The following is a 56,388-nucleotide window of genomic DNA, read 5'->3' as shown; positions in this document are numbered from 1 at the left end:
ACGCCGGGGCAGCGGCCCGGCGGGTGCTGCGGGTTGAGCGGCTCGTTGACGTAGACCAGGCCGCCCCCGGCGGTGAGCATCTTGCCGGCCCAGCTCGTGCCGCTTCTGGGCAGGCCGGTGACCAGGACGGGCGTGTTCACGCGGCCGCCGCCCAGGTGCGCGGGCGCAGGGCGGGCAGGGTGTGGCGGCCGAACGGGCGCAGGCCGTAGCGGTGGTGGAGCTGCCACAACGGCAACAGGTTCTTCACGATCACCCCGGCCGACCAGCCGACGACCGCGCCGAACGCCCCCTGGGAGGGGATCAGGGCCACGTCGAGCGCGACCGTGCAGGCGACCGCGGCCAGCAGGTTGAGCAGGCTGGCCAGGGTGTGGCCGGCCGCGGTCAGGACGACGTCGACCATGCCGCAGGCCGTGGCCACCAGCATGGTCCCGGCCAGGACGAGGGCGATGGGGGCGGCGGCGCCGTACGCGGGACCGAAGACGCGCAGCAGCCACGGCGCGAGGACGGCGTAGCCCAGCCACACCGGCCAGGTCAGCAGCACCAGCCAGATCGTGGTGGCCTGGTACAGCTCGCGCGCCCGGCCGAGCTCCCCGTCGGCGAGCGCCCGGACCAGCCGCTCCTGGACGGCCTGCGCCAGCCCCTGGTTGGCGAGCTGCCCGACGACCCGGAACCGGGTGGCGGCCGTGTAGACGGCGGCCTGGGCCGGCCCGCCGAGCAGGGCGACGACCACGATGTCCAGCCGCTGGAACACCGCCTGGATGGCGCCGGCGGCGGACCGCGGCGCGGTGTACCGCCACAGGTCACGCCCGGTCCCCGGCAGGTACGGCGTGCGCGGCGCCCGTCCCCGCAGGTCGGCGAGGGCCAGGACGAGCAGCGGCAGGAAGGGCAGCGCCCAGGCCGCCGGCAGCCACTGCGGCGCGTGCGCGAGCGCCGCCCAGGTGACGAGCACGAGCTGCGCGGCGGGCAGCAGCACGCCGTCCAGCAGCACGGTGGGCCGCATCGAGCCGAAACCGCGGGTGGCGGCCAGCGCGATGTCGCCGAGCACGATGACCGGCAGGGCCCAGGCCAGCAGCCCGATGCGCGGCTCCAGCAGCACCCCGGCCGCGCAGGCGGCCAGCGCGCACGGCACCATGGCCGCCCGGAAATATCCGGAGATACCGCGATAGCCGTACGTCTTGGCCCGCGCGATGAAGTACACCAGCCCGTTCCCGGCGTCAAGTTTGGCGATGCCGGCCGCCATCAGGGCCAGGGCCGTCACGCTGAAGAACGCCCCCGCCTGCGCCGGGCTGAACGACCTGGTCACCACCACGGCCACCAGGAACTGCGCCAGCGCGCTCACCCCGGCCCCGGTCAGCCCGGCGATCCCGCGCCGGACCATCACCGGCGCCACGACGGCTCACCGCCCAGCCAGCGCGTCAGCCGCGCGTCGTAGGGCTCGAAATGGTCCCTGAGCGCCCGTTCCAGCACCCGGGGCACGGGCCGGGGCAGCGGCCGGCCGTTGTGCCGCTCGAACGCCGGATAGCCCAGGTGCGGCACCGTCAGGAACTCCAGCACGCGGTCGTAGGCGGTCTCGGGCTCGGCGAAGAACCGGTGGCTGTCGAGCACCAGGACGCGGTCGCGGCCGAAGAGCGGTTCGAGGCGGTCGAGCTGGTCGGCGTACCGGCCGCGGGCCAGGTAGGCGTGGTGGCGGTGGGAGTGGTGCTCGGAGAACGGCGACACGCGCAGGCTCTCCTCGGCCCCGGCCAGCCGCCCGGCCTCCAGCTCAAGGGCGGATTCGAGGTGCGACTCGGACTCGAACCCCCTGGCCAGCTCGTGGGCGTGGGCCGAGCAGGCCCGCTCGACCGGGTCGCGGACCAGGACGATCAGTTTGACCCCGGGCAGGTCGGCGGCGATCCGCTCACCGGCCAGCGGATGGAACAGGTAGTAGGGGGACGACTCGAACGCCTGGGTGCGGCCGCCGTACCGGTGGGCCAGCAACGCCGCGCCCGCACGCAGCGGGAAGTGCGCCTGGTACCAGGCCATCGGCCGGTGGTAGCCGACGTCGAAGTAGTGGACCCCCTTGTGCAGGACGGGCTTGAGCAGCAGCGGGTGTTGGGCCAGCGCCCGGTAGAGCGAGGTGGTGCCGCACCGCTGCGCCCCCACGATCAGGAACGACGGCAGCACCCGCGCGCTCGACGTGAACCGGCCCGCCAGGCGCGAGAAGGACAACACCGGCCGCTTCAGCGTCCTCATGGCAGCAGCTCCTCGTGGTCGACGGCCGGGTTGAGCCAGGTCTCGGGCGGCCCGAGCGGGCAGTGGCCGTCGGCGGCGTGCCGGTCGGCCAGCACGATGAGGTAGCGCAGCGCCGTCCGCCTGGCCTCGGCCGACGACAGGCCGAGCGGGGCCAGCTCGCGGGGCGCCCTGGCCACGCAGGCGCGGGCCGCCGTGGGCGGGTCCATCCTGCGCAGCGCCCGCTGGAAGAGGTGGTGCGCGGCGTCGAGGCCGTAGGGGACGCCGGTCTCGTACCGTTCCCAGTCCCAGACGAGCAGCCGGCCGTCGGCGGACGGGCTGATGTTCCACGGGGACAGGTCGCCGTGCCAGGCCGGCACCGGGCCGCCGGTGGCGGCGATCTCCATGATCGCGGCGTGCAGCAGGGCCGGGCGGACCCGGCCGCGCCGTACCGGCAGCGGCGAGAGCGCCAGCACGGGCAGGCCGCGCCACTCGCCGTGGTGCAGCACGTCGGGCACGACGACGGTCTTCAGCGGCGCCGCGGCCAGCCCGCGCAGCGCGGCCGCCTCGCGGCCGACCAGCTCGCGGGCGAGCGGGCTGTCGCCGACCTTCACGTACGCCAGCAGCCGCCCCCCGGTACGAACCTCCAGGACGGGCTTGCGGTTGGGCCGCAACGCCGGACGCACGTGCAGCACGGTCTCCACGGGCGCGTCGAAGACCTCGCCCAGGTAGGCCGCGACGGACCCCTCCAGCGGCACGGTGACCGCGCCCCCCACGTGCCACCAGCGCCGCGGGGCCAGCCGGCGGGGCAGCACCCGGTGCGGCAGCACCGAGTACGGCCGCGGCGACCCCGTACCCGGGAACAGCAGGCGCACGGTCTCGTGGAGGTATCCGAGCCGCGCGGAGGCGTCCTTCATGCGTTTCTCCACAGCAGGGCGAACGAGATGAGATAGAGGCTCAGCGGCGTCACCAGGCCGTCGTAGACGAACATGTAGAGCAGCACGAGACCCATCACCAGCACCCCGGCCAGCCCGATCGGGGAGCGGTCGGCCCAGTGGCGGCGGATGGCGCCGAGGAAGAAGGCCACGTAGAGGGCGGCCCCGGTGAAGCCCTGGGTGATCAGCAGCAGCCAGAGCTGCCCGTCGCTGCCGAGCGGCGGGTGCCCGCAGGCCGCGCACCACTGGGTCTTGCCCGTGGTGATCGAGCGGTGGTTGCCGAGCGAGTTGCGGGTGTTGCCGTAGCCGATGACCGGCGAGTGGCGGGCCGCGGCGACCGTGGCGGTCATCGTGAAGGCCCTGACGTCGTTGGAGTGCGGTTTGTCCAGCCGCTGGGCGAACACCGAGGCCAGCGGGCTGAGGGCGAACACCATCAGCCCGGCGGCCACCGCCCCGCACAACACGATCCTGGTCCGGCCGGCCACCCGCACGATCAGGTACGCCACGGCCAGCCCGAGCCCGATCCACAGGCCGCGGTTGAGCGAGTACACGACCGGGATCGCGGCCAGGGCGATCACCAGCACCGCCAGCACCCGGCGGCCCCGCCCGCCGTACGTCCACCAGCCGACGACGAACCAGATCAGCAGCACCGACGCGTTGCTGCCCCACGCGTTGGCCCACTCGAAGGGCGCCTCCGGCCTGGGCGAGGAGTAGCCGAGCACCTTCTGGGTCTGGGCGGCCGTGGGATGGATGAGGTTCTGGACGAAGGAGTTCTCGCTGATCCAGCCGGGCAGCAGCAGCTCGACCGGCGAGGTGAAGGCGAAGTGCGGGACCAGGACGCCGAGCAGGCCGCCGGCGACCGTCGTCAGGAACAGCACGCCGAGCCAGCGCACCAGGCGCAGCTGCGGCAGCTCGCGCTCGGTCAGGTTGCCCAGGTAGAGCACCATGATCAGGACGGACACGTACAGAGCCAGGCGCATGGCCCAGCCGATCAGGCGGCCGGTGCTGAACCCGCCGTACGTGCCGGGCGGCAGCTCGTCCAGCATCATCGCGCTCAGCAGGTAGCCGGCCAGCAGCAGCAGCCACAGGCCGAACCCGTGGGGGACCCGGACCGGCCGGCGCCGCCACAGGATCACCGCCATCGGCACGGCCAGGACGATCACCGACAGGCCGCCGAACCCCAGCGCCCACCAGATCGGGTAGCCGAGCAGGAGCGCCGCGATCGGCCAGGCTGGTCCTGTCACGTCTGCTTGCGCTGCCGGTGGTGGAACGACTGCATGGGCGTGGTCTCGGCCGCCAGGCTCACCTCCAGCTCGCCGGTGGCGACGAGCTTGCCGAGCGAGGTGTGGGTACGCGGCTCCAGCAGCGGGACGAACTCCGGCACCGCGTCGGTCGCCGTCACCACGCCCACGACCGGCACGTCGTGCCGCTCCAGATGGCGGGCGGCCGCCGTCACCTCCGGCGAGGTGACCCGGCCCAGCCCGACCAGCAGCAGGGCCGCGTCGGCCCGCGCCAGGTCGCGGACGTCGGAGCCGTCGAGCACCGACAGCGGCGCGCTGATGGCCAGCGGCTCGGCCAGCGAGGAGGCGTAGAGGTCGGCGGGCAGCGAGCGCACCAGCAGCCGCTTGCCGGGGCAGGCCGCGACCACGGCGCAGGCCAGCTCGTGCAGCACGCCGTGCTCGCGGGAGGCGGACAGGTCGGTCAGCACGGGCAGCCCGGTCAGCCGCTCGACGTCGGCGGCCGTGCGCAGCCGGGTGTCGAGCCGGTCGCGGGCGTAGGCCGCCGCCGCGCCGAGCAGCAGGCCGGCCATCAGGCCGGTGCCGAGGTGGAGCGGCAGGCTGGGGGAGCTGGGCCGGGTCGGCGGCAGCGCCTCGCTGATGACCGAGCCGGGGGTCACCGCGACCGTGCGCAGCGCGTCGTACTTGAGCGTCAGGCTGGCGGCCTGCCGGTTGAGCACGCTCTGGCGCTGGGTGGCGATGGCGTGCTCGGCGCTGCCCTTGGGCAGGCGGCCGACCTCTTTGATGGCCGCGTCGAGGCCGGCGTCGACCTGCTTGAGCTTGGCCAGCACCGCCTGCTGCCGCTCGGCCATCGCGGCCTGCGCGCTCTCGCGCCGGTTGGCCAGGTAGGCGTCGGCGTAGGCCCGGGACTGCGCGGCGGCGGCCACGGGATCGGCGTCGGTCACCGAGACCCACAACACGGCCGAGTTGGGCGGGACGGAGACCTCGACCGGCTGCGGCGCGGTGATCCGCAGGGCCTGGGCGACCCGCGCCGAGACCACCGCCGACTGGGCGATCTGGGCCTCGGTGTCGAGGTTGAGCGGCTCGCGCTGCCGGTTGCTCACCTGGTTGCCCTGATCCTGACCGTCGACGGGTGTGACCAGGACCTGGGTGATCGCGGTGTAGGCCGGCGGGGTGGCCCGCAGCAGGGCGAGCCCGGCGGTGCCGCCGACCACGACGCAGCCGACGAGGAGCAGCCACCGCCTGCGCAGCAGGGAGAGATGCTCGTCCAGGTCGGCGCCCGGGCGGCGCGCCTGGAGGTCCGGCGACGGGCTCATGGGGACGGTCTCCTGGAGGGGGATGCGCGCTGTCGCGGGTGGGCAACGCTGCGTCACTCGGCGCAGTGTGCGCCCACTATAGGCCGGACGGATATTACCCAAGTCGAATACTGAAGATTTTTTCCGGTACGGCCGCGAAGATGCCCCTTTTTAAATGGATATTTCCAGAAAATGCGGGTGGCGGGTCTGGTGCTGTGACCTGGGCAGACGAGCACACTGGCTGAAGTTCGAGGAATGGCATGGCAAGGTTCAGGTTTGATAGGCGGGGGTCCGTCGACAAGGGGGTTGGAAGGCGTTGCAGCTTCGGGGCTTTTCTCATTTCGCGACGAAAACCGCAATCACCTGCGCGGTGCTCACCCTCCTGGCCGCCTGCTCGACGGCCGAGGGCGCGCCCGCCCGGGTCGACACCAGCACGGCCGAGCTGGCCGGCGCGCCCTCCTGCGCGGTCACCGCCAGGCTCATCCCCTCCTGCGGCGCCTGGTGGGGAGTGGCGCCCGAGGTCTTCACCGGCGCTCCCGTGGCCGAGGCGCTGCGCGGAGCCGAGTCGCGCATGGGCGTCGGCGCCGACGTACTGCACGTCTACCATCGCGGCAGCGAGCTGTTCCCCACCCCGCAGGAGATCGGCCTGGCCCGCGACCCGGGCCGCCCCAGGCTCCTCATGATCAACTGGAAGCCGTCGCTCGACCGCACCTGGGCCGACATCGCCGACGGCGCGCTCGACCGGCGGATCGACCGCCTGGCCGACTACCTCAGGCGCACCTTCCCCGAACGATTCTTCCTCACCCTCCACCACGAGCCGGAGAACGACGTGGACGCCCGCTCGGGGTCGGGCATGCAGGCCGGCGACTACGCGGCGATGTACCGGCACGTCGTGCTCAGGCTGCGCGAGCGCGGGGTCAAGAACGCCGTGACGGTCATGACGTACATGGGAGCGCCCAACTGGGCGGCCAAGCCCTGGTTCGAGGATCTCTACCCCGGTGACGACGTGGTCGACTGGGTGGCCATGGACCCGTACGCCGACGACCGGGTGCACGACTTCGACGGGCTGGTGAACAAGACCCGCAAGGAGTACGGGCGCTGGCCGGGGTTCTACCGGTGGATGCAGGCCCGCTTCCCCGGCAAGCCCGTCATGGTGGCCGAGTGGGGGGTGTTCGAGCGGCCGGCCGACCGGGCCTTCAAACGGCGCTTCTTCGAGTCGGTGCTGAGACAGATCAAGCGGTATCCGCAGATCAAGGCGTTGCTGTACTTCGACTCGCCGCAGGCGCCGCGCGGCAACACGAGCTTCGACTCCGATCCGGGCGCGGCCCGTGCCTTCACCCAGCTCGCCCGCGACCGCTACTTCCGCTCGACCCGCGTGCCGCGGCCCTAGCAGGGCTCATGGCCGCACTTCGTGCGGCGGGCTCGGTCGCCTCATGCCGCCGCCTTCCCCCGCTGTGGTCGCTGCGCTCCCGCCGCTCCTCCAGGCGACGGCGCTCCCTCGCACCCTCCAGCCGACGACGGTGACGGCCGAGGCGAGGGCGAGGAGGGCGACGGTGAGGGTGTTGTTCACGTCAAGGAGCTTGAGCGCCGAGGCGAGCAGCACGATCGCCAGCAGGGCTCTGATCAGCCCGCCCGGGGCGCGTGAGGAGATCCGCGCGCCGAGGTAGACGCCGGGGATCGAGCCGATCAGCAGCGAGAGCGTGAGCTCCAGCTTGAAGTCGCCGAACATCAGGTGGCCGAGCGCGGCCGACGTGACCAGTGGCACGGCCTGCACCAGGTCGGTGCCGACGAGCTGGTTGGCCTTGAGCGCCGGATAGAGCACGAGCAGGGCCACGATGATCAGCGACCCCGATCCCACGGAGGAGACGCCGACCACCAGTCCGCCTACCGTACCGACCAGTAGGGTCGGAATTGGGCGCACGACGATCTCGTGGGTGCTCGACGAGCCGCCCCGCGCGCCGAGCCAGCCCTTGACCGCCATGCCGACGACGGCCAGCAGCAGCGCCACGCCCAGCGCGTACTTGACCGCGTCGGTCACCGCGAACGCGCGCGCCAGGAACACCCCGCAGAACGCGGCCGGCACCGACCCGGCGCACAACCAGCCGACCAGCCGCAGGTTGACCGTGCCCCGCCGCAGGTGGACGACGCTGCCGACCGGCTTCATGACGGCCGAGGCGACCAGGTCGCTGGAGACCGCGGCCAGCGGCGGGACGTTGAAGAACAACATCATCATCGGGGTCATCAGGGCCCCGCCGCCCATGCCGGTCAGGCCGACCACGATGGCGACGACGAAGGACCCGGCGACCAGTGCGAAGTCGATCAACGTACCCACCCTCCGGACTGCAGCGCCCCCAGGACCTGGGAGACGGCCGCCTCGATCGAGATGTGCGTGGTGTCGATCACCAGGTCGGCGTCGTCCGGCTCCTCGTAGGGGTCGGAGACGCCGGTGAACTCGGGGATCAGGCCGGCGCGGGCCTTGGCGTACAGGCCCTTGCGGTCGCGCCGCTCGCACTCCGCCAGCGGCGTGGCGACGTGCACGAGCAGGAAGTCGGCCCCGACGGACTCGACCGTCTCGCGCACCTCCTCGCGGGTGGCGGCGTAGGGGGCGATGGGGGCGCAGATCGCCAGGCCGCCGTGGCGGGCGGCCTCGGCCGCGACGAAGCCGATGCGCCGGATGTTCAGGTCGCGGTCGGCCTTGGAGAAGGTCAGGCCCTTGGACAGCAGGTGGCGCACGACGTCGCCGTCGAGGTAGGTGACGGTGCGGGTGCCGAGCTCCAGCAGGGCGTCGCGCAGGCCGCGGGCGATGGTGGACTTGCCCGAGCCGGACAGGCCGGTGAAGAAGACGACCAGGCCGCGGCGGTGGGGCGGGCCGGGGAGTGTGACGGGCTCGGGGCCCGCGTAGTGCTCGGTGGCGCCGTAGGCGGTGGCGACGTGCTCGCGCAGTTCGAGGTCGATCTCCGGCTCCGCGCGCGGCGCCAGGGGGACCGGGACCACGACGGTGCCCTCCGGCAGGTGCGCCTTGGCACGCAGCGCGGCGCGGACGACGCCGGGGCCCGCCTCGCCGTACGAGAGGGGGAGCAGCACGATCACCGCGTCGAGCTCCTTCGCGGTGGCGGTGATCTCGGTGAGGTCGTCGAGCGGCCCGCGCATCGTGACGGCCAGCGCGGGCCGTCCGCCGAGCTCGGCCCTGACCTCGGCGGGCGTGCGGCGCAGGCGGGCGAACGGGCCGTGCTCGGGCGCGCCGAGCGCCTTGAGCGGGCCCGAGGTCAGGCCGTCGGCCTCGCGCGCGGTCACGGTGAGCACGGCCAGCGGCAGGCCCTCGGGGTCGAGCAGCCGCACCTCGTCGCCGGGCGAGACCTCGGCGGGCAGGTGGAGGGTGACCGGCGCGGGCCAGGGAGTGCCGTCGGCGAGCGTGCCGCGCTCGTGCACGGCGTGCACGTCGTCGTGGCCCAGGAAGCCGGTCAGCGGCTCGAACGCCCCGGACAGCAGCAGCTCAAGGTCGGCCAGCTCGTGCGCGTCCGGGGTCCACTCCACGGTTCCGACATCCCAACTATTCCGATTGAATTGGTAGGAAAGGAGTCTAGTCGCTCGGACCGTCCTGTCGCTAGAGCAGCCGGGCGAAGTGATGCTGCGGCTTCCTGATCACCATCGTGATCTCGTCGTGGGAGGCGGGGTAGCGCCCGCCGCTCAGCCGGTCGACCAGCGCGACGGCGGCGGCGCCGAGCCGGCCGGCGCGGGCCGGGCCGCTGATCCGGCGCTCGTCGTCGGTGATCATCAGGCCGCGGCTGAGACAGAAGGCGTGCATGCCGTCGCTGGAGGCCAGCGGCTCGTAGACGACGGGCAGCGGGCCCGGCGTGCCGGGGGCGACCAGCGTGCGCCACAACGCCCGGCGCAGCCATGACGGCGTCAGGCGGTCGAGCAGGCCGTAGGCCGACTTTCTGTCGCGCATGCGCAGCAGCACCAGGCCGCCGGGGCGCAGCGACTGGAGCAGACGGTCGAACACCAGCTCGGCGTGCTGGACGCGTTCGAGCAGGAACGACAGGTGGATCACGTCGTAGGCGCGGTGCTGGAGCGGCACGCAGCGCAGGTCGCCGAGCGACCAGGCCACCAGGTCGGCGCGCTCCTCCACGACGTCTCTGATGACCGGGTGGTCCTCGTCGGCGCCCGTGGCCCTGGCCTCCAGCGGCTCGACGTCGAGCGGCTCGTCGTGGGCGCACCCCGCGACGAGTAGGTCGAGCCGCCGGCTGAACCGCCCGGCCCAGTGCTCGCGGATCCGTTGACCGAAGAGGTCGCCTCGCTGGGCGACTGATCGCACCTCAGACATGTCACCTACAGTAATCAATCGAGTCGTCTCGGTTACGCACTTCCCTGCTAGCGTCCTGCCCCGTGGACGGGCAGGTTTACGTGGGGAACGCCAATATCGACGCGGCCGGCGACCGTGGCTGGCTGCTCGGTCACTTCAAACCCTTCGGCGACCCAAGGCACAGTGAAGAAGTCGAGATCAAGTGGGGCGTGCACCCGGCGGGCGACGAGCGTGCCCAGTGGGTCAGGGGTGAGCAGCGCACCGCCCTGCTCGTCCTGATCAGCGGCCGGTTCCGGGTGGAGCTGCCGGGGCGCGGCGTGCTGCTGGCCGAGCCCGGCGACTACGTGGTCTGGGGCAAGGGCGTGGACCACTCGTGGGTCGCCGAGGAGGAGTCGGTGGTGCTCACCGTACGCTGGCCGTCGGTCCCCGGTTACCGGGTGCCGCACCCCGAGTAGGCTGGGTGGAGACCCCCGCGACCTGACCCGGCCGGGGGTAGTTGTGTTGCCGTCGTGGGGCTGTGGGCGTATCTGATGAGTCTTTCCGGACTGCTTGACCTTGTGGCCCTGGGGGCCGGGGCCGACCCGAAGCTGACCGCCGCGCTCGAAGAGGGCGGCGACGTCTCACTGATCGCGCCCTCGGCGTTGCGGCCGTTCGGCGTGGCCGCGCTGGCCGCGCACGATCAGCGCACCGTGCTGGCCGTCACCGCCACCGGCCGGGAGGCCGAGGACCTGGCGGCGGCGCTGACGAGCCTCGTCGAGCCGAGCTCGGTCGCGGTCTTCCCGGCCTGGGAGACGCTGCCGCACGAGCGGCTCTCGCCGCGCAGCGACACCGTGGGCCAGCGCCTGGCCGTGCTGCGGAGGCTGGCGCACCCGGTCAAGGGCGACACCGCCGCCGGGCCGCTCGGTGTGGTGGTCGCCCCGGTCAGGGCACTGCTCCAGCCGATCGTCAAGGGCCTCGGCGACCTGGAGCCGATCAGGCTGAAGGCGGGCGACGACGCCGACCTCGACGAGGTGGTCGAGCGGCTGGTCACCAACGGCTACCACCGGGTCGACATGGTGGAGAAGCGCGGCGAGGTGGCCGTGCGCGGCGGGCTGCTCGACGTCTTCCCGCCCACCGAGGAACATCCGCTGCGGCTGGAGTTCTGGGGCGACACGGTCGAGGAGATCCGCTGGTTCAAGGTGGCCGACCAGCGCTCGCTGGAGGCGGCCGAGGACGGCCTGTTCGCGCCGCCGTGCCGCGAGCTGCTGCTGACCGGCGAGGTCAGGGCGCGGGCGCGGGAGCTGGCGCAGGAGCATCCGGCCCTCGCCGAGGTGCTCGACCAGCTCTCCGACGGTATTCCGGTCGAGGGCATGGAGGCGTTCGCGCCGGTGCTGGCGGGGGAGATGGACCTGCTGCTCGACCACCTGCCGGTCAGGTCGGCGGTGTTCGTGTGCGACCCCGAGCGCATCAGGGGCCGGGCCGAAGAGCTCGTACGCACCTCGCAGGAGTTCCTGGAGGCGTCCTGGATCAACGCGGCGGCCGGCGGCGAGGCGCCGATCGACCTGGGCGCGGCGGCCTTCCGCACGCTGGAGGACATCCGCGGCCACGCCGACGCGCTGGGCCAGCCGTGGTGGACGATGGCGCCGTTCGGCAACGGCGTCGAGCTCGACGCCCATGACTCCGAGGCCTACCGGGGCGACACCGCCAAGGCGCTGGCCGACATCAAGGGCTGGCTCGCCGAGGACAAGGCGGTCGTGCTGCTCAGCGAGGGCCACGGGCCGGCCGAGCGCATGGTCGAGCTGCTCAAGGGCGTCGACGTGCCCGCGAGGTTGCAGCGTTTCCTGGACAAGGCGCCCGAGCCCAAGGTCGTGCACGTCTCGACCGGCCTGATCGAGCACGGCTTCATCACGCCGCGCCTGGCCGTGCTCACCCACCTCGACCTGGTGGGCCAGAAGGCGTCCACCAAGGACATGCGCCGGCTGCCCTCGCGCCGCCGCAACATGGTCGACCCGCTCCAGCTCAAGGTCGGCGACCACGTCGTGCACGAGCAGCACGGCGTCGGCCGCTACGTCGAGATGGTCCAGCGCACGGTCCAGGGCGCGACCCGCGAGTACCTGGTCATCGAGTACGCCAAGGGCGACCGCCTCTACGTGCCCACCGACCAGCTCGACGAGGTCACCCGCTACGTCGGCGGCGAGGCGCCCACGCTCAACCGCATGGGCGGCGCCGACTGGGCCAAGGCCAAGTCCAAGGCCAAGAAGGCGGTCAAGGAGATCGCCGGCGAGCTGATCAGGCTCTACTCGGCACGCATGGCCTCGCCCGGCCACGCCTTCGGCGCCGACACGCCGTGGCAGCGCGAGATGGAGGACGCCTTCCCCTACGCCGAGACCGGCGACCAGCTCGAGGCCATCGACGAGGTCAAGCGCGACATGGAGCGCGGCGTCCCGATGGACCGGCTGATCTGCGGCGACGTCGGCTACGGCAAGACCGAGATCGCGGTGCGGGCGGCGTTCAAGGCCGTCCAGGACGGCAAGCAGGTGGCCGTGCTGGTGCCGACCACGCTGCTGGTGCAGCAGCACATGTCCACCTTCGCCGAGCGCTTCTCCAGCTTCCCCATCGCGATCAGGCCGATCTCGCGCTTCCAGACCGACGGCGAGGTCAAGGGCACGCTGGAGGGGCTGCGGTCGGGCGCGGTCGACGTCGTCATCGGCACCCACCGGCTGTTCAGCCCCGAGGTGCGGTTCAAGGACCTCGGGCTGATCATCATCGACGAGGAGCAGCGGTTCGGCGTCGAGCACAAGGAGGCCATGAAGCACCTGCGCACGCAGGTCGACGTGCTGGCCATGTCCGCCACGCCGATCCCGCGCACGCTGGAGATGGGCCTGACCGGCATCCGCGAGATGTCCACGATCCTCACGCCGCCGGAGGAGCGGCACCCGATCCTCACGTTCGTGGGGCCGTACGAGGAGAAGCAGATCGGGGCGGCGATCCGGCGCGAGCTGATGCGCGACGGCCAGATCTTCTTCGTGCACAACCGGGTGGCCTCGATCAACCGGGTGGCGGCGCGGCTGCGCGAGCTGGTCCCCGAGGCGCGCATCGCGGTCGCCCACGGCCAGATGAACGAGCACCAGCTCGAAAAGATCATGGTCGGGTTCTGGGAACGCGAGTACGACCTGCTCGTCTCCACCACGATCGTCGAGTCCGGCCTCGACGTGCCCAACGCCAACACGCTCATCGTCGACCGGGCCGACAACTACGGCCTGTCCCAGCTCCACCAGCTCAGGGGCCGGGTCGGGCGAGGCAGGGAACGCGGTTACGCGTACTTCCTCTACCCGCCGGAGAAGCCGCTGACGGAGACCGCGCACGAGCGCCTGGCCACCATCTCCCAGCACACCGAGATGGGCGCGGGCATGTACGTCGCGATGAAGGACCTGGAGATCCGCGGCGCGGGCAACGTGCTCGGCGCCGAGCAGTCGGGCTTCATCGCGGGCGTCGGCTTCGACCTCTACGTGCGCCTGATGGCCGAGGCCGTGCAGGAGCAGAAGGCCAAGCTGTCCGGGGCCGAGGTCCAGGAGGAGCAGCAGGACGTCAAGGTCGAGCTGCCCATCAACGCCCACATCCCGCACGACTACGTCACCTCCGAGCGGCTGCGGCTGGAGGCGTACAAGCGGATCGCGGCCATCACCGCGCCGATCCACATCGACGAGGTCCGCGAGGAGCTCACCGACCGGTACGGCAAGCCGCCGGTGGAGGTGGAGAACCTGCTGGAGGTGGCCCGCTTCCGGATCAAGGCGCGCTCGGCCGGGCTCACCGACGTCACGCTGCAGGGGCAGAACATCAAGTTCGGCCCGGCGCGGCTGCGGGAGTCGCAGCAGGTCAGGCTCGACCGGCTGTACAAGAAGGCGGTCTACAAGCAGGCGGCCGAGACGTTGCTCGTGCCGGTTCCCAAGACCAAGCCGCTGGGCGGACAGCCGTTGCGCGACCTGGATCTGCTCAAATGGTGCGGCGACCTGGTCGAGGCGATGTTTCTTGAGCCCGCGCGGGTAAGCTAAGCGCGGTTTTTGTTCGGAAAGGGACGCATGTGAAGTCGATTCGAGTGGCTGTGGCCGCCGGTGCGGTAGGACTCGCCGCGCTGACCGCCTGCTCTTCGCCCATGGAGGCCGGAGCCGCGGCCGTGGTCGGGAGCGAGCGCATCTCGGCCCGCGACCTGACCAAGAACGTTCAGGCGTACGAGGCCGCCCTCAAGCGCGCCAACGTCTCGGCCGAGCAGCTCGGGGTGCCCGTCACCCAGTTCGTGCTCTACCGGATGGCGAACGAGAGCGCGTTCAGGCAGCTTGCGGCCAAGCACAACGTGCAGGTCAGCGAGAGCGAGGTCGACAACGCGCTCAAGGACCCGGGCCAGTACCAGTCGCCCGAGATCAACCTGATCGCCAGGGGCGTCAGCCCGGCCGACGCGCGCGGCTACCTGCGCGCGGAGCTGGGCGCGGTCAAGGTGCGCAACCAGCTCGGCGGCGCCCAGGACCAGGCCGCCCAGGAGAAGTTCGTCAAGGAGCTGACGAGCATCAAGCCGATCTACAGCCCGCGTTACGGCCAGTTCACCCAGCAGGGCTTCGTCGATCCGGGCCGGTTCGGCAAGTCCTCCCAGCAGGCGCAGCCGCAGCAGGGCTAGCCCGATGCCGCTGATCGTCGTCACCACCTCGCCCAGGGTCGCGCCGGGCCTGCTGAGCGACCAGGCCTGGCAGGCGCTGCGCTCGGGGCCCGTGCTGACCGGCTCCGCCGCCCACCCGCAGCTTCCCTATCTGGCCGCCGCCGGGATCGAGGCGGAGGTCGTCGTGCCCGACGCGGTCGCGCTGTCCAGGCGGGCGGTGCGCGAGCGGGTGGTCTGGCTCGCCGGTGACGACGAGGACTTCATGCGCGCGATCGGGCGCGCGGCCATCGCGCTCGACGAGCCGCCGCTCATCGAGGTCGTGCCCGGTTCGTACGACCTGCCCGGCTCGCGGGTGCTCGACCTGGTCGCGGTGATGGACCGGCTGCGCACCGAATGCCCGTGGGACCGCAAGCAGACGCACGAGTCGCTGGTGCCGTACCTGCTGGAGGAGTCGTACGAGGTCCTGGAGACGATCGAGCAGGGCGACTACCCGGCGCTCCGCGAGGAGCTCGGCGACCTGCTGCTCCAGGTGGTCTTCCATGCCCGCGTGGCCGAGACGTTCGACATGGACGACGTCGCCGCGGGGATCGTCGAGAAGCTCGTCCGGCGGCACCCGCACGTGTTCGGGTCGGTGCGGGCCGAGAGCGCGGACGAGGTCAACGACAACTGGGAGGCGATCAAGGCGGCCGAGCGGGCGGCCAAGGGCGGCGAGCCGTCGGTGCTCGACGGCGTCCCCATGGGCCAGCCCGCGCTCGCGCTGGCCGCCCAGCTGCTGCGCAGGGCCGAGCGGGCCGGTGCGCCCGAGGCGCTGGCGGCCGCGATCGGCCAGGGTGTGGCCCGCGAGCTGTTCGACCTCGTACGCCGGGCGCAGGAGGCCGGGCTGGACCCCGAGGCCGAGCTGCGTGCCGCGGCCCGTGCCTACCGCGACCGCGTACGCGCGTGGGAGTCCAACGCCTGACCGCCCTGGTTGTCGGAAGAAGTCACCAAATGCCAGGATCCTCGGGGGCTTGAACCGGCGAGCCGAGGGGGACTGGTGGTAGAGCTGAGACCGCTGCGCTCGGGGGAGCCGCGGGAGGTGGCGGGCTACCGCCTGCTCGGCAGGCTGGGCGACGGCGGGCAGGGCTCGGTGTTCCTCGGCCGCGACGCGGGCGGCGGCCACGCGGCCGTCAAGGTGCTGCATCCGCGCCTGCTGGGCGACGAGCGGGCCACCCGCCGGTTCCTGCGGGAGAGCGCGACCGCCGCCAAGGTGGCGGGCTCACGCACGGCGCGGATCTACGGCAGCGGGCTGGCCGAGGGGCGGCCGTACATCGTCAGCGAGTTCATCGACGGGCCGTCCCTGCACGACCTGGTCCTCGACGGCGGCCCGCTGACCGGCGGCGAGCTGGAACGGCTGGCGGCCGGCACGATCACGGCCCTGATCGCCATCCACGGCGCGGGCATCGTGCACCGCGACTTCAAGCCGAGCAACGTGCTGATGGGCCAGGACGGCCCCCGCGTGATCGACTTCGGCATCGCCAAGGACCTGGACTTCTCCACCACGGCGAGCAGCGTCGTCGGCACGCCGGGGTACATGTCGCCGGAGCAGATCGCGGGGGAGGGTGCGACGGCCGCCTCCGACGTCTTCAGCTGGGCGGCCACCATCGGGTTCGCCGCCACGGGGGAGCCGCTGTTCGGCCGGGACTCGATCCCGGCCGTGCTGAACCGGATCCTGCACGCCGAGCCGGACCTGCGTGAGGTGCCCGAGCCGCTGCGCGCGGTGTTGGCGGCGTGCCTGGCCAAGGAGCCGCAGGCGCGGCCGTCGGCCGACGACGTGCTGGCGCGGCTGCTGGGCCGTACGGCATCGCGCGGGCACGTCCGCGGCCGCGCCCGCGGGCGGGCGCGGCACGGCGGGGGTGAGGTGCGGGCTTCGCGGTCCGGTGCGCGTCCGGGGGCGCGGCGGGGGTGGGCCGCCGCCGGGATCGGCGTGCTCGTCGCCGTGGGGGTGGTGGCCGGGGCGCTGTGGCGGAACGCCGGCCTGCCCTCCGGCCTGTCCTCCGGCGGGCAGTCGGAGGCGTTCGGCGTCGAGCTCGGCCCCGCGTTCGGGCCCGAGCCGGGGGCCCAGGTGGCGGCGATGGCCATCGGCCATCACAAGGGCGCGCCCGTCGTCGTCTACGCCGAGAGGAAGGGCAACTCGATCGAGGTGTGGGACCCGCGTACCGGCGAGCCGCTCGACCGGCTCGCGAACGCGGGCCCAACGCCGGTGCGCTCGCTGCTGCTGGTCCCGGTGGGCGGCCGGCAGACGGCGGTCTGGACGGGCACGGACGGGACCGTGCGGCGCTGGCGCATCGGCGACGCCCGCCCCGGCACGTGGCGCAAGGTGTGCCCGTCGGAGGCCCGCCTGGCGTCCGGCCAGTGGCGCAAGCAGCCCGCGGTCGTGATCGGCTGCCGCGACGGCCGGGTCGTGACGCTCGACCTGGCCGCCAACCGCGTCGTCGCCAGCGCCAGGCCGGCCGCCGGCCCGGTCACCGCCCTGGCCTGGGACGAGGCCAGCGGCAAGGCCCTCGTCGGCACCGGCCGGGGCCTGGTGGGCACGGCCGGTGGGCTGCTCGGCGAGGGCAAGGGCCAGGTGCGCTCGGTCGCCGCGTTCGGCGACGGCCGCGCGGCCGTCACCACGGGCCGCTCGACCGCCGTGTACGACCTGGCCAGCGGCGCCTTCGTGCGTGGCTTCACCACGGGCGCGGCGGGCGCCGGCGTCACGGCCGCGGGCGGGCGCCGGATGATCGCCGGCGGCGGCGAAGGGGTCACCGTGTGGAACGCCGACCGCGGCGAGCGGCTGGGCGGCCTCGCGCCGGGCAAGAAGGTCAGCGGCCTGGCGGCGGGCGACGGGCTGCTGGTCGTCGCGGCGGGCGGCCGCCTCCAGGCCTGGAGCCTGTCCTCGACCGGCTGACCCGGCACGGGCCCGGCGTCCGGCACCTGGACCGTGCCGTACCGGTGGCCCGGGGTACCGATAGGCTCTGATGGCATATTGCCTTTCGATTTAGGAGCGCAACCCGTGGCTACCATCGAGGTCGTTTACGCTCGCGAGATCCTCGACTCCCGGGGCAACCCCACGGTCGAGGTCGAGGTCGTGCTCGACGACGGCAGCAGCGGCCGCGCCGCCGTGCCGAGCGGGGCGTCCACCGGCCAGTTCGAGGCGGTCGAGCTGCGTGACGGCGGCAAGCGCTATGGCGGCAAGGGCGTGGAGAAGGCCGTGCTCGCCGTGACCAACGAGATCTTCGAGGAGATCAACGGGGTCGAGGCCGAGGACCAGCGCATCATCGACCAGATCATGATCGACCTCGACCGCACGCCCAACAAGGCCAAGCTGGGCGCCAACGCCATCCTGGGCGTCTCGCTCGCCGTCGCCAAGGCCGCGGCCGACAGCGCCGACCTGCCCCTGTTCCGCTACGTCGGCGGCCCCAACGCCCACGTGCTGCCCGTGCCGATGATGAACATCCTCAACGGCGGCGCACACGCCGACACCAACGTCGACATCCAGGAGTTCATGATCGCGCCGATCGGGGCGGAGACGTTCCGCGAGGCCGTGCGCATGGGCACCGAGGTCTACCACGCGCTCAAGGGCGTGCTGAAGGAGAAGGGCTACGCGACGGGCCTGGGCGACGAGGGCGGCTTCGCCCCCAACCTGCCCTCCAACCGCGACGCCCTCGACCTGATCCTGGTCGCGATCGAGCGGGCCGGCTACGTGCCGGGCGAAGACGTGGCGCTGGCCCTCGACGTGGCCGCCTCCGAGTTCCACAAGGACGGCGTCTACACGATCGACGGCAAGGGCGTCTCGGCGCGGGAGCTCATCGCCTTCTACGAAGACCTGGTCGACAACTACCCGCTGGTCTCCATCGAGGACCCCCTCGACGAGGAGGACTGGGAGGGCTGGAAGGCCATCACCGAGGCCCTCGGCGACAAGGTGCAGCTCGTCGGCGACGACCTGTTCGTCACCAACCCCGAGCGGCTGGAGCGCGGCATCAACGAGGGCACCGCCAACGCCCTGCTGGTCAAGGTCAACCAGATCGGCACGCTGTCGGAGACCCTCGACGCCGTCGACCTGGCCCACCGCAGCGGCTACCGGTGCATGATGAGCCACCGTTCCGGCGAGACCGAGGACACGACGATCGCCGACCTGGCGGTGGCGGTCAACTGCGGTCAGATCAAGACCGGCGCCCCGGCGCGGTCCGACCGCGTGGCCAAGTACAACCAGTTGCTGCGCATCGAGGAGCTTCTCGACGACGCCGCCCGCTACGCGGGTCGCGCGGCTTTTCCGCGGTTCCGGCGCTAGTTTCGACTGACGGTCCGCGGCCTGGGAAGGTCTGACGGCCGCGGGCCGTACGTCGAAGGGGGTGTGCAGCATTGGCGAAGAGGCCGCAGCTGACCGGGCGGGCCGCCATCCTCGCGGTCGTGGTGTGCGCGATCGCGATGAGCCTGGCCTACCCTGTGCGCGAGTACATCAGCCTGCGCCGCAGCATCGCCGAGCTGCAGGCGGAGAAGGCCAGGGTCGAGGCCGAGCGGCAGACGCTGCTGGCGCGCGACCGGCAGAGCGACGATCCCAACTGGATCAGGCGCACAGCCAAGGAGCGGCTGCACTTCTGCGGCCCCGGCGAGAAGTGTTATGTGGTGATGGAGCCCGAGCAGGGCAAGGAGCAGACGGCCGTGAAGCAGCCCGTCGAGGTGCCGCCGTGGTACCAGACGCTGTGGGAGTCGGTGGAGGCCGCCGACAAGGGCACGGGCCGCAGAGCGGTGGAGAGCAGCAGTGGAAAGTGACGACGTCGAGGCGGTCCAGCGGCAGCTCGGCCGGCCGCCCAGAGGTCTGCGCGGGGTGGCCCACCGCTGCCCGTGCGGCAATCCCGACGTGGTGGAGACCGCGCCGCGGCTGCCCGACGGGTCGCCGTTCCCGACCCTGTACTACCTGACCTGCCCCAAGGCCGCCTCGGCCATCGGCACCCTCGAAGGCTCCGGCCTGATGCGCGAGATGCAGGCCAGGCTGGCAAGCGACCCCGACCTGGCGGCCGCCTACCAGGCCGCGCACGACGACTACGTCGCCAGGCGCGACAAGGCGGCCCACGACGAGGGCATGGAGCCGCTGCCCCGCGACATGCAGAGCACCGGCGGCATGCCGCTGCGCGTGAAGTGCCTGCACGCCCTGGTGGCGCACGAGCTGGCGGTGCCGGGGAGCAACCCGTTCGGCAGGGAGGCGCTCGACGCGCTCCCCGACTGGTGGAGTGACGGACCATGCGTGTAGCCGCCATCGACTGCGGCACCAACTCGGTGCGCCTGCTCATCGCCGACGTCCGCGAAGACACGCTGCACGACGTCGAGCGGCGGATGGAGATCGTCCGCCTGGGGCAGGGGGTCGACCGCACCGGCATGCTGGCGCCCGACGCGCTGGAGCGCACGTTCAAGGCGATGCGTTCCTACCGGGAGCTCATCGACCGGCACGGCGCGGTCGCGACCAGGGTGGTGGCCACGAGCGCCACCCGCGACGCGGGCAACCGGCAGGAGTTCGCCGACGGCGTCCGTGAGATCTTCGGCGTGACGCCCGAGGTCGTGACGGGGGCGGAGGAGGCCGAGCTGTCGTTCAGGGGGGCGACCAGGGGCCTGCTGCGCATCTCGCCGGAGACCGAGGTGCCGCAGGGCCCGCTGCCGCCCTACCTGGTGGTGGACATCGGCGGCGGTTCCACGGAGTTCGTGGTCGGCTCCGAGCACGCCGAGGCCGCGCTGTCGGTGGACATCGGCTGCGTACGGCTGACCGAACGCCACCTGAAGGACGCCGGCGACCCGCCGCCGGCCCCGGCGCTGGAGGCCGTCGTCGCCGACATCGAGGCGGCCCTCGACCGGGTCGAGGAGGCGGTGCCCGTCGAGCGGGCGCACACGCTGGTCGGCCTGGCGGGCTCGGTGACCACGATCGCGGGCATCGCGCTCGACCTGCCGGCCTACGACTCCGAGCGCATCCACCACTCCAGGATCACCGCCGAAGAGGTGCACGAGGTGACGCGGCGGCTGCTTGCGATGACCCATGGTGATCGCGCGCAGGTTCCGGTGATGCATCCTGGGCGTGTTGACGTGATTGGTGCCGGTGCGCTAATTCTTGACCGGATCGTGCGTCGTTTTGCGTTTTCGCAGGTCGTCGTCAGCGAACACGACATCTTGGACGGAATCGCCTGGTCCCTCGCCGACCGAGATAGCCAAATCCGGACATTTCCGATCTATGACCCGTGTTGAGCGTGCAATCACTATTGTGATTAGGTAAAGGCGCAAAACGGGGGCTTTGCCATATTGCTGTGCACGGAAGGTGCCGGCGTGGCGACCGTTCCCGAGCGCGTCTTTTCCCTCACGGAATGGAGCACTCTCACATGATGTCTGTTGGGTTGGCACGTAAGGCGGCGGCGTTCGGCGCCTCCGCCGCCGTGCTGGCCGCCATGGCAGCGGGCCTGGTCGCCAGCCCCGCTCAGGCGGCGACCTCGGCCGCGGCGGGCAAGGCCAGCACGGCCACCGCGGCCAAGTCCTCCAAGGTCTCGGTCACCGCACCGAAGGCCGCCGACCAGGACTACCAGGGTTCCTGCCCGGTCAAGGTCAACTTCTCGGCCAAGATCAAGGTCCCGGTCAAGGGCAAGACCGAGCTCGCCTACCGTTGGCTCCACGGTGACGGGTCCAAGGGCAAGGTCCAGGTTGTCAAGCTCAAGGGCCACGGCACCAAGTCGGTCACCGTCAAGGAGTCGGTGACCTTCAAGGGTGACGTCAAGGGCTGGGAGGCCGTCCAGGTCCTCGGTCCGAAGAAGGTCACGTCCAAGAAGGGCTACTTCTCGGTCTCGTGTGTCGACCTCGGTGGCGTCCGTACGGACAAGGACGTGTCGGTCTCGGCTCGCGCCTGGGCCAACCCGTCGTCCTACGAGGGCGTCTGCACCCCGGGCGACAAGATCGACTTCACCGGTCTGATCAGCGTCAACCACCCGACCTGGGTCCGCTACCGCTGGATCCTGAACGGCGACGTCGTCGACCACGGCAAGGTCAAGGTCTGGAACAAGCGTAAGGTCGGCTTCGGCCTCTCCCCGCGTCACAGCCAGCGTGGCTGGGCGCAGCTGGAGATCGTCGGCCCCGACGACGCCCTGTCCAACCGCGCCTACTACAAGGTGTGGTGCAAGGACTCGACCCCCGCTCCCGCTGTCAAGGTGTCGGCCACCAACCTGGTGACGGCCACCAACAACAACGGGTGCAAGGTCGGCGCGCACGCCACGGTCAGCGCGACCGGCGCCGCGCGCGTCCAGTACACCTGGGCGGTCAACGGCGAGTCCGTGTCCAAGGGCGAGAGCTTCTTCGCGGGCAGCGGCTCCAAGACCGTCGAGCTCCCCGAGCGGGCGCTGATCGGCGAGGCCGCCAAGGGTGGCAAGATCACCCTGACGGTCACCGGCCGGAACAACAGTGACTCGATCACGCAGTCGTACGCGGCGTGCGAGGCTCCCAAGCCCACCGCGTCCGTGTCGGCCGTGTCGGTCTCCGGCACCCGCAACGACATGTGCAAGGACAACCGTGGTCCCGGCGTGGACTTCTCGGCCACCCTGCACAGCACCGGCCCGACCACCGTCAAGTACTACTGGGTGGTCAACGGCGTCAAGGACGTCAACGTCCTTGAGCGTCAGGTCAACGGCGACCTCTCCGTGACCTGGGGCGTCGGTGGCACGCACGGCAGCAAGGAGACGAAGGGCACCATCGAGCTCGTCGTCGTCAGCCCGAACGCCGCCTCGTCGGGCGTCGCCAACTACTCGGCGACCTGCCCGGCCAAGGCCGACGCCTAAGCTGATCATGTGACCGGGCGGCACCCTCACGGGAGCCGCCCGGTTCTCTTGTTGCCACTACTGCGCATAGCGCAGTACTCTGCTTCGCGTGGATAGCAGCCAGTTGCTCAAGGGCGTGCTCGACCTGGCCGTCCTGGCCGTGCTCGCCGAGCGCGACGGCTACGGCTACGACGTCGTGCGCAGGCTCAGGGAGGCGGGCCTGGAAGAGGTCGGCGACGCCTCCGTCTACGGCACGCTGCGCCGCCTGTTCAAGGCCGGCGCGCTCAACTCCTACGTCGTGGCCTCCGACGAGGGCCCCCACCGCAAGTACTACGGGCTCAACGAGGTCGGCCGCACCCTGTACGCCACCTCCGCCAAGCGGTGGGCGTCCTTCGCGGCGACCATGGATTCCCTGCTCAAGGAGGGCCACGCATGACCACGCCGGAACAGTACGCGCAGGCCGTCCGCGACGCCCTGGCCGGTCACCCGGACCGCGAGGAGCTGATCGAGGACCTCGACGACCATCTGGCCGAGATCGCGGCCGAGTCCGACCTGCCGCTGGAGGATCGGCTCGGGCCGCCCGCCGCGTACGCGGAGGAGCTGGTGGCCGCCTACGGAGGGCGTCCCCAGAGCGGCCGGAGTCGCCGTCCGCGGCCTCGCGCGTGGGCGGCGGGGGCGCATGCCGGGCTGCTGCGGCACAAGCCGTACCGGAGCTTCGTGGCCTTCCTGCCCGAGCTACGGCCCGGCTGGTGGGTGCTGCGCGGCTACCTGCTGGCCATGCTGCTGCCGGCGATCACGGCGGGCGGCGGCGTCGTCCCCGGGAACCTGGCGGAGTGGGCGCTCGTGGCGGTGGCCGTGTGGGTCTCGGTGTGGTTCGGCCGGGCCCGCGGGGGGCGCTTCGCCGCGCTGCTGGCCACGGGCGTCAACGTGCTGGCGGCGCTGGCGCTGCTCGCCGGCATGGCGACGCTCTCCGACCGGGACGACCAGCAGGTCGCGATGGCGGCGCCGGCCGACGTGATGCTGGTCGGCGGCGGCCTCGACGTCTACAACATCAAGCCGTACGCCAAGGACGGCAGCCCGCTGACCGACGTCTACCTCTACGACCAGGACGGCAACCCGATCACCGTCAGCCCCGAGAACCACGGCTACATGGTCGACCGGTCCTGCGGCGAGCCGGTGCTCAACCGCTACCCGCTGCCGCTGGTCCAGCAGCAGGAGATGATGGCCGACAACGGCATGCCCACGGCCACGCCCGCCGCCTGCCCGACGGCCTCCACGGCGCCCCTCGCCCCGTCGGCGACGCCCGTGCCGACCGCCACCACCGCCACGCCCGTGCCCGAGAGGACGAAGTGATCGGGCACCATCGGTGTCATGAGCTTCGTACCACCCGGCACCGGCTGGCCCGGCGACCCCGCCACCCCTGACACCCCGGTGGCCCACGACCCCGCGGACGTGCGCCGCCTCGCCTCCACCACCGGCACCCTCGCGGAGCTCACGGCCGCGCAGTCCGTCTGCCGAGCCTGCCCGCGTCTGGTGGAGTGGCGCGAGGAGGTGGCGCGCGTGAGGCGGCGCGCGTTCGCGGACGAGACGTACTGGGGCCGTCCGGTCCCCGGGTGGGGGGCCGAGCGGCCGAAGGTGCTGCTGGTCGGCCTGGCGCCGGCGGCCCACGGGGGCAACAGGACGGGCCGCATCTTCACCGGCGACCGCAGCGGCGACTGGCTGTTCGCCTCGCTCCACCGCTGCGGCCTGGCGGCCAAGGAGACCAGCACGTACGCCGGCGACGGCCAGGAGCTCATCGACACCAGGGTGGTGGCGTCGGTGCGCTGCGCGCCCCCGGCCAACAAGCCCACGCCGGAGGAGAAGGCCGCCTGCTTCCCGTGGATGGCGCGCGAGGTGGCGATGGTGGCGGAGAGCGTACGGGTGGTGGTGGCGCTCGGCGGGTTCGCCTGGCAGGCCATGTGGCCCGCGCTCAAGGACGCCGGCTACGACCTGCCGCGCACCCGCCCCCGGTTCGGCCACGGCGTCGAGGTCGAGGTCCGGCACGACGCCGCCCCCGTCACCCTGGTCGGCTGCTACCACCCCAGCCAGCAGAACACCTTCACCGGCCGCGTCACCGCCCAGATGCTGGACGACGTCTTCCTCCGGGCCAGGTCACTGGCGGTGTGACGCGTCCCACCATCCCCGGGTTGGACTCTCCGGAAGTGCCCGACGTAAGCTTGTGAATGCTTTCACAAGCATTCCACGAGGGATGGGGCCTCAGGATGAACAAGCACATTTTGATCGTCGGCGGCGGTTACGTCGGCCTGTACACCGCGCTCAGGCTGCAGCGCAAGCTCCACCGCGAGCTGCGCGGCGGCGAGGCGCGCATCACGATCATCGACCCCCAGTCCTACATGACCTACCAGCCGTTCCTGCCGGAGGCGGCGGCGGGCAACCTCTCGCCCAGGCACATGGTGGCCCCGCTGCGCCGGATCCTCCCCAAGGTGCGCATTCTGAACGGCACGGTGACCAAGGTCGACCACGCCGAGCGCGCCGTCACCTTCCAGCCCGCCGAGGGCGAGCCGCGCCAGGTGGCCTACGACGTGATCGTGATGGCCGCCGGGTCGATCTCGCGTACGCTGCCGATCCCCGGGCTGACCGACATCGGCATCGGGTTCAAGACCGTCGGCGAGGCCATCGCGCTGCGCAACCGCGTGCTGCACCTGCTCGACGTGGCCGAGTCGACCGTCGATCCCGACGTGCGGCGCAGGGCGCTCACGTTCGTCGTGGTCGGGGCCGGCTTCGCCGGCGTGGAGGCGCTGGCCGAGCTGGAGGACATGGCCAAGGACTCCACCCGCTACTACCGCAACATCAGCCCGGCCGACCTGCGCTGGGTCCTCGTCGAGGCCACGAACCGGGTGCTGCCCGAGGTCGGCCCCGAGATGGGCAAGTGGACGCTGGAGCAGCTGCGCGAACGCGGCATCGAGGTCAAGCTGGACACCAGGCTGGAGTCGTGCGAGGGCGGCCACGTCGTGCTCAGCGACGGCACCGAGTTCGACGCCGAGACCCTGGTGTGGACGGCGGGCGTCAAGCCGAGCCCGGTCGTCAACGACAGCGACCTGCCCCTGGACGAGCGGGGCCGGATCAGGACCACCGCCGCCCTGACCGTCGCCGGCACCCGCGACGCCTTCGCCGCCGGCGACGCGGCCGGAGTGCCCGACGTGACGAACCCGGGCCAGTACTGCGCCCCCAACGCCCAGCACGCCGTGCGCCAGGCCAAGGTGCTGGCCGACAACATCGTCCGCCACCTGCGCGGCGAGCAACTGGTCGATTACCGCCACAAGTATGTCGGATCGGTCGCCGGATTGGGCCTGCACCAGGGCGTCGCCAATGTCTATGGCGTGAAGCTGCGCGGTTTCCCTGCGTGGTTCATGCACCGCACCTACCATCTGTCGCGGGTGCCGACGCTGAACCGCAAGGTCCGTGTCGTCGTCGACTGGACCCTGGCCCTGTTCTTCAAGCGAGAGACCATCTCGCTGGGTGAGATGGAGCACCCGCGCGACGGGTTCAGGGCCGCGGTGGCGACGACCCGCCGCTAGCCCAGGTACGGCAGCGCCCCGGCGAGCATCGCCGGGGCGTTTTCGGCACCCCTGGACGAAATGCGGAAGGGGTACCACGGGTGGGGCTCTCAGCGGTGACCGTGCTCGGCGTGGACCGGCCCGGCGTGATCGCCGCCGTCACCGGTTCGCTGGCCGACTGCGGTGCGAACATCCAGGACTCGACCATGACGCTGCTCGGCGGGTACGTGGCGATGATGCTGCTGGTCTCCGGCGATCTCGACTCCGCCGAGCTGACCAAGCGGCTCACCGCGCCCGAGCTGGTGGTCTCCGCCTCGGCGATCGAGGCGCGGCGGCACTTCTGCGACGACGGCGGCGGCCTCGGCTACGTCCTCACCGTGCACGGCCCCGACCGGCCGGGCATCATCTCGGCCGTCAGCGCCGTGCTGGCCGCCGACGGCGGCAACATCACCGGCATGAGCACCCGGCTCACCGGCCGCCTCTACGTGCTCATCGCCGACGTCGAGCTGCCCAAGGACGTCGACGTCGCCGCCCTCATGCGCCGGCTGGCGGCGGTCGGGGCGGGGCTCGACTCGGAGATCACCTTCCGTCCCGTCGAGCCGGACCTGCTGTGACGGGCGCCAGAGGCACCCCGCGCCAGGTGCTCGGCGCGCCGCACCCGGCGCTGTCGGCCAGGGCCGAGCCGGTCGATCCGGCGGCCCCCGAGACCGTGCGGGCCGCGGCCGACCTCCTCGCCACCCTGCGCGGCGAGACGGCCATGACGGGTCTGGCCGCCCCGCAGATCGGCCTGAGGTGGCGGCTGATCGCCTTCAACGCCTGGGCCCACCCTCGGGCCCGGTCGTGGGCCGGGGAGCTCGTCCTGGTCAACCCTCGCCTCACCAGCGCCTCCCACTGGGACGGCGGGCGCGAGGGGTGCGCGTCCATCGCGGGGCTCACGGCGGACGTACGCCGGGCGACGCGTATCACCGTACATGGGCATTTGCCGGGCACGGGGGAGCCGGTCATCATCGAGGCGGACGCCTTCGAAGCCCGCTGCATTCAGCACCAACTGGACCATCTGGACGGTCTACTCTTCTTGGACAGAGTGCCAGGGGCGCTATCACTTCACCGCAGACTTCACAGTTGTGACGCCTGATGCGAAGTTGTGCTCCTCGGAAGCATGGTCCGTTTCGTATGATTGCGGCGCCCCCGTAGCCCAATGGCAGAGGCAAACCCCTTAAAAGGGTTGTAGTGCGGGTTCGAATCCCGCCGGGGGCACCTTTCTTAAGTGTCCCCGACCTGGGGTTTTCTCCGAGTGAAGCGTCTTGTCGCATCCGGTGGTTCACTACTGCTGTCAACCCGTCACACAATGCTTCCCCTCGTTTGCCGGGAAGACCCGGTGTGGTGAGGCATCAGGAAGATTCCGTTTTCATCACGAAACCCAACAGAAGCCAGTTTCAATTGGTCGCCACGCAGTTACTCGCCGCCCGGCCGCCGGCCCCCCGGACGGCCGCCCCGGCCCCGGGAACTCGTGCGAGGTCACGTTCGTTGTCCTCGCTGCCGAAGTCCCCCCGACGAACTTCGATCTGAGCGTGAGTTGACCTAGGTGCCGCCAGGCCCCGTAGGCTCGGCGCCACAGGAGGCAGCGATGGAGAGCAAGAACCCCGTTTTCGGCAGGGCGCGTCAACAGCGCGCGGGTTGGGGCGGCCCCGCCCCGTCACCCGACACCCTGCGGAACATGTACGACGCCCCGTCGTACGCACCCCCGGCCCCGCCCGCCCACCGGGCGATGACCCTCGACGACGTCGTCGTCCGGGGCTTCCTCACCCTCGGAGCGCTCGTCGTGGCCGCCGCCGCGGCGTGGGTGCTCAACGTCCCCCCGATGGTGGCCGTCGGCGCCGCCGTCGTGGCCCTGATCCTCGGCCTGATCGCCTCGTTCACCCAGAGCACCAACCCGGCGCTCATCCTGGGCTACGCGGTGTTCGAGGGCGTCTTCCTCGGCAAGGTCAGCCAGCTCTTCGAGGGCGCCATCAGCGGCATCGTCTTCCAGGCGGTGCTCGGCACGGCCTTCGCCTTCGGCGCGGTGCTGACCGTCTACTCGCTGCGGGTCGTCCGCGTCACACCCAAGCTGGTCAAGTACGGCATGGCGGCCGCCATCGCGGTGGTCGGGCTGGTGCTGGTCAACCTGCTCGTCGGCATCTTCAACGGCGTCGGGCTCGGCCTGCGCACCGACAGCCCGCTCGGCTACATCTTCAGCATCGTCATGATCCTGATCGGCTGCTTCTTCCTGCTCCTCGACTTCGACTCGATCGAGCAGGGCGTGCGCCAGGGCGTGCCGGAGAAGTTCGCCTGGCAGTGCGCGTTCGGCCTCATGCTGAGCCTGGTGTGGATCTACCTCGAGGTGCTCCGCCTCATCAGCTATTTCACCGGCGACGACTGATCGTTCACCTCCTGGGGGCCTCGCCGTAACGGCGGGGCCCTCTCTTTGTGCGACCGGAAATCTACCTGCCGTCACAGAATGATGCCTGGCCGGGGGGTTGCCATTCGCAGCGCGGTGTTGCAGTGTCGAGCAAAGGACCTTAATCCGCGGAGGTGCCCATGTCCTTGAACCACTCACCGGAGACGCAGACGAAGCTCATCGCAAGGGTCCCCACGATAACGGGACGCGAACTCCCCGAGTGGTTCCAAGCCATCGACAACGGCCCGTCCTTCCTGAGGTGTGACGAGCGGGCCAACTGGCTCGCCGACGAGCACGGGCTGACCCACGGCTACGCCGCCGCGATCGTGCTGGAGCACGAGCGGCACCGCCGTACCCGAATGGGCTTGATGTAGAGCCCTTCCCCATCCCCGCGCCCGTGCTCTGAGCACGGGCGCGTCATCATGAAGACATGGATCTGGACAAGGCGCTCGGCTTCATCGAGACGAACCACCACGCAGTCCTGCTCACCAGCCGTCGCGGAGGGCACCCGCAGATGTCGCCGGTGCTGGCGGGCGTGGCCGGCGGGCACATCGTCATCAGCACCCGCGAGACGGCGATGAAGGTGCACAACATCCGCCGGGATCCCCGCGTCTCGCTCTGCGTGCTCGCCGACGGCTTCTTCGGCGAGTGGCTCCAGGTCGACGGCACGGCCGAGATCGTCTCCCTGCCGGAGGCGATGGACCAGCTCGTCGCCTACTACCGCGACATCTCCGGCGAACACCCCGACTGGGACGGCTACCGCGAGGCCATGGTCAGCGAGCGGCGCGTCATCGTGCGCGTGACGCCGCTCCAGGCCGGGCCCGACCGTCAGGGCTGACCGCCGGCACGCGAACGGCCCCGCGCGGCCGGGAAGGCCGGGCGCGGGGCCGCAGAGCACGATCTAGGACAGACGCTCCAGCACCATCGCCATGCCCTGGCCGCCGCCCACGCACATCGTCTCCAGGCCGAGACTCTTGTCGTGGTGGCGCAGGCTGTTGATCAGCGTCGAGGTGATGCGCGCCCCGGTCATGCCGAACGGGTGCCCGACGGCGATGGCCCCGCCGTTGACGTTGAGCCGGTCGAGCTCGATCCCGAGGTCCTGGTACGACGGGATCACCTGCGCCGCGAACGCCTCGTTGATCTCCACGAGGTCGATGTCCTCGATCGCCATCCCGGCCCGGGACAGCGCCTGCTTGGAGGCCTCCACCGGCCCGAGGCCCATGATCTCGGGCGAGAGCCCGCTGACGCCGGTGCTGACGATCCGGGCCAGCGGCGTGATGCCCAGCTCGGCCGCCTTGACGTCGCTCATGATGACCAGGGCCGCCGCGCCGTCGTTGAGCGGGCAGCAGTTGCCCGCGGTGACCGTGCCGTCGGGGCGGAAGACCGGCTTGAGCCCGGCCACCCCCTCGTACGTGGTGCCGGCCCGGGGGCCGTCGTCCTTGCTGACCACGGTGCCGTCGGGGAGCGTGACGGGGGTGATGTCCTTCTGCCAGAACCCGTCGGCCAGCGCCTTCTCGGCCAGGTTCTGGGAGCGCACGCCGAACTCGTCCTGCTCGCGGCGGCTGACGCCCTTGAGCTGGGCCAGGTTCTCGGCGGTCTGCCCCATGGCGATGTAGATGTCGGGGACGACGCCGTCCTGGCGGGGGTCGTGCCAGGTGTGGCCGCCCTCGGCCGTCTTCTTGGTGCGGGCGGTCGCGTCGAGGAAGAGCGGGTTGTGGGTGTCGGGCAGCGAGTCGGAGTTGCCCTTGGCGAAGCGGGAGACGGTCTCGACGCCGGCCGAGACGAACACGTCGCCCTCGCCCGCCTTGATCGCGTGGAAGGCCATCCGCGTCGTCTGCAACGAGGAGGAGCAGTAACGCGTGACGGTCGTGCCCGGCACGGTGTCGAGCCCGAGCAGCACCGCCACCACCCGGGCCATGTTGAAGCCCTGCTCACCGCCCGGCAGGCCACAGCCGAGCATGATGTCGTCGATCGTGTTCGGGTCGAGCTGGGGCACCTTGGCCAGCGCCGCCTGGATCATCTGTACGGTCAGATCGTCGGGACGGATGTCCTTGAGCGACCCCTTGAAGGCTCGTCCGATCGGTGAACGCGCGGTTGCGACGATGACTGCCTCGGGCATGGCCCCTCCTTGTGTCCGGCGCTGATATTAGAACTATATTCCAGTCCTCCTCGCAAGCGCCCCGGGGCCCCGCCTCAGCCGTACATGCCGGGGGCGGTGGCGGTGTGGTCGTTGACGGCGTGCACGGCGCCCTTCTCGTCGCGCCACAGGCGCCAGCCGTCCTGGCTGCCGGTGAACCAGGGCGGCGGGGCGTTCATGGGGGAGACGCGGGTGCCGGTGCCGAGGTCGTACTCGCAGACGGCGGCCGTGGAGTAGAACCCGGGGGCCTGGCCGCGCAGCGGCAGCGGCTTGGGGTCGGTGACGCAGAAGGACCAGCCCCGCTCCTCGCCCACCTGCGCGGGCTTGCCCGAGACCAGGTCGAACGCGCTGCCCTTGGCGTCGTGCTTGAGGAAGCCCAGTTTGTCCATGCGGTCGGGGAAGGCCAGCCACCAGCCCGAGCCGGGGACGTCGGAGGCGGTGATCTGGCCGACCACCCGGCCGGTCTCGGAGTCGAGCCTGGCGAAACCGCCGTAGGCGCCCTGGCGGTCGACCGGGCGGACGACGGGCGCGTAGCCGGGGCTGCCGCTGGGGTAGACGCGTACGACCGAGGGACGCATCCAGTTGACCGTGCCGTCGCTGATCCTGACGGAGAACAGCCCGAAGGTGGAGACCTTCTTCGTCTGGGGGTTGGTGTAGGGGGCGACGTAGCCCACCAGGTTGTCGCCGGTCGAGCCGAACGCCCACCCGCCCGAAAGGTCGATGCCCGGCCCGAGCGCCTGCTCGATCGGCTGCTGCCACTGCAGCTTGCCGGTCTTGACGTCGTAGGACTCGATCATGGGGTTGGCGGCCATCCGCAGCAACAGGACCCGGGCCGGGTCGGACCACTCGACCTCGGAGATGCCGGGCAGCTTCCACATCACCCGGCCGGTCGCCGGGTCGAGCACGACCATCCGGGCGTGGGTCAGGGCGGTGTGCTCCGACACGCACAGGTAGGGGCCGCAGCGCTGCGGCCCGAACGTGGAGTGCATGGGCCTGGCCCACTTCTGCGCCCCGGAGCGGGCGTCGCGGGCGATGAGGGTGGCGTTCCAGCGGCCCTTCCGCGCCGGGTCGAGGGCCACGACCACCCCCTGGCCCTTGGCCGTCTCCACGACCGCGGGGGCGGAGACGCCCATGCCGGGCAGGCGGCCCGCCATGGTGGCCGGGTACGCCCACAGGCGCCGGCCGTCTTCGAGGCCGAGCGCCACGGTCTCCAGCGTGCCGTCGGGCTTCATGGACGTCGTGGTCACCACACCGGCCGCGGACACGATCCGGCTGACCGCGTTGACCTGGGTGTTCTGCCAGGAGGGGAAGTTCGCCGTGGCGGCGTCGCTGCCGGAGCAGGCGGTCAGGGCGAGGGTCCCCGCGAGGGCCAGGGAAGGTTTCATGAGGGGCCGGAGCACAGGCAATTCACTCCAAAAGAGGACGAGGAGTGACGGCTAAGGCTCGGAGGGTGACCGGATCGGGCGTCGTCAAGCCCCCCGGCGCGCACGATCACGCGTCGGTGGGATCGTCGAGCCGCCCGCCGGGCGCGCTCAGGCGTCGGTTGGCGTCTCGCCGAGCCGCCGGCGGAACAGCGTGGCCCACTTGCCGTGGAGCCCCGTCGCCCGCCCGTCGACCCGGGTCGCGGTGACCTCGGTGCCGGGCTCCTCCGCGGCCGTTGCCGCCGCAAGGTAGATCGGTTGCAGTCCTTCGCCCCGCGCGGGCCGCGGCTCAGGCCACAGCCCCAACGCAGCGCACACCGACGGTAGCACCGCGTAAGCGGCCTGCGCGTAACCTCGGTCAGATGGATGGAAACGATCCGGTCCGAACATTTCTGCCGGGTTTGTATCGAATTCCGGCCCCAGGACGTCGGCGAACGCCACCGTACGGCCGCCCGCGTCGACCACGGCGACGGTCTGGGCCGCCGCGAGCTGACGGCTCCAGCGCCGGGTCACCCAGCGCAGCGGCTGGGCGATGGGCCGGACCGTACCGAGGTCGGGGCAGGTGCCGACGACCACCTCGACGCCCGCCTCGCGCAGCCGCCGCACCGCCTTGGCCAGATGGCGCACCGCCACGGCCGGCGGCGTCTGGGTGATGATGTCGTTGGCCCCCACGAAGATGACCGCCACGTCCGGGCGCATGGCGAGGGCGGCGTCCACCTGCTCGGGCAGCTCGGCCGAGGGGGCGCCCGACTTGCCCGCCACGAGCAGGTGCACCGGCCGCTCGGCCACCGCCGCCACGCCGTTGGCCAGCAGGACGGCGGGGGTGTGGCTGGGATCGGTCATGCCCAGGCCCACCGAGGTGGAATCGCCGAGCATGACCATCTTGAGGGGTCTGCCGCGGAAATCGCCGTAGACGCCGTCGGAGGGCGGTCCGTCCAGACCGTGGGGGCGGCCGATGGCCTTGCGCGCGAGCAGTCCCTCGGCGATCAGCAGGCCGTACGCCGTGGCTCCCAGAGCCGTGAGCCCGCCACCTCCGAGCGCCGCCGCCATCGCGATCCGCCTGGCCGCGCGTGCCATGCCTGCTGCCCAGACCACGTAGTGTCCTCCCGGTCGAACTCGGCGGTAGCGTTTGCTTGAAAACTAGCCGAGGGCCTGCCACCCCCACTGGATCTCGGCCTCGGGCAAGCTGATCAAGCTTCGGCAAAGAAGGTGAACACCTCGGTGCGCGTTTACGATTCCCTGGTCGATCTCATGGGGAACACTCCGCTGGTCCGCCTGCACAAGGTCACGGCGGGGATCTCCGCCCAGGTGCTGGCCAAGGTCGAATATTTCAATCCGGGCGGCTCGGTCAAGGACCGCATCGCGCTGCGCATGATCGAGGCCGCCGAGGCTTCCGGCGCGCTGCGGCCGGGTGGCGTCATCGTCGAGCCGACGTCCGGCAACACCGGCGTGGGCCTGGCCATCGTGGCCCAGCAGAAGGGCTACCGGTGCCTGTTCGTGGTGCCCGACAAGGTGGCCCAGGACAAGATCGCGGTGCTGCGCGCGTACGGGGCCGAGGTCGTGGTCTGCCCGACCGCCGTCTCGCCCGACCACCCGGAGTCCTACTACTCGGTCTCCGACCGGCTGGCCCGCGAGATCCCCAACGCCTGGAAGCCCGACCAGTACTCCAACGTCAACAACCCCGACTCCCACTACCACTCGACCGGTCCCGAGCTGTGGGAGCAGACCGACGGCCGCATCACGCACTTCGTGGCGGGCATCGGCACCGGCGGCACGATCAGCGGCACCGGCCGCTACCTCCGGGAGGTCTCGGAGGGCCGGGTGAAGATCATCGGGGCCGACCCCGAGGGCTCGGTGTACTCCGGCGGCTCCGGCCGTCCCTACCTGGTGGAGGGCGTGGGCGAGGACATCTGGCCGGCCACGTACGACACCGGGATCTGCGACGAGATCATCGCGGTGTCCGACAAGGACTCCTTCAACATGACCCGCCGCCTGGCCCGCGAGGAGGGGCTGCTGGTCGGCGGCTCGTGCGGCATGGCCGTGGTGGCGGCGCTGCAGGTGGCGGCCAAGGCGGGGCCCGACGACGTGGTGGTCGTGCTGCTGCCCGACGGCGGCCGCGGCTACCTGTCGAAGATCTTCAACGACGACTGGATGGCCGACTACGGCTTCCTGACCACCAGCTCCGACGAGGGCCTGGTCGGCGACGTGCTGGCGCGCAAGGGGCCGGGCCTGCCGGAGTTCGTGCACGCCCACCCGCACGAGTCGGTCGGCACGGCCATCTCGATCATGCGCGAGTACTCGGTGTCCCAGCTTCCGGTCATGAAGGAGGAGCCGCCGGTCATGGCGGCCGAAGTGGTCGGCTCCATCGTCGAGCGCGACCTCCTGGAGGCCCTCTACCACGGCAGGCTCGCCTCAGACGACCCGATCTCCGACCACATGTCGGCGCCGCTACCCACGATCGGCAGCGGTGAACCCGTCGCGCGCGCGGTCGAGGCGCTGGAGAAGGCCGACGCGGCCGTCGTCCTGGAGGACGGCAAGCCCGCCGGGCTGCTCACCCGGCAGGACCTGCTCGCCTTCCTCGCCAACCACTGATCAGGGTCTCCTTATCGATTCGATCACGGTGCCGAGGCCCTCGTGCCCGCGTCCCTCGGCGTCGGCGCGCTCGAACAGCTCCTTCAGCGCGTTCGGCACCGTGGTTTCCACGCCGGCCTCGGCCAGCGCGTGCACGACGTGGCCGAGGCCCACGGCCTGCATGTGCAGCGAGTTCTGCTCGCCGGGGTAGCTCCCGGCGGCGAACGCCTCGGCCAGGATCTTCGCGAACCCCATCACGCCGTCGCCGCCGAGCTGGGTGAAGGTCTCCCGCACGTACGGCAGGAACTCCAGCGGGGAGACCCCGGCCGTGCTCAGCATCGCCATGGCGTGCATCTGGCTGGTCAGGCTCGACCAGAAGATCAGCAGCAGCGACTGGTAGTACATCATCGCCAGGCCCTCGTCCGCGCCGACGTGGATGACGTCGCCGAGGGCCCTCAGCGTCGCCGTGTGCCGGTCGAGCACGTCCTTCGGGCCGCTGTAGAAGGAGTACGCCCCCGGCTGCCCGATGCCCGGCGGCGGGACCATGATCCCGGCGGTGATGAGCGTGCCGCCCCGTCCAGCCACCCAGCGGGCCGCCGCGCGCAGCTCCTCCGGGGTGCCCGAGCTGAGGTTGACCAGCACCTTCCCGTCGAGCCCGGCCTCGCCGAGGCTGTCGTACATCGCCTGGTAGCCGATCTGGCTGAGCACCAGCAGGTCGCCGTCCGCGGCCGAGGCCGCGCGCCGGGCTCCGCGGGCGACCAGCGGTTCGGTCTTGCTCGCCGTACGGTTCCACACGGCCACGTCGAAACCCGCGCCGAGGAACGTCTCGGCCATCTTCGACCCCATCGGGCCGAGTCCCACAACTGTCACCTGAGTCATGACAGGGAGCCTGCGGCACCGCCCTACGGAAATCCTTATGACCGGCTACGGGTTAGTCTGTGCATGGTGCGATTCGGGGTGCTCGGCCCGCTGGCCGTCTGGACGGACGGCGGCGAGGAGATCCACGTCGCCGAGCCCAAGGTCCGCGCGCTCCTCGCCGCCCTGCTGGCGGCCGGCGGCGGACCGGTCTCCGCCGACCGGCTGATCGACGACCTGTGGGGCGACCGGCCCACCCGCAACCCGCTCGGCACCCTCCAGGCCCGCGTCTCCCAGCTCCGCCGCGCGCTCGGCGACCCCGCCATGGTCGTCCACGGCCCGGCCGGCTACCGGCTGGCCGCGCACGACTGCGACGCCGTCCGGTTCCGCGCGCTCGTGGGACGCCGCGGCGCCGCCCCGCGTGAGCGCGCCCGCGAGCTGGACCAGGCGCTCGCCCTGTGGCGGGGCGCGGCCTACGCCGACTTCGCCGACGAGGGGTTCGCCCGTCCCGAGATCACCCTGCTGGCCGAGCTGCGCCTGTCGGCCCTGGAGGAGCAGGCCGAGGTACGCCTCGCGCTCGGCCACGACGTCGACCTCGCCGACCTGGTCACCCGGCACCCCCTGCGCGAACGGCTGCGCGCCTCGCACATGAAGGCCCTGTACCGGGGCGGCCGGCAGAGCGAGGCGCTGGCCGGCTACGAGGAGCTGCGCGTCAGGCTGGCCGAGGAGCTGGGGCTCGACCCCTCGCCCGAGCTGGCCGCGCTGCACCGGGCCATCCTGCGCCACGACCCCTCGCTGGCCGCCCAGCCGCCCGCCGCCGACCCCGGACCGCTCACCAACCTGCCCGCGCCGCTCACCCCGCTGGTCGGCCGCGACGCCGACCTCGCCGAGGTCGCCGCCCTGCTGGCGGACTCGCGGCTGGTGACCCTGACCGGGCCGGGCGGCGTGGGCAAGACCCGCCTCGCCCTCGACGCAGCCCGCCGCCTGGCCTTCCCCGAGGGCTCCGCCGAGCCGCGGCAGGGCGGGTTCGCCGATGGGGTGTGGCTGGTGGAGCTGGCCGGGGCCGGGGGCGCCGACGTGGCCGAGGCGGTGGCGGCCGTGCTGGGCGTGCGCGACGACGACTCCGTGCCGCTGGCGCCCAGGCTGGCCGGGGTGCTGGCAGGCCGGAGCGCGCTGCTGGTCCTGGACAACTGCGAGCATCTGGTCGAGCAGGTCGCGGGGCTCGTCTCGGCGCTGCTACGGGCCGCGCCCGGCCTGCGCGTGCTGGCCACCAGCCAGGAGCCGCTGGGCGTGTCAGGCGAACGGGTCCGGGTCGTCCACCCGCTGGCCGAGGCCGACGCCGTACGGCTCTTCGCGGCCCGCGCGGAGGTCGAGCCCGGCCCCACCGTGGCCGTCATCTGCCGGCGGCTCGACGGCATCCCGCTGGCCCTGGAGCTGGCGGCGACGCGGGTGCGCGCGCTCGGCGTACAGGAGCTGGCCGCCCGGCTGGACGACCGGTTCAGGCTGCTCAGCGCCGGGATGCGGGACGCGCCGGCCCGGCAGCGCACGCTGCGGGCCACCATCGACTGGAGCTGGGAGCTGCTGTCCGCCGGGGAACGCGCGGTGCTGCGGCGGCTGGCCGCGCACGCCGACGGCTGCACCCTGGAGGCCGCCGAGGCGGTCTGCGCCGAGCCCGGCGTGGACGTGCTCGACGTGCTGGCCAGGCTCGTGGACCGGTCGCTGGTCGCCGTGGCGCGCGGCCCCCTGGGCCCCCGCTACCGGCTGCTGGAGTCGGTGACCGCCTACTGCCTCGAACGGCTGCGCGAGGCCGGCGAGCACGACCTGCTGCGGGAGCGGCACGCCCGCTACTACACCGACCTGGCCGCCCGCGCCGAGCTGCGCGGCCCGCGCCAGCACGAGTGGCTGGACCGGCTGGACGCCGAGAGTGCCAACCTGCGGCTGGCCCTGTCAGGACCGGAGCCCCTGCGCCTGGCCAACGCGCTCGCCTGGTACTGGATCCTGCGCGGCAGGCTGCGCGAGGCCCGCAGGTCGATCGAGGCGGCGCTGGCGGCGGGCGGCGAGGACAGCGCCGCCGCCCTGGCCTCGGTGTGGCTGGCCGGCATCGGGCTGCTGCTCGGCGAGCCCACCCCGCCGGTACGCCGGGCCGCGCTCGACCGTGCGGGGGCCGCGCTGGCCGACTGGTTCCTCAGCTACGTCCGCTGGGCGTACGGCGACCACGCGGCGCACCGGGACGCGGTGGGGCGGGCGCTGGCGGCGTACGAGGAGCTGGGGGACCGGTGGGGGGTGGCGGCGGCGCTGTGCCTGCGGGCCAAGCTCGCGGTGGGCCGCGGCGACCTCGCGGCGATGGAACGCGACGGCGAGCGCGGCCTGGCCCTCTTCCGGGCGCTGGGGGACGAGTGGGGGCAGGTCGAGGCCATGGACGTCCTCGACCGGCTGGCCGAGATCCGCGGCGACTACGAGCGGGCGGCCCGGCTGCGGCACGAGGCGCTGCGGCTGGCCGAGGGGCTGGGGTTCGACGTGTCGTTCAAGCTGGCCGCGCTCGGCCGGCTCGCGCTGCTCACGGGCGACTACGAGCGGTCCGACGACTACCACGGGCGGGCCAGGCGGCTGGCGGTGGCGCAGTCGTACCGGTCGGCTGAGGAGAACGCGCTGCTCGGCCTGGCCATGAGCGCCCGCAGGCAGGGGCGGTACGAGGAGGCGGAGTCGTACCTGCTGTCCGCGCTCGACTGGCTGCGGCAGGTCCGGGGGACGCCCGGGACGGCGTTCGTCATGGCCGAGTGGGGGTTCGTGGCCGAGCAGCGCGGCGACGCCGGGACGGCGCTGGCCCGCCAGCGCGAGGGGTACGCCAGCGCCCGCGCGACGGGCGACCCGAGGGCCGTCGCGCTGGCCCTGGAGGGCCTGGCGGGCGCCTTGTCGATCGCGGGCCGCGACGAGCAGCGGGCGGAGGCGGCGCGGAAGCTGGGACGGGCCTCGGCGCTCCGGCGAGCCGTCGGCGCGCCCCTTCCCGCCGGCGAACGCCATGACGTGGACCGGATCACCGCCCGCCTGCGCACCGAACTGGGCGAGACGGAGTTCGCCCGGTCCTTCGCCGCGGGGGAGCGGGAACCCGGCGAGGTCACGGCCGATCGGTCGGCCGGGTCAGGGGAGCGGGAACTCGGCGATCACTTCCCAGGGGCCCTCGGGGGACGGGCCCGCGTAGAGCCTGCCGCCCAGCGCCTCCACCCGCTCGGCCATGCCGACCAGCCCGAACCCGCCGCCCAGCCGGGACACCCGCGGATCTGACGCGAACGAGCCGAAGTTCCGCACCCGCAGCACGACCACCCGCTCGTACCGCCGCAGGTCGGCCTCCACCCACGCGGCCCGGGTGGCGTGCTTGCGCACGTTGGTGAGCGACTCCAGCAGGACCCGGTGCAGCGTCGTCATCACCTCGGGCGGCAGCGTCCGGTCGTCGATGCCCGACCCGATCTCGAACGCCACCTTCGGCCCCTCGACCGAGAAGCGCTCGGTCAGGAGCCGCAGGTCGGCCAGCGTCGTGCCGGGCCTGCGGTCGGCCTCGTCCTCGGTGCGCAGGACGGTGACCATGCGCCGCATCGAGGTCAGCGCCTCCGACCCGGCCGAGGCGATCGCGTCGAGCGCGGGCAGCACGGCCTCGGGCTTGTTCTCGGCGACCGTACGCGCGGCCTGGGCCTGGACGACGATGCCGGTGATGTGGTGGGCGACGAGGTCGTGCAGCTCCCTGGCCAGTTCGAGGCGTTCGGCCCGGCGTACGGAGTGCACCGCCTCGGTCCGGCGTTCCTGCTGGAACCGCAGGTAGCCGCCGATGCCCACGGCCATCGACCACCCCGCGAACAGCAGGAACGCGAACGCCAGCCCCGCCGTGCGGTAGTCGCGCCCGGCCGACTCGGCCATCAGCACGACCAGCCCCACGAGTGACAGCACCGCCGCCCGCCGTACCGGCTCCACGTGCCGCAGCACGCCGATGAGGAGGATCAGCAGCGACCCCGTCTCGGCCATGCCGGGCACGCCCGGCGCGTCGACCGACCCGATGACCAGCGACACGGCGAAGGACAGCCCCAGCAGCGCGCAGAAGCCCTCAAGCCGGTGGCGGCGGCGCAGGACGACCGCCGCGATCCCGGCCGCGCCGCAGAACGGCACGAACCACTGCAGCCCCCCGGTGCCGACGGCGATGACCAGGTCGAGCATCAGCATCAGACCGAGCCAGCCGAGCATCGCGATCTCGCTCAGCCGCCGGACCCAGTACACGACGCCTTTCGAATCCCCCACGTCACGAGAGTAGGCCGGAAGTCGGACAACTCGTATCAACCGATCGGCCGACCCGGTCGCCGCCGGACCAGCCCTTCAGCGGAGGCGGCGGTGACGGCCCCTCGGCGATGCTGGAACACATCGGAAGGGGGACAGGACATGGTTGTCATCGGGTTCGTTCTGCTGGGGTTGGGACTGGTCGTCACGGCGCTGCTCGCGCTGGCCGACCCCGTGCTGCTCTCGCGCATCAACGGTGAGGACGCGGAGGGCGCCAGCGGCCGCCACATCGACGTGGAGGTCGTACGGCTCACCGCCCCGGCCGCGACGGTCGCGACGGCCCGCGAGCCCCGGGCGGCCTGAGCCTTCGAGAAACGTGGCCCGCGCGGGCATGGCCGCGCGGGTCCGGGCGGGCGCCGTCGGGGGACGGTCCCGCCACCGGCCCGCGATCCGCTGGGGAACGGATCGCGGGCCGCTTTCCGTTAACGTGGGGCCTATGACCAACGGTTTTGAGACCCTGGCGATCCACGCAGGTCAGGAGCCCGACCCGCTGACCGGCGCGGTCGTGCCGCCGATCTACGCCACGTCCACCTACAAGCAGGACGGCGTGGGCGGCCTGCGTTCGGGATATGAGTACAGCCGCTCGGCCAACCCCACGAGGACGGCGCTGGAAGAGGCGCTGGCCGCCGTGGAGGGCGGCGCGCGCGGGCTGGCCTTCGCCTCGGGCCTGGCCGCCGAGGACACCCTGCTGCGCACGGTGTGCAGGCCGCAGGATCACGTGATCATCCCCAACGACGCGTACGGGGGCACGTACCGGCTGTTCGCCAAGGTGCACGAGCGCTGGGGCCTGCACTACGACCCGGTCCCGCTGCACGACCTCGACGCGGTGGCGGCGGCCATGACGCAGAAGACGAAGATCGTGTGGGTCGAGACGCCCACCAACCCGCTGCTCGGCATCGCCGACATCGCCGCCCTGGCGCAGCTGGCCCACGAGAACGGCGCGCTGCTGGTCGTGGACAACACCTTCGCCTCGCCGTACCTGCAGCAGCCCCTGGCGCTCGGGGCCGACGTGGTCGTCCACTCCACCACCAAGTACGTCGGCGGCCACTCCGACGTGGTCGGCGGCGCGCTGATCGCGCGGGACAAGGGCCTCGGCGACGAGCTGACCTACCACCAGAACGCGATGGGCGCGGTGGCCGGCCCGTTCGACGCCTGGCTGACGCTGCGCGGGCTCAAGACCCTCGGCGTGCGCATGGACCGCCACTGCGACAACGCCGAACGCGTCGTCGACCTGCTGCTCGCGCACCCGGGCGTGACCCAGGTGCTCTACCCGGGCCTGGCCGAGCACTCCGGCCACGAGGTCGCCGCCAAGCAGATGCGGCGCTTCGGCGGCATGGTGTCCTTCCGCGTCGCGGGCGGCGAGGCCGAGGCCGTGGAGGTGTGCAACCGGGCCAAGCTGTTCACGCTCGGCGAGTCGCTGGGCGGCGTCGAGTCGCTCATCGAGCACCCGGGCAGGATGACGCACGCCTCCGCGGCGGGCTCGCCCCTGGAGGTGCCGAGCGACCTGGTGCGCCTGTCGGTCGGCATCGAGACGATCGACGACCTGCTCGCCGACCTCACCCAGGCCCTCGGCTAGGGCACCGGGACAATCGTCAAGGCGGTCGGGACCACCGTCAAGGCGTCGGGACCACCATCAGGAAGAGGATCACCAGCCAGATCACGGCCAGCAGGCCGCTGATCGCGGCGATCCGGCCGGTCTGCACCTTCGCGTCGTCCTCCGCGTTCTCGCTTTCGAGCGCGCGGAGGGCGGTGCGCAGGTCGCGGTCGATGATGACCAGCAACACGATCGCCACGATGAACAGCGTCATCGACGCCGTCATGTACCACAGGCCGAGCACGCCGTTCCCGACGGCGATGCCCAGGGCCACGCCGAACACCAGCACACCCAGGCTGGCGAGGCTGTAGATCCTCGTCGTGCGCTGGATGTTCCGCAGCACGGGCACGTTCTTGTTGCGGATGGCCCGCGGAGCCGCCATCGTCGCGGCGGTCAGCGGGCCGATCGTGAAGATGGCGAAACCGATGTGCAGCCAGAGAAGCAGGGACATGCGCCTGAGACTAGTCCCCGACGATCTCGGTCGGCGGCTCGACACTCTCTTTAACCTGCGAGGAGCAACGCATGATGAGCTCCGTGGCCGCCACCGCGACGGCCATCAGGGTGATCAGCAGGATCGTGGCAATCATGGGCTCCCCTCCTTCCCCGTGGTGGACGTAAATATCGTCCGTAATGACTAGACGGACGTGCAACGGAATAAGTTCGCCACGGGTATGGTTGGTCACCGTCGCTTTTTTCTTACCTTCAGGGCACAAGGGGGTGCCGTCCGTGGCCATCAGGCATGTCGAGCCGTACACCGACGAGTGGCTGCAGCAGCCGGCGGGCTATGTGGAGCGCGTCGTCGACCTGCTCGGAGCCGAGGTGGCCGACTGGTGGGAGGGCCCCTGCGATCCGCGTCACGCCACGGTCAAGCTGGCCGACGGCCACGCGCTGGTGTGGGACGAGGAGAGCGGCTGGCGGCTCGGCCGCTTCGTCTCCGGTGGGGCGGGCGCGCACACCGAGCTGACCGGCGTCCGCTACCTGGGCCACGGGCTGCTGCCCCGGCCGGAGCGCGTGCCGCAGGCGCTGGGGGACGCGCGGGCGGGGGTGGGGGCCAGCTCGGCCTGGCGGCCCTGTTACCGGTCGCACCGCAACTGCCGCGACGGGTTCGACGTGGCCCTCGACTTCTACGCCCGCCTGATCGAAGCCTGACAGACCCCCAGGACAAGCCCCAAAGCCTCAAAGGCAAGGGCCTCCGCCCTGGGGGCGCTGCGCGCTGAAGGGCTCCGGGCTCTGCTTCCTCGAGGGAGCCGAGCTCCCCCGAACCCCCGCGCCGGTGGCTGCCGCCCCCGGTACCCCCGCCCATCCCGCCGGGCACGAGGTGTCACGGCCCCGCACAGCGCGGCCCTCTCGCCCTTCCGGCGCATCGTCCCGCCGAACCGGCTCCCTCTCGGACGGCCACCTCTTACCCTGAGCCAAGAGGCAGCAGCCGGCTTCCCGGGAAGGGGACTCCCATGAGCTCCGCCGGTACGAACATCCTGATCCTGGACGACGCCGGCATCGGCCCCCGGATCGCCGAGGCCAGGAAGCTGGCCGGGTTGACACAGGACGGCCTGGCCCTGCTCGTGCCCTGCTCCAAGAGCCTGGTGTCCCGGGTTGAGCGAGGAAGCAAGCCCGCGACCCCCTGGTTCATCGCCGCCGTGGCCAGGGCGTTGCGCATCGGCGTCACCGAACTCACCGGACAGCCCTACCGGGGCTCCACCGCACCGGCCGACCGGGCGCACGCCGGCATTCCCGCCGTCCGCATCGCACTCAACCACTGGGACGTCCCGCCTGAGCTCGCTGTGGAGCCCAGAGCGCTCGACGCGATGGCCGATGACGTTCGCAGGGTCGGCGTCCTGCTCGACAGGATCGACTATGCAGAACTCGGCCGGGTGCTACCGGGCCTGATCGAGGAACTGTCCGCCGTCCTGCACGGCAGTGAGGGCACGAAGCGCCGGACCGTGGCCGAGATGATGATGTACGCCTTCGTGGCCGCCAAGTCCGTCGCCTATCGCCTCGGATACGTCGATCTCGTCTCCGTCGCCGTGGATCGTGCGGCGCAGGCCGCGCGCGAGACCGGCATACCGGAACTGCTCGCCTACGTCGCCGAGGAGCGGGCCCAGGTGTTCTTCGGCTCGGCGGCCTACCGCACAGGACTCACCTTCCTCGAACGCGCCCACCAGGAGTTCGACCACCTGGTCTCGGACAGCGAACCGGGGCTGGCCGTCCTGGGCTCGATGCACCTGAGGTCCGCCATCCTGTCCGCCCGGCTGCGCCCACGAGGGACGGAGGCGTGGGAACACCTGGCGGCGGCGCGCGAGTACGCCTCGCGCATCGGCCGCGACACCAACCACCACGGCCTCGCCTTCGGGCCCGGAAACGTGCGCATCCACGAGATAGCGGCCGCCATCGAGCTGGAGGACCCCGACGAGGCGCTGCGGCGGAACGAGGGCTTCACGCCGCCCCGATCCCTCCCACCCGAGAGGTCTTCGCACCACTACATCGATCTCGCCCGGCTCCAGCTCATGGCCGGCAGGCCGGATCGTGCCCTCGACTCGCTCAGGCGCGCGGAGCGGCTGTCCCCGCAGCACACGGCGTACCACCCGATGGCCCGCGAAACGGTCACTGGGCTGCTGCGAGCGCATACGCGCGTTCCGGAGCCGCTGCGATCGCTGGCGCGACGCATCCGGCGGACGACCCCCTAGAGAAGTCGCACACAGCGTGTGACTTTCCTTCCGGTGACGTCCGTAGTTTCGGTCACGTGCCGCGACATGACGACGTACTGAACCCCGGGAAATCGGGGTGCTTGAGGGCCCGTCCGACGCCCCAGGGCCGGGTGCCGGTGCGGCTGTCCGCCTGTGCCACGGCCCGTCCAGCGGTGGCGGGACCGTGGCCGTGAGCGTGCGGCTGGTGCGGGCCGGCAACCCCGGCTGGCACATCCATGACGTGACCGGAGGCTGGGTGGCCGTCCGCAGGAGCCCGGTTCCCCGCGGAAGCGTGCTGTCTAACGTCCGCTGTGGAGCGACGCTGGACGAGCTGTCCGAGAACCTGGCCGAGGAGACCAGGATCGAGACGACGGCCGCCCGTCGTCTCCGAGCGTTCAGCCGTACGGCGGAGTGAGCCTCCAGCGCCGGAGGGAATGCCGATGAGCGAAGGCATTCCCTCCGGTCAGCGGGAGCGGCGGAGGCGGAGGAAGTCGCTGACGACGTATTCGCCGAGCCGGTCCGCGCTCGGTGAGAACACCCGGCCGCCGTTCCTGCGGGCCACCTCGTCCACGAACTCCTTCAGCCGGTCGTCGGCCGCCAGCATGAAGACGTTGATCGTCGCCCGCCGTCGCGTCATCTTGTCCACCTCGGCCAGCGTCAGCTCCAGCGTCTCGTGCGACGGCGGCCACTCGAAGGCCGACCTGCCGTTGCGCATGAGGTGGGCGGTCGGCTCGCCGTCGGTGACCACCAGCACCACCGGCTCGAAGTCGGGGTGACGGTCGAGATGGCGGCCGGCGATCAGAAGGGCGTGGTGGAGGTTGGTGCCCTGGACCATGTCCCAGTCGAGGCCGGCCAGCTCGTCGGGCTGCAGGACCCTGGCGTAGTTGGAGAAGCCGATGATCTGCACGGCGTCCTGCGGGAACTTGGAGGCCACCAGCGCCTGGAGGGCCAGCGCCGTCTGCTTGGCCGCGGCCCACGTGCCGCGCAGGGCCATCGAGTACGACAGGTCGACCAGCAGGCACACCGCCGCCGCGCTGCGGCGTTCGGTCTCGGAGACCTCGAAGTCGTCGACGGACAGCCGCACCCGGGCCCGACCGTCCTGGGGGGCGGTCGCCACGCCGCCGCTGCGCACGCCGTTGACCAGCGTGCGGACGACGTCGATCGGCTGCTCGTCGCCGAAGCGCCACGGCCGGGTGGAGCCGGTGAGCTCGCCGGCCGAGCCCGCGTCGTGCTGGTCGTGGTCGCCGCGCCGGCCCGCGTCGAGGGAGGAGAACACGCGTCGCAGCGCGGTCTCGCCGAGCCGCCGGACCGCCTTCGGGGTCAGCTCCAGCTTGCCGCGGCGGCGCAGCAGGTAGCCCTGCTCCTCCAGCTCACGTTCGATGCGCTTGAGCGCCTCCAGGTCGTCGACCGCCGCCCGGCCCAGGGCGCGGCGTACGGCGGCCTCGTCGATGTCGTCGAGCCGCGCGCCCGGGTAGTCCTGGCGCAGGGCGGTCTCCAGCTGGGTGAGGTCGGCCAGCTCCTCCAGGGCGGTGACGGCGTCGCCCATGGCCAGGGGCTCCTCGCCGGTCAGGCGCTCGGGGGCGTTCCACGCCAGGTCGGGACGGCGGGCGTGCAGGGCCTCGCCGAGGCGGCGCATCTGGTCGGACAGGCCGGCCTGGTCGAGGGTCTGGTTGATGAGGTTGGACAGCTCCTCACGCTGGCGGGGGGTCATCGAGGCCAGCATGCGCTGGGTGGCGGCGGCCCGCCGGGCCAGGATGTCGACGAGCTCCTCAAGGTTCCGGGGTGTTTCTGGGAACAAATCGCCATATTTCGCCATAAAGGCGTCAAAGTCTTCTTGGGTGTGCTCGCCCCGGGTGTCCCTGTCCAGCATGTCGTTCAGGTCGGACATCATCTGCCGGACGCGGGCCATGGCCTCGGGGTCGGGGTTGGCCAGCGCGTCGCGGAGCCCTCTGAACTGGCTGTCGAGCACCTCGCGCCGCAGCAGGTCGCGCAGTTCCTCGAACGTCTGGCGGGCCGCCGCGGAACGCCACTCGTACGTGCTCAGCTCCTGGATGGCGCTCGCGGTGTCCTCGGGCAGCCCGTCGAGCCCCGCCTCGCGCAGCCGCGCGTCGTCGGACGGGTCGGGGAACAGCTCGGCCCGCTCCTGCCCGATCGCCTTGTCCAGCAGCGCCCGCGCGCGTTCGAGGGTGCCGTCGAGCCGCCCGCGCTCGCGCAGGTCCCTGCGCCGCCTGCGGACCTCCTTGAGCATGTCGTCGAGCCCCCGCCGGTCCTGGCTGCCGGGCAGCCCGCGCTTGAGCAGGTCGCGCAGCGCGTGGACCGGCGTCGAACCGGACAGGATCGCGTCGCCCATCTCGTCGAGGGCCGCGCGTACGTCGTAAGGAGGGGCCAGGGGGTCGGGGCCGTCGTGGTATTCGCCGTAGCGGAAGGCCATCACGCTTCCACGCTAACCCCAACCCGCCCCCGCCCGTCTACGGACGCCTGGCCACTTCCCACACCTCGACCGCGCTGTTCGCGTCGGGCGTATAACTCACCTGGACCTGGACCGCGCGCCCGGCCCCCTTGAGCGCCTTGGTCAGATCGGCCGACTCGCAGGGCAGCGTGCCGAGCCCGCGCTTGTCGACGCCGGCCGGCTTCCCGGACACCCAGCGGTCGCCGCAGCGGGCGGTGGCCCGGTAGAAGGACGTCAGGTACGTGTAGCCCAGCTTGATCTGCTTGCCGCCGGTGCTGAACAGGACCGTCGCGTCGTCGATCCGCTTGACCGAGCCGCGCGCGGTGACCGGCTCCGGCCAGGCGTTCAGCAGGAACTCCTGAGCCTTCACGGCCTTGCCGCCCTCGTACTCGACCCGCAGCGGGACCGCGCCCTGCCGGAGCCCGACGGTGAGCTGGGCGGGCTTGCACGGCGTACGGCCCAGGCCGTCGCGGTCCAGCGCGACGCGGCCCTCGGTCTCCTTCAGGTCGCACGCCGTCGTCACCCGGCTGTAGGCGGCGCGGGTGTAGTCGAGCTTCAGCTCTTCGGCCCCCGGGACCGGGGTCAGCCTGTAGAGCACGTTGCCGCCGCGCCGCACCTTGGCCGGCTTCATGGGGACGATCCGCAGGCTGCCCTTGCCGTCGGCCCAGGCGTAACCGTAGGCGGTCTTGGCGGTCGTCCTGGCGGGGGCCGCCTGCGCGGGAAGCGCGAGGCCACCCAGGACGAGGCCGACGGCGGTGGCATGGATGAGCAGGCGCATGGGCGGTTCCCCCCGGAGTCGTGATCAACCAAACACTACGACGCGGGAAACCGCCCGTTTGTTCACGTCCTGTAGATCGTGACCCCGTCGAGGTCTTCCTTTGACAGCCGTCGCATCAGGTAGAGACCTTCGAGCGCGAACTCCAGGGCCGCCGCGGCGTGCCCGGGGGACTCCTCGCCGGCGCCCATGCCGAGCCTGGACATGATCTTGGCCAGGCCGCTGACCGGACCGATCCGGTGCAGCAGCTCGGCCGCGGCCACCATGTCGCCGGACTCCACCTGATTGCCCTCGGCGAACTTGTCGGTCACCGGGGCCAGGTCCATGCCGCCCAGCCTGCTCCTGAACGTCTCGGCCGTGGCCCGGCGCAGCAGGTGGGCCAGGATCTCGGTCTCCCTGCCCTCCTCGCTGACCTCGAACTCCACCTTGCCGCGCAGGCTGTGGACGACGCAGGCCAGGTCGCAGACGCGCGTGACGGCCTGGTCCTCGCCCTTGATCGCGGACCTGCGCACCGCGGAGGCCGCGGCGGTCTCGGCGGCGGCGATCGAGAAGCGCGCCGACACGCCGGAACGGGCGTCGACGGCCGTGGACTCGCGGACCAGCCGGGTGAACCTGGCGATCACCTCGATCAGGTGCTCAGGCACGTCGGCCCCGATGTCGGGCACCGACTCCTGGCGGATGAGCGTGAGCTCGTCCTCGACCGTGAGCGGGTAGTGGGTGCGGATCTCGGCGCCGAAGCGGTCCTTCAGCGGCGTGATGATGCGGCCCCTGTTGGTGTAGTCCTCGGGGTTGGCGCTGGCGATGAGCAGGATGTCGAGTGGCAGGCGCAGGTTGTAGCCGCGCACCTGGATGTCACGTTCCTCCAGGACGTTGAGCAGCGAGACCTGGATGCGCTCGGCCAGGTCGGGCAGCTCGTTGACGGAGAACACGCCGCGGTTGGTGCGGGGGACCAGGCCGTAGTGGACGGTCTCGGGGTCGCCGAGGGTGCGCCCCTCTGCGATCTTGATGGGGTCGACGTCGCCGATGAGGTCGCCGACGGAGGTGTCGGGAGTGGCGAGCTTCTCGCCGTAACGCTCGTCGCGGTGCTTCCACGCCACCGGCAGCTCCTCGCCCAGCTCGCGCGCCAGGGTCTTGCAGCGCGTGCAGGCGGGGGCGTACGGATGGTCGTTGATCTCGCAGCCCTCGACCACCGGGGTCCACTCGTCGAGCAGGCCGGTGATCGTGCGGATGAGCCGCGTCTTGCCCTGCCCTCGCTCACCGAGCAGGACCAGGTCGTGCCCGGCGAGCAGCGCCCGCTCCAGGTGTGGCAGGACGGAGTCGTCGAAGCCCACTATGCCGGGGAACCGGGGCTCACCGGCCCGCAGCCTGGCCAGCAGGTTTTCCCGGACCTCGGCCTTGACGCTGCGATGAACGTGGCCGCTCTCCCGCAACTCGCGGAGAATACGTGGCTGATGCACGGGATCGAGACTACGTCCCCCGCGAGAAATGCGGCAGAGAGTTTCGCATCTGGCGGAGATTTCGGATCTTGACCTATTGCGTGACGGTTCGTACGCGTGCTTGTCCCTTTAGTGGGGAGAATCGGCCCTAGGGAACATGCACATGTCGAGGGAGGCGAGACGCGTGGCCTTGATGACAAGCCGCTTCGCCGACGGCCTCGCCGTGGGTTCCGACCTGGTGGAGGCCGCGGAGAGCGCCGTCGGTCAGGCACTGTCGAGGCTCAGCGGCCAAGCCGACCTGGTCTGCTTCTTCATCTGCGGCGAGGACCCCGAGGACGTCGCCAGAGCGGGCCAGGCCGCGATGAAGCTGGCGCCCGAGGCGCATGTGATCGGATGCAGCGCCACCGGCGTGATCGGCGACGGGCAGGGGGTCGAGCTGACGCCCGCGGTGAGCGCGTGGGCGGCCACCCTGGAGGGGGCCAGGCTCACCACGTTCGCCCTGGAGACGCTGGCGGCCGAGGACCGGTTCGTGGTCGTCGGGCTGCCCGAGCGCACAGGGGACGACCACGTGGCGATCCTGCTGGCCGACCCGTACACCTTCCCGACCGACGCGTTCGTGGAGCGTTCGGTCGACGTGCTCGGCGACCTGCCGCTGATCGGCGGCCTGGCCAACGGGCTGCAGGGCAGGGGATCCGTACGGCTGTTCGCGGACGGCAAGATCTACACCGAGGGCGCGATCGGCGTCCTGCTCAGCGGGCCGATCAAGATCAGTACGGTGGTCAGCCAGGGCTGCCGCCCGATCGGCCCCAGCATGGTGGTCACGGCCTCGGAGGAGAACCTGCTGCTCGAACTGGCCGGTCAGCCCGCGCTGGCCCGGCTGGAGGACATCGTCAGCGAGCTGGACGAGGACGACCGCGAACTGGTCGCCGCCGGCCTGCAGATCGGCGTGGCCATGGACGAGTACGCCGAACGCCACGAACGCGGCGACTTCCTCATCAGGGGAGTCATCGGCATCGACCCCGAACGCGAGGCCGTGGCCATCGGGGACATCGTGGAGATCGGCCGTACCGTGCGCTTCCAGGTCAGGGACGCGGCCACCGCCGACGAGGACCTGTACGACCTGCTCGACGCCCACCGCGAGGAGCTCGGCAAGGTCGACGGCGCGCTGCTGTTCTCGTGCAACGGCCGGGGCTCGGCGATGTTCGGCACCGCCGACCACGACCCGGTCGCCCTGCGCGACACGCTGGGACCGATCGGCGTCGCGGGCTTCTTCGCCGCGGGCGAGGTCGGGCCGGTCGGCGGCCACAACCACGTGCACGGGCTCACGGCTTCCGTGCTGGTCTTCTCCAGCGCCGCGGAGCCGGAGCTGTCGTGATCCTGGCGATCGACGTCGGCGGCACCAAGATGGCCGCCGGGCTGGTGGCCCCTGACGGCACCGTGGTCACCTCCCGGCGGGCCGCCACACCCCAGAACGCCGACGCCGAGACGCTGTGGCACACCCTCACGACCCTCATCGACCCCTTGTCGGCCCGCGCCGAAGGGGTGGGCGTGGGCTGCGGAGGGCCCATGACCTGGCCCGACGGCGAGGTCTCGCCGCTCAACATCCCCGCCTGGCGCGGCTTCCCGCTGCGCGCCCGGCTGTCCGGCCGGTTCCCCGGCTTACCGGTACGCCTCCACAACGACGCCATCTGCCTGGCCATCGCCGAACACTGGCAGGGCGCCGGCCAGGGAAGCGCCGACATGCTGGGCATGGTGGTCTCCACCGGCGTCGGCGGCGGCCTGATCCTGGACGGACGCCTGGTCAACGGCGGCACGGGCAACGCCGGCCACATCGGCCACGTCGTGGTCGAACCGGACGGCGGCCCCCGCTGCGGCTGCGGCGGCCACGGCTGCCTGGAAGCGGTCGCCCGCGGCCCCGCCCTCACCACCTGGGCCCTCGCCCAGGGCTGGACCCCCACGGGCGGCCCGGAGCCCTTGGAGGCGTCCGAGGGCAGGGAGGCGTACCAGGAGGACCGGGCGGTCACCGGGCGGGCGCTGGCGGCCGACGCGCTCGCCGGGGACCCCGTGGCCGTGCTGGCCATGCGGCGGGCCGGACGGGCGCTCGGGATCGCGATCGCCTCCGCCACCCACCTGTGCGACCTGGACCTGGTGACGATCGGCGGCGGCCTGTCGCAGGCCGGCGAGCCGCTGTTCGGCCCCCTGGAGGAGGCGCTGCGGGACCACGCCCGCATGGGCTTCGCCCGCCGCCTCAAGGTCGTGCCCGCCGCCCTCGGACAGGAGGCCGGCCTGGTAGGCGCCGCCGCCCTCCTCCTGGCCGGCGGCGCCTACTGGACCTCCTCCCGCGACTGACCCTCGCGGGAGGGTCGCCGGGCGGGCGCGGGCCGAGGGTGCGGAGGCCGCCGCCTGCCCGGGAGGGCGGTCGTGCGCCGGGCGGGGGGCGGAAGAGCCGCCGGCCGCCCGGAGGTCACCCCTGTTCGGTGTGCCAGCTGGGGCCCTCGCCGGTGCCGTCGCCGGTGCCGGAGCGGTCGGTGGGGCCGTCCGTGGGCGGGGCGGGCATCGCGGTCGGCTCGCAGGGGGCCACCGCGCCCGTGACGATCTGCAGCGAGGTGGAGACCGGAGGGGCCTCCGGCCCGCTCCTGTCGAGGGTGACCGCCAGCACGAGCGTCTGCCCGGCGGGAACGCGTCCCTTCGGGATCTTGAAGGAGATCCCGTTCCCGCTGCTGCCGATGCTCGCCTCGAACCGCCCCTCGGCGGTCCCGTGCTGCCCCCGCGGCTCCTTGCAGACCTGCCCGTACGGCAGGTAGTCCACCACCGCCTTGACCCCCGCCGCGGCCAGCTCGGACGCCAGCCCGTCCGGGTCACGGAAGGCGTTGATCTCCACCGACACCCCGCCGTCGGCCGTCCCGGTCACGGCGTACGCCGGCGCCCCGCCGAACAGGCCGGTCGCCGCCACCGTCGCCACCGCGGCGACCCCGGCCGCCGCGGCCAGCCCCACCAGCCTGCGCCGGGGCCGCCGGACGACCGGCGTGCCGCCCTGGCCCCCGACTGGAGCCCCGACCTGCGCCGGCCCGGCCGCCATCTCGTGCTTGAGCGCGCCCAGCAACCGCTCCTCGAAAGTGTTCATGCCTGTCCCTCCACGTACACGGCCGACGGCGATGCGACGTTCTCCAGGGCGCGTCTGGCCCGGTGCAGGCGGACCCGCGCGGTCACCTGCCTGATGCCCAGGGCGGTGGCCGCCTCGGAGACGGTGAGCTGGTCGATCGCCACGAGCTCCAGCACCGCGCGTTCGCCCTCCGGCAGGCCCGCCATGGCCGCCAGGGCGCCGCGCATGCCGCGCTCGGCGTCGATCCGCTCCTCCATCCGGACGAGGTCGTCGTCGTCCATCAGCCGCCGCCCCGCGATCCGGCCGGCCGCCCGCGCTTCCCGTGCCGACCTGCGCAGCTGGGCCGACACCACGTTGCGGGCCACGCCGTACAACCACGCGGTCTGGCTGCCCCGGCCCGGCACGTAGGTGTGGGCCGAGTCGAGGGCCGCCAGGAAGACGTCGGCGGTCAGGTCGGCGGCCAGGTGAGGATCGCTCACCCGCCGCACCACGAACCGCATGACGACGTCGACATGGCGGCGGTAGAAGGCCTCGAAGGCCGCCGGGTCCTCGTTGAGGCGCACTGGCCTCGCTCCCTTCGTCGTTCGCCCTTACACCTGTACTTGGTCCGGCCGACGGGAAGCGTTTCGGCGCAGGTCAGGCGAGGGTGGGGCGGCGCGGCTGGAAGAGCCACGCGTCGAAGAGCGGGTCGAGATCCTTGCCGGACAGCCGCTCGGACAGGTCGACGAACTGCCGCGTGGTGACGTTGCCGTAGCGGTGTTCGGCGGTCCAGGTCTTGAGCAGCTTGAAGAACGTCGGGTCGCCGACCGCCTTGCGCAGGGCGTGCAGCGCCATGCCGCCGCGCGTGTAGACCGACTCGTTGAACAGGTCACCGGGTTTGGCCCGGCCCGGCGGGTAGGACCACATCGGGTCTTTGCCGCCGCGGTTGTAGAAGTCCTTGAAGATGGTGTCGGCGGTCTTCTTGCCCCGGTGCTCCGACCACAGCCACTCCGCGTACGTCGCGAAGCCCTCGTTGAGCCACAGGTCCTTCCACCGCTTGATGGTCAGGCTGTCGCCGAACCACTGGTGGGCCAGCTCGTGGGCGATGATGCCCTCGTCGGGGTCGAAGCCGCCGTAGAGGGGCTTGGTCTGGTTCTCCAGGGCGTAGCCGGCCGAGTAGTCGTCGACCACGGCGCCGGTCGAGGAGAACGGGTAGGGGCCGAAGACCGTGCTCCAGTAGTCGGTGATCTCGCCCGAGACGTTGTAGACGCGGTCGAGGCCGGTCTTGAACTTCGGATCGACGGCCGCGTACGTCAGGATGCCGCCCGGCGAACGGCCCTGACGCACCTCGAACTTGCCGATCGTCGCTGTGGCGAGGTAGGTGGCCATCGGGTGCCGCTCGCTCCACCGGTAGGTGGTGCGGCCGCCCGCGGTGGACGGGGACGCGCTCTGCTCGCCGTTGGCCACGACGGTCAGGCCGGCGGGCACGGTGACCGTGAAGTCGAAGGTGGCCTTGTCGGCCGGGTGGTCGTTGCTGGGGAACCAGGTCTTGGAGCCGTTGGGCTCGGAGGCCACGAACGCGCCGTCGGCGGTGGGGATGAACCCGTAGGTGCCCAGGTTGGCGGTGTCCTTGGCGGGCGTGGGGCTGCCGGAGTAGGAGATCTCGGCGGTGAACGGCGAGCCGGCGGTGAGCCGCGCGGCCGGGGTCACGGTCAGCTCGCCGTCCTTGCGGGAGAAGCCCGCGGGCGAGCCGTCGACGCTGACCTTGGCGACGTCGAGGCCGGTGAGGTCGAGGTTGAAGCTCGACAGGTCTTGAGTGGCCTTGGCGCGGATCTTCGTCAGACCGGTGAGCCGCTTGGTCGCCGGGGTGTAGTCGACGGTCAGCGAGTAGTGGGCGACGTCGTAGCCGCCGTTGCCGTCCTGAGGGAAGTCGGTGTCGCCGATGCCCGGCGCGCCCGCGTGGCGGCCGGCGGCCGAGCGGGGCGGCGGCTCGTCGGTGGGCGCGCAGGCGAGCACGCTGATCAGCGCCACCAGCACGGCCGCGCCGCGTCTTCTGATCCGCATAGGTGAACCAGCCCCCTTCAACCCGTGACCGGAATCTTACGCTGGGTCACGCGCTCCCGACGACTCGTCACCGTGGAGGGGGAAGAGCCGGAGGCGCCGGCGGCTCCCCGCCGCCGGCGCCCCATCAGCCCTGAAAGTGGTGGTGGTCCCATGAAATCCAGATCACCCCCACTAAGTCGGGACAAACTAAAGGTTGCCCCTTCGTTCCTGCTCGCGCTCGATCGCCTCGAACAGGGCCTTGAAGTTGCCCTTGCCGAACCCGAGCGACCCGTGCCGCTCGATCAGCTCGAAGAAGACCGTGGGACGGTCCTGGACCGGCTGCGTGAAGATCTGCAGCAGGTAGCCGTCCTCGTCGCGGTCGACCAGGATCTTGCGCTTCTTCAGCTCCTCGATCGGCGCCCTGACCTGCCCGATGCGCTCGCGCAGCTCGGGGTCGTCGTAGTAGGAGTCGGGCGTGTCGAGGAACTGCACGCCCGCCGCGCGCATGTGGTCGACGGTGGTGAGGATGTCGTTGGTGGCCAGGGCGATGTGCTGCACGCCCGGCCCGCCGTAGAACTCCAGGTACTCGTCGATCTGCGACTTCTTGCGGCTGATCGCCGGCTCGTTCAGCGGGAACTTGACCTTCCGCGTGCCGTCGGCCACGACCTTGGACATCAGCGCCGAGTACTCGGTCGCGATGTCGTCGCCGACGAACTCGGCCATGTTCGTGAAGCCCATCACCTTGCGGTAGAACTCCACCCACTCGTCCATCTTGCCGAGCTCGACGTTGCCGACGCAGTGGTCGACCGCCTGGAACAGGCGTCCCGTCTTCGTCGCGGGCGGCGCGACGAGCGGCTCGGCCGGCACGTAACCGGGCAGGTACGCGCCCCCGTAGTTGGACCTGTCCACGAGCGTGTGCCGCGTCTCGCCGTAGGTGGCGATGGCCGCGATCACCACCTTGCCGTGCTCGTCCTCCAGCGTGTACGGCTCCACCAGGCCCGTGGCCCCGTGGGCGACCGCGTAGGCGTACCCGGCCTCCACGTCGGGCACCTGGATGGCCAGGTCGATCACGCCGTCGCCGTGCTCGGCGACGTGCCTGGCCACGTCCGTGCCGGGCCGGATCGAGGCCCTGAACTCGAAGGTGGCGCTGCCCGAGGTCAGGACGTAGGCGACCTCGTCGCGGCTGCCGTTCTCCGGCCCGCGGTAGGCCACCAGTCGCATGCCGAAAGCGGTCGAGTAGTAGTGGGCGGCCTGCCGGGCGTTGCCCACGGCGAACACCACGGCGTCCATGCCGTTAACCGGAAAGACATCAGTCATACCCCCAACTCTCGATTTAGCTGGACGAGTTGTGCAACAGTTACTTGAACGAGTGCACAATCTGTCCACCTATCTCAGGTCAGAGTCGGAGAACTTGTACAGCATGACGATCGACGAACTGGACGCCCGGCTGATCTCGCTGCTGACCGCCGAGCCCCGGCTGGGTGTGCTGGAGTGCTCACGCCGCCTCGGCGTCGCCCGCGGCACCGTCCAGGCCAGGCTCGACCGGCTGGTGGCCAAGGGTGTGATCACCGGGTTCGGGCCCGACGTGTCGCCCGTGGCGCTCGGCTACGACGTGACGGCGTTCGTCACCATGGAGATCAGGCAGGTCTCCGGGCACGACCCGGTCGCCCACCGGCTGGCCCACATCCCCGAGGTGCTGGAGGTGCACACCATCACCGGCGGCGCGGACCTGCTGTGCCGGGTGGTCGCGCGGACGAATGCCGATCTGCAAAGGGTCATCGACCAAATCGTGGATGTTCAGGGGGTGCTCAGGACTTCTTCGATCATCGCACTCGACACACCGGTTCCTTACCGAGTGCTGCCTTTGGTCGCCGATGTTCCGCGCCGCGGGGGGCGCTAGACGTACCATCGCTTAGGGACGAGGCACCGTTATCGATCGTTTACCCTTGACATTCGCCCAGCTGGCGGGGGTTGGGCGAGGGTGTCTCGGAGGGGGGTCTCGGATGCGGGGCGGTGGTGGAAAAGGCATGCGGAAACGGCGCGTACTCCGAATAGTGTTGATCTCTTTCGGCGCCGGAATCGCCGTGCTCGCCGGTCTTTTCGCCATTGCGTGGGCGATGACTCCCATTCCCGACAGCACGCAGAAATCGGCCACCGCCGAAGGCTCGGTGATCTATTACCGCGACGCCAAGACGGTGCTCGCCCGGCAGGGCGTCGACCGCAGGAACGTCGAGCTGGCCAAGGTGCCCAAACACGTGCGCGACGCGGTCATCGCCGCCGAGAACCGCTCGTTCTACAACGACGGCGGCGTCTCGCTCAAGGGCACCGCGCGGGCCGTCTGGTCCACCGTCACCGGGCAGCAGCTCCAGGGCGGCTCCACGATCACCCAGCAGCTCGTGCGCAACTACTACAGCGGCCTCAGCCAGGAGCGCTCGGTCACCCGCAAGTTCAAAGAGATCCTCATCGCGATGAAGGTCGACCAGTCCAAGTCGAAGGACTGGGTGCTGGAGCAGTACCTCAACACGATCTACTTCGGCCGCGGCGCCAACGGCGTCCAGTCGGCCGCCCGCGCCTACTTCGGCAAGGACGTCGACAAGCTCACCGTCGCCGAGGGCGCCTACC

At 71.7% G+C, this 56,388-nt stretch carries 52 protein-coding genes, 1 tRNA gene and 2 pseudogenes (2 of these 55 only partly in view); 32 read left to right on the top strand and 23 right to left on the bottom strand.

Annotated elements, in window-relative coordinates; translation table 11 throughout:
• The 6 genes in view from ABZ459_RS25575 to ABZ459_RS25550 are tightly spaced (each overlapping or abutting the next) and all read right to left on the bottom strand, a layout consistent with a single transcriptional unit that may run on beyond the window.
• Positions 1-140: the beginning of a sulfotransferase gene (locus ABZ459_RS25575; RefSeq protein WP_357974793.1), read on the bottom strand. The gene continues 751 nt to the left of window position 1, outside the view; 140 of the gene's 891 nt are visible here — the first part of the coding sequence; the start codon lies at positions 138-140; the stop codon falls past the left edge of the window.
• Entirely contained in the window at positions 137-1,390 is a 1,254-nt protein-coding gene (locus ABZ459_RS25570; RefSeq protein WP_357974790.1) for a lipopolysaccharide biosynthesis protein, read from the bottom strand. The genes ABZ459_RS25575 and ABZ459_RS25570 overlap by 4 nt, the downstream gene beginning before the upstream one ends.
• Positions 1,378-2,232 carry a sulfotransferase gene (locus ABZ459_RS25565; RefSeq protein ID WP_357974787.1) on the bottom strand — a complete coding sequence of 285 codons (855 nt, stop codon included), beginning with the start codon at positions 2,230-2,232 and terminating at the stop codon, positions 1,378-1,380. The genes ABZ459_RS25570 and ABZ459_RS25565 overlap by 13 nt, the downstream gene beginning before the upstream one ends.
• The gene (locus tag ABZ459_RS25560) at positions 2,229-3,125 is read right to left on the bottom strand and encodes a hypothetical protein (protein ID WP_357974784.1); all 897 of its coding nucleotides are present in this window, start codon (positions 3,123-3,125) and stop codon (positions 2,229-2,231) included. The genes ABZ459_RS25565 and ABZ459_RS25560 overlap by 4 nt, the downstream gene beginning before the upstream one ends.
• Entirely contained in the window at positions 3,122-4,387 is a 1,266-nt protein-coding gene (locus ABZ459_RS25555; RefSeq protein WP_357974781.1) for a hypothetical protein, read from the bottom strand. The genes ABZ459_RS25560 and ABZ459_RS25555 overlap by 4 nt, the downstream gene beginning before the upstream one ends.
• The gene (locus tag ABZ459_RS25550) at positions 4,384-5,697 is read right to left on the bottom strand and encodes a Wzz/FepE/Etk N-terminal domain-containing protein (protein WP_357974778.1); all 1,314 of its coding nucleotides are present in this window, start codon (positions 5,695-5,697) and stop codon (positions 4,384-4,386) included. Before ABZ459_RS25550 ends, ABZ459_RS25555 begins: the two co-directional genes overlap by 4 nt.
• A gap of 349 nt (positions 5,698-6,046) precedes the next feature.
• Between ABZ459_RS25550 and ABZ459_RS25545 the strand changes: the two genes are divergently transcribed.
• Complete coding sequence (locus tag ABZ459_RS25545) at positions 6,047-7,066, top strand: hypothetical protein (protein WP_357974775.1); 1,020 nt, start codon at positions 6,047-6,049, stop codon at positions 7,064-7,066.
• A gap of 6 nt (positions 7,067-7,072) precedes the next feature.
• On the opposite strand, the gene ABZ459_RS25540 is transcribed toward ABZ459_RS25545, so the two are convergent.
• The 3 genes from ABZ459_RS25540 to ABZ459_RS25530 form a co-directional block, all read right to left on the bottom strand.
• Positions 7,073-7,999, bottom strand: coding sequence for a sulfite exporter TauE/SafE family protein (locus ABZ459_RS25540; RefSeq protein ID WP_357974772.1), 927 nt, complete (start codon positions 7,997-7,999; stop codon positions 7,073-7,075).
• The gene (cysC, locus tag ABZ459_RS25535; protein ID WP_357974769.1) at positions 7,996-9,210 is read right to left on the bottom strand and encodes an adenylyl-sulfate kinase; all 1,215 of its coding nucleotides are present in this window, start codon (positions 9,208-9,210) and stop codon (positions 7,996-7,998) included. The genes ABZ459_RS25540 and cysC overlap by 4 nt, the downstream gene beginning before the upstream one ends.
• A gap of 70 nt (positions 9,211-9,280) precedes the next feature.
• Positions 9,281-10,000 (bottom strand): methyltransferase domain-containing protein, encoded by a 720-nt coding sequence (locus tag ABZ459_RS25530; protein WP_357974766.1) that lies wholly within the window; start codon positions 9,998-10,000, stop codon positions 9,281-9,283.
• A gap of 62 nt (positions 10,001-10,062) precedes the next feature.
• Between ABZ459_RS25530 and ABZ459_RS25525 the strand changes: the two genes are divergently transcribed.
• From ABZ459_RS25525 to ABZ459_RS25430, 20 genes and pseudogenes are all read left to right on the top strand, one after another.
• Positions 10,063-10,434: a signal peptidase I gene (locus ABZ459_RS25525; protein WP_357974763.1), complete on the top strand. Its 372-nt coding sequence runs from the start codon at positions 10,063-10,065 to the stop codon at positions 10,432-10,434.
• A gap of 75 nt (positions 10,435-10,509) precedes the next feature.
• Entirely contained in the window at positions 10,510-14,010 is a 3,501-nt protein-coding gene (gene mfd, locus ABZ459_RS25520) for a transcription-repair coupling factor (RefSeq protein ID WP_357974760.1), read from the top strand.
• Between the two features lie 23 nt (positions 14,011-14,033).
• Positions 14,034-14,627, top strand: a pseudogene (locus ABZ459_RS25515) (SurA N-terminal domain-containing protein); the annotation flags it as partial.
• Positions 14,628-14,631: 4 nt separating this feature from the next.
• A complete protein-coding gene (locus ABZ459_RS25510; protein ID WP_357974757.1) occupies positions 14,632-15,564 on the top strand; it encodes a MazG family protein in 933 nt (310 codons plus the stop codon).
• Positions 15,565-15,639: 75 nt separating this feature from the next.
• A complete protein-coding gene (locus ABZ459_RS25505; RefSeq protein ID WP_357974754.1) occupies positions 15,640-17,532 on the top strand; it encodes a protein kinase in 1,893 nt (630 codons plus the stop codon).
• Positions 17,533-17,637: 105 nt separating this feature from the next.
• Positions 17,638-18,915: a phosphopyruvate hydratase gene (eno, locus tag ABZ459_RS25500; RefSeq protein WP_357974751.1), complete on the top strand. Its 1,278-nt coding sequence runs from the start codon at positions 17,638-17,640 to the stop codon at positions 18,913-18,915.
• A gap of 71 nt (positions 18,916-18,986) precedes the next feature.
• Positions 18,987-19,397, top strand: coding sequence for a septum formation initiator family protein (locus tag ABZ459_RS25495; RefSeq protein ID WP_357974748.1), 411 nt, complete (start codon positions 18,987-18,989; stop codon positions 19,395-19,397).
• The gene (locus ABZ459_RS25490; protein ID WP_352323567.1) at positions 19,387-19,875 is read left to right on the top strand and encodes a DUF501 domain-containing protein; all 489 of its coding nucleotides are present in this window, start codon (positions 19,387-19,389) and stop codon (positions 19,873-19,875) included. The genes ABZ459_RS25495 and ABZ459_RS25490 overlap by 11 nt, the downstream gene beginning before the upstream one ends.
• On the top strand, positions 19,866-20,855 hold the full coding sequence (locus tag ABZ459_RS25485) for a Ppx/GppA phosphatase family protein (protein ID WP_357974745.1): 990 nt from the start codon (positions 19,866-19,868) through the stop codon (positions 20,853-20,855). The genes ABZ459_RS25490 and ABZ459_RS25485 overlap by 10 nt, the downstream gene beginning before the upstream one ends.
• A gap of 146 nt (positions 20,856-21,001) precedes the next feature.
• Positions 21,002-22,426, top strand: coding sequence for a hypothetical protein (locus tag ABZ459_RS25480; protein ID WP_357974742.1), 1,425 nt, complete (start codon positions 21,002-21,004; stop codon positions 22,424-22,426).
• Between the two features lie 88 nt (positions 22,427-22,514).
• Positions 22,515-22,841, top strand: coding sequence for a PadR family transcriptional regulator (locus ABZ459_RS25475; RefSeq protein WP_352323564.1), 327 nt, complete (start codon positions 22,515-22,517; stop codon positions 22,839-22,841).
• Positions 22,838-23,758, top strand: coding sequence for a hypothetical protein (locus ABZ459_RS25470; protein WP_357974739.1), 921 nt, complete (start codon positions 22,838-22,840; stop codon positions 23,756-23,758). Before ABZ459_RS25475 ends, ABZ459_RS25470 begins: the two co-directional genes overlap by 4 nt.
• An 18-nt stretch (positions 23,759-23,776) precedes the next feature.
• The gene (locus ABZ459_RS25465) at positions 23,777-24,571 is read left to right on the top strand and encodes a uracil-DNA glycosylase (protein WP_357974736.1); all 795 of its coding nucleotides are present in this window, start codon (positions 23,777-23,779) and stop codon (positions 24,569-24,571) included.
• 95 nt (positions 24,572-24,666) lie between these two features.
• Complete coding sequence (locus ABZ459_RS25460) at positions 24,667-25,983, top strand: NAD(P)/FAD-dependent oxidoreductase (RefSeq protein ID WP_357974734.1); 1,317 nt, start codon at positions 24,667-24,669, stop codon at positions 25,981-25,983.
• A gap of 80 nt (positions 25,984-26,063) precedes the next feature.
• Complete coding sequence (locus ABZ459_RS25455; RefSeq protein WP_357974731.1) at positions 26,064-26,576, top strand: ACT domain-containing protein; 513 nt, start codon at positions 26,064-26,066, stop codon at positions 26,574-26,576.
• Positions 26,573-27,097: a peptide deformylase gene (locus tag ABZ459_RS25450; RefSeq protein ID WP_357974728.1), complete on the top strand. Its 525-nt coding sequence runs from the start codon at positions 26,573-26,575 to the stop codon at positions 27,095-27,097. Before ABZ459_RS25455 ends, ABZ459_RS25450 begins: the two co-directional genes overlap by 4 nt.
• 49 nt (positions 27,098-27,146) lie before the next feature.
• Positions 27,147-27,219 (top strand) — tRNA-Leu (locus ABZ459_RS25445).
• 370 nt (positions 27,220-27,589) lie between these two features.
• Positions 27,590-28,381 (top strand): Bax inhibitor-1/YccA family protein, encoded by a 792-nt coding sequence (locus ABZ459_RS25440; protein ID WP_357974725.1) that lies wholly within the window; start codon positions 27,590-27,592, stop codon positions 28,379-28,381.
• Positions 28,382-28,539: 158 nt separating this feature from the next.
• Positions 28,540-28,773: a DUF4287 domain-containing protein gene (locus tag ABZ459_RS25435; protein ID WP_352323556.1), complete on the top strand. Its 234-nt coding sequence runs from the start codon at positions 28,540-28,542 to the stop codon at positions 28,771-28,773.
• A gap of 56 nt (positions 28,774-28,829) precedes the next feature.
• On the top strand, positions 28,830-29,237 hold the full coding sequence (locus ABZ459_RS25430) for a PPOX class F420-dependent oxidoreductase (RefSeq protein WP_357974722.1): 408 nt from the start codon (positions 28,830-28,832) through the stop codon (positions 29,235-29,237).
• 63 nt (positions 29,238-29,300) lie between these two features.
• Here the strand turns inward: ABZ459_RS25430 and ABZ459_RS25425 are convergent, their stop codons facing one another.
• The 3 genes from ABZ459_RS25425 to ABZ459_RS25415 form a co-directional block, all read right to left on the bottom strand.
• The gene (locus tag ABZ459_RS25425; RefSeq protein WP_357974719.1) at positions 29,301-30,518 is read right to left on the bottom strand and encodes an acetyl-CoA C-acetyltransferase; all 1,218 of its coding nucleotides are present in this window, start codon (positions 30,516-30,518) and stop codon (positions 29,301-29,303) included.
• Positions 30,519-30,592: 74 nt separating this feature from the next.
• On the bottom strand, positions 30,593-31,921 hold the full coding sequence (locus ABZ459_RS25420; RefSeq protein WP_357974716.1) for a PQQ-binding-like beta-propeller repeat protein: 1,329 nt from the start codon (positions 31,919-31,921) through the stop codon (positions 30,593-30,595).
• A gap of 147 nt (positions 31,922-32,068) precedes the next feature.
• Entirely contained in the window at positions 32,069-33,052 is a 984-nt protein-coding gene (locus ABZ459_RS25415; RefSeq protein WP_357974713.1) for an SGNH/GDSL hydrolase family protein, read from the bottom strand.
• Positions 33,053-33,178: 126 nt separating this feature from the next.
• On the opposite strand from ABZ459_RS25415, the gene ABZ459_RS25410 reads away from it, so the two are divergent.
• The gene (locus ABZ459_RS25410; RefSeq protein WP_357974710.1) at positions 33,179-34,549 is read left to right on the top strand and encodes a cystathionine beta-synthase; all 1,371 of its coding nucleotides are present in this window, start codon (positions 33,179-33,181) and stop codon (positions 34,547-34,549) included.
• Here the strand turns inward: ABZ459_RS25410 and ABZ459_RS25405 are convergent, their stop codons facing one another.
• On the bottom strand, positions 34,550-35,398 hold the full coding sequence (locus tag ABZ459_RS25405) for an NAD(P)-binding domain-containing protein (RefSeq protein WP_357974708.1): 849 nt from the start codon (positions 35,396-35,398) through the stop codon (positions 34,550-34,552). It abuts the gene before it with no gap.
• A 72-nt stretch (positions 35,399-35,470) separates the two neighbouring features.
• Between ABZ459_RS25405 and ABZ459_RS25400 the strand changes: the two genes are divergently transcribed.
• Complete coding sequence (locus ABZ459_RS25400) at positions 35,471-38,665, top strand: BTAD domain-containing putative transcriptional regulator (RefSeq protein WP_357974705.1); 3,195 nt, start codon at positions 35,471-35,473, stop codon at positions 38,663-38,665.
• A gap of 285 nt (positions 38,666-38,950) precedes the next feature.
• Here ABZ459_RS25400 and ABZ459_RS25395 read toward each other — a convergent pair.
• Positions 38,951-39,217 (bottom strand): annotated as a pseudogene (locus tag ABZ459_RS25395) (histidine kinase dimerization/phosphoacceptor domain-containing protein); the annotation flags it as partial.
• Positions 39,218-39,805: 588 nt separating this feature from the next.
• Here ABZ459_RS25395 and ABZ459_RS25390 point away from each other — a divergent pair.
• Positions 39,806-40,006 carry a hypothetical protein gene (locus ABZ459_RS25390; RefSeq protein WP_357974702.1) on the top strand — a complete coding sequence of 67 codons (201 nt, stop codon included), beginning with the start codon at positions 39,806-39,808 and terminating at the stop codon, positions 40,004-40,006.
• 133 nt (positions 40,007-40,139) lie between these two features.
• On the top strand, positions 40,140-41,279 hold the full coding sequence (locus ABZ459_RS25385; RefSeq protein WP_357974699.1) for a cystathionine gamma-synthase: 1,140 nt from the start codon (positions 40,140-40,142) through the stop codon (positions 41,277-41,279).
• A gap of 37 nt (positions 41,280-41,316) precedes the next feature.
• Here ABZ459_RS25385 and ABZ459_RS25380 read toward each other — a convergent pair whose 3' ends face one another.
• Complete coding sequence (locus ABZ459_RS25380; RefSeq protein WP_357974696.1) at positions 41,317-41,748, bottom strand: DUF2269 family protein; 432 nt, start codon at positions 41,746-41,748, stop codon at positions 41,317-41,319.
• 10 nt (positions 41,749-41,758) lie between these two features.
• Complete coding sequence (locus tag ABZ459_RS25375) at positions 41,759-41,884, bottom strand: hypothetical protein (RefSeq protein ID WP_352326121.1); 126 nt, start codon at positions 41,882-41,884, stop codon at positions 41,759-41,761.
• A gap of 139 nt (positions 41,885-42,023) precedes the next feature.
• Here ABZ459_RS25375 and ABZ459_RS25370 point away from each other — a divergent pair, with 139 nt between their 5' ends.
• The 3 genes from ABZ459_RS25370 (at position 42,024) to ABZ459_RS25360 (ending at position 44,396) form a co-directional block, all read left to right on the top strand.
• Positions 42,024-42,446, top strand: coding sequence for a DUF6292 family protein (locus ABZ459_RS25370; RefSeq protein WP_357974693.1), 423 nt, complete (start codon positions 42,024-42,026; stop codon positions 42,444-42,446).
• Positions 42,447-42,748: 302 nt separating this feature from the next.
• Complete coding sequence (locus ABZ459_RS25365; RefSeq protein ID WP_357974689.1) at positions 42,749-43,981, top strand: helix-turn-helix transcriptional regulator; 1,233 nt, start codon at positions 42,749-42,751, stop codon at positions 43,979-43,981.
• Between the two features lie 184 nt (positions 43,982-44,165).
• Positions 44,166-44,396, top strand: coding sequence for a hypothetical protein (locus ABZ459_RS25360; protein ID WP_357974686.1), 231 nt, complete (start codon positions 44,166-44,168; stop codon positions 44,394-44,396).
• A 48-nt stretch (positions 44,397-44,444) separates the two neighbouring features.
• Here the strand turns inward: ABZ459_RS25360 and ABZ459_RS25355 are convergent, their stop codons facing one another.
• The 3 genes from ABZ459_RS25355 to ABZ459_RS25345 all read right to left on the bottom strand — a co-directional run bounded on the left by ABZ459_RS25355 (position 44,445) and on the right by ABZ459_RS25345 (position 48,662).
• Positions 44,445-46,412, bottom strand: a complete 1,968-nt coding sequence (locus ABZ459_RS25355; protein ID WP_357974915.1) for a hypothetical protein — start codon at positions 46,410-46,412, stop codon at positions 44,445-44,447.
• Between the two features lie 37 nt (positions 46,413-46,449).
• Positions 46,450-47,208 carry a hypothetical protein gene (locus ABZ459_RS25350; RefSeq protein ID WP_357974684.1) on the bottom strand — a complete coding sequence of 253 codons (759 nt, stop codon included), beginning with the start codon at positions 47,206-47,208 and terminating at the stop codon, positions 46,450-46,452.
• 62 nt (positions 47,209-47,270) lie between these two features.
• Positions 47,271-48,662 (bottom strand): sigma 54-interacting transcriptional regulator, encoded by a 1,392-nt coding sequence (locus ABZ459_RS25345; RefSeq protein ID WP_357974681.1) that lies wholly within the window; start codon positions 48,660-48,662, stop codon positions 47,271-47,273.
• Positions 48,663-48,834: 172 nt separating this feature from the next.
• Between ABZ459_RS25345 and ABZ459_RS25340 the strand changes: the two genes are divergently transcribed.
• Positions 48,835-50,016 (top strand): FIST N-terminal domain-containing protein, encoded by a 1,182-nt coding sequence (locus ABZ459_RS25340; RefSeq protein ID WP_352353142.1) that lies wholly within the window; start codon positions 48,835-48,837, stop codon positions 50,014-50,016.
• A complete protein-coding gene (locus ABZ459_RS25335) occupies positions 50,013-50,990 on the top strand; it encodes an ROK family protein (RefSeq protein WP_357974678.1) in 978 nt (325 codons plus the stop codon). Before ABZ459_RS25340 ends, ABZ459_RS25335 begins: the two co-directional genes overlap by 4 nt.
• Before the next feature lie 115 nt (positions 50,991-51,105).
• On the opposite strand, the gene ABZ459_RS25330 is transcribed toward ABZ459_RS25335, so the two are convergent.
• The 4 genes from ABZ459_RS25330 to hppD all read right to left on the bottom strand — a co-directional run bounded on the left by ABZ459_RS25330 (position 51,106) and on the right by hppD (position 55,083).
• On the bottom strand, positions 51,106-51,765 hold the full coding sequence (locus tag ABZ459_RS25330) for a hypothetical protein (RefSeq protein WP_357974675.1): 660 nt from the start codon (positions 51,763-51,765) through the stop codon (positions 51,106-51,108).
• A complete protein-coding gene (locus ABZ459_RS25325; protein WP_357974672.1) occupies positions 51,762-52,307 on the bottom strand; it encodes an RNA polymerase sigma factor in 546 nt (181 codons plus the stop codon). The genes ABZ459_RS25330 and ABZ459_RS25325 overlap by 4 nt, the downstream gene beginning before the upstream one ends.
• A gap of 73 nt (positions 52,308-52,380) precedes the next feature.
• The gene (locus tag ABZ459_RS25320; RefSeq protein WP_357974669.1) at positions 52,381-53,787 is read right to left on the bottom strand and encodes a M1 family metallopeptidase; all 1,407 of its coding nucleotides are present in this window, start codon (positions 53,785-53,787) and stop codon (positions 52,381-52,383) included.
• A gap of 186 nt (positions 53,788-53,973) precedes the next feature.
• Positions 53,974-55,083: a 4-hydroxyphenylpyruvate dioxygenase gene (gene hppD, locus ABZ459_RS25315; protein WP_357974666.1), complete on the bottom strand. Its 1,110-nt coding sequence runs from the start codon at positions 55,081-55,083 to the stop codon at positions 53,974-53,976.
• Between the two features lie 103 nt (positions 55,084-55,186).
• On the opposite strand from hppD, the gene ABZ459_RS25310 reads away from it, so the two are divergent.
• Together ABZ459_RS25310 and ABZ459_RS25305 are read left to right on the top strand one after the other, a co-directional pair.
• Positions 55,187-55,666 carry an Lrp/AsnC family transcriptional regulator gene (locus ABZ459_RS25310; protein ID WP_357974663.1) on the top strand — a complete coding sequence of 160 codons (480 nt, stop codon included), beginning with the start codon at positions 55,187-55,189 and terminating at the stop codon, positions 55,664-55,666.
• Between the two features lie 217 nt (positions 55,667-55,883).
• A protein-coding gene (locus ABZ459_RS25305; RefSeq protein WP_357974660.1) for a transglycosylase domain-containing protein crosses the window boundary here: on the top strand, positions 55,884-56,388 show its 5' end (the start). It continues 1,556 nt past the right edge of the window; 505 of the gene's 2,061 nt are visible here — the first part of the coding sequence; the start codon lies at positions 55,884-55,886; its stop codon lies beyond the right edge, outside the window.

Source organism: Nonomuraea sp. NPDC005692 (genome assembly GCF_040631115.1).
Taxonomy (GTDB): Bacteria; Actinomycetota; Actinomycetes; order Streptosporangiales; family Streptosporangiaceae; genus Nonomuraea.
The sequence above is the reverse complement of the archived record's forward strand: the minus strand, read 5'-3'. Positions and strand labels throughout refer to the sequence as shown.

What these genes read in the sequence shown, in the direction of transcription:
- ABZ459_RS25565 (WP_357974787.1), bottom strand. Translation starts at nt 2,232, where the DNA reads ATGAGGACGCTGAAGCGGCCGGTGTTGTCCTTCTCGCGCCTGGCGGGC.
- ABZ459_RS25560 (WP_357974784.1), bottom strand. Translation starts at nt 3,125, where the DNA reads ATGAAGGACGCCTCCGCGCGGCTCGGATACCTCCACGAGACCGTGCGC.
- ABZ459_RS25550 (WP_357974778.1), bottom strand. Translation starts at nt 5,697, where the DNA reads ATGAGCCCGTCGCCGGACCTCCAGGCGCGCCGCCCGGGCGCCGACCTG.
- ABZ459_RS25530 (WP_357974766.1), bottom strand. Translation starts at nt 10,000, where the DNA reads ATGTCTGAGGTGCGATCAGTCGCCCAGCGAGGCGACCTCTTCGGTCAA.
- mfd (WP_357974760.1), top strand. Translation starts at nt 10,510, where the DNA reads ATGAGTCTTTCCGGACTGCTTGACCTTGTGGCCCTGGGGGCCGGGGCC.
- ABZ459_RS25510 (WP_357974757.1), top strand. Translation starts at nt 14,632, where the DNA reads ATGCCGCTGATCGTCGTCACCACCTCGCCCAGGGTCGCGCCGGGCCTG.
- ABZ459_RS25485 (WP_357974745.1), top strand. Translation starts at nt 19,866, where the DNA reads ATGCGTGTAGCCGCCATCGACTGCGGCACCAACTCGGTGCGCCTGCTC.
- ABZ459_RS25470 (WP_357974739.1), top strand. Translation starts at nt 22,838, where the DNA reads ATGACCACGCCGGAACAGTACGCGCAGGCCGTCCGCGACGCCCTGGCC.
- ABZ459_RS25465 (WP_357974736.1), top strand. Translation starts at nt 23,777, where the DNA reads ATGAGCTTCGTACCACCCGGCACCGGCTGGCCCGGCGACCCCGCCACC.
- ABZ459_RS25460 (WP_357974734.1), top strand. Translation starts at nt 24,667, where the DNA reads ATGAACAAGCACATTTTGATCGTCGGCGGCGGTTACGTCGGCCTGTAC.
- ABZ459_RS25440 (WP_357974725.1), top strand. Translation starts at nt 27,590, where the DNA reads ATGGAGAGCAAGAACCCCGTTTTCGGCAGGGCGCGTCAACAGCGCGCG.
- ABZ459_RS25435 (WP_352323556.1), top strand. Translation starts at nt 28,540, where the DNA reads ATGTCCTTGAACCACTCACCGGAGACGCAGACGAAGCTCATCGCAAGG.
- ABZ459_RS25430 (WP_357974722.1), top strand. Translation starts at nt 28,830, where the DNA reads ATGGATCTGGACAAGGCGCTCGGCTTCATCGAGACGAACCACCACGCA.
- ABZ459_RS25425 (WP_357974719.1), bottom strand. Translation starts at nt 30,518, where the DNA reads ATGCCCGAGGCAGTCATCGTCGCAACCGCGCGTTCACCGATCGGACGA.
- ABZ459_RS25420 (WP_357974716.1), bottom strand. Translation starts at nt 31,921, where the DNA reads ATGAAACCTTCCCTGGCCCTCGCGGGGACCCTCGCCCTGACCGCCTGC.
- ABZ459_RS25400 (WP_357974705.1), top strand. Translation starts at nt 35,471, where the DNA reads ATGGTGCGATTCGGGGTGCTCGGCCCGCTGGCCGTCTGGACGGACGGC.
- ABZ459_RS25390 (WP_357974702.1), top strand. Translation starts at nt 39,806, where the DNA reads ATGGTTGTCATCGGGTTCGTTCTGCTGGGGTTGGGACTGGTCGTCACG.
- ABZ459_RS25385 (WP_357974699.1), top strand. Translation starts at nt 40,140, where the DNA reads ATGACCAACGGTTTTGAGACCCTGGCGATCCACGCAGGTCAGGAGCCC.
- ABZ459_RS25380 (WP_357974696.1), bottom strand. Translation starts at nt 41,748, where the DNA reads ATGTCCCTGCTTCTCTGGCTGCACATCGGTTTCGCCATCTTCACGATC.
- ABZ459_RS25375 (WP_352326121.1), bottom strand. Translation starts at nt 41,884, where the DNA reads ATGATTGCCACGATCCTGCTGATCACCCTGATGGCCGTCGCGGTGGCG.
- ABZ459_RS25365 (WP_357974689.1), top strand. Translation starts at nt 42,749, where the DNA reads ATGAGCTCCGCCGGTACGAACATCCTGATCCTGGACGACGCCGGCATC.
- ABZ459_RS25355 (WP_357974915.1), bottom strand. Translation starts at nt 46,412, where the DNA reads ATGGCCTTCCGCTACGGCGAATACCACGACGGCCCCGACCCCCTGGCC.
- ABZ459_RS25350 (WP_357974684.1), bottom strand. Translation starts at nt 47,208, where the DNA reads ATGCGCCTGCTCATCCATGCCACCGCCGTCGGCCTCGTCCTGGGTGGC.
- ABZ459_RS25340 (WP_352353142.1), top strand. Translation starts at nt 48,835, where the DNA reads ATGACAAGCCGCTTCGCCGACGGCCTCGCCGTGGGTTCCGACCTGGTG.
- ABZ459_RS25330 (WP_357974675.1), bottom strand. Translation starts at nt 51,765, where the DNA reads ATGAACACTTTCGAGGAGCGGTTGCTGGGCGCGCTCAAGCACGAGATG.
- ABZ459_RS25320 (WP_357974669.1), bottom strand. Translation starts at nt 53,787, where the DNA reads ATGCGGATCAGAAGACGCGGCGCGGCCGTGCTGGTGGCGCTGATCAGC.
- hppD (WP_357974666.1), bottom strand. Translation starts at nt 55,083, where the DNA reads ATGACTGATGTCTTTCCGGTTAACGGCATGGACGCCGTGGTGTTCGCC.
- ABZ459_RS25310 (WP_357974663.1), top strand. Translation starts at nt 55,187, where the DNA reads ATGACGATCGACGAACTGGACGCCCGGCTGATCTCGCTGCTGACCGCC.